The following is a 56036-nucleotide window of genomic DNA, read 5'->3' on the forward strand; positions in this document are numbered from 1 at the left end:
GCCCGACCACGTGGCTCACCGGTTTCTACGGCGCGCATCCGGGCGATCTCGACGGTCTCGACACGATCTATCGCGCCAATAACACGCTGTTGTACACATCGCCGAAGATCTACGGCTTCACGGTGAGCGGTTCGTACTCGCTCGCTGGCGTCCCCGGCAGCGTGACGCAAGGCTCGACCTGGACCGCCGCGGCGCAGTACGCCATGGGGCCGTTCGGCATGGCGGTGGGCTTCTCGCGCATCAACAACTCGAACGTGAACGGCGGCGCCTTCGGTGCCGATACGACCACGTCCAACGCGGGCGCGCAGCCCGGCATTTCCGCCGTCACCTACGGCTACCAGTCGGCGCGCGCACAGCAGCGCTTCGCCGTGGGCGCGGGCTATACGTTCAACAGCCAGTTCGATCTCACCGCGACTTACTCGAATGTGCAGTACATCCCCGGCGTGGGATCGGGCTTCCACGACACCGCGATCTTCAATACGGGCGGCGTCGTCCTGCACTGGAAGCCGGCTCCGACGTGGGACTTCGCGACGGGCTACAGCTATACGCGCGCAACGCGAGCCAACGGCATCACGAGCAGCGCGCAATACCAGCAGTTCAATCTCTCGGAGTACTACACGCTTTCCAAGCGCACGGGACTTTACGCGTTGCAGGCTTTTCAGCGTGCAAACGGCAAGACCCTCACGCCGGCGGGCAACGGTACCCAAATCATCAACGCGACCGCGACGATTGGCGATGGCTTCCAGACCACGCCGTCTTCGTCACGCAGCATGGTCGCTGTAGGTGCAGGCATCATCCACCGGTTCTGAGACACCCGGTTGGCCAGCTAATCAGCCCAAACACGGCTTGAAAACAACTCTTCCATTCTTGGGGCAAGCGATGAAAAAAACCTTTCGCAACGCACGCACTGCACGCACCGCAAAGACCGCGATGACGGTTCTGGCAGCGGCTCTCGCACTGACCGCCGGCGCCGCGCACGCGCGCGTGTTCCGCGTAGCCGATGTGCACAGCGACACCTTCCCGACCAACATGGCGATCAAGCACATGGGCGAAGAGATTTCGCAGGCCACGGGCGGCAAGGACTCCGTCAAGGTGTTCGGCAACAGCGCGCTCGGTTCGGAGAACGACACGATCGATCAGGTGCGCATTGGCGCGCTCGACATGGTTCGCGCCAATGGCGCCGCGTTCAACGAGATCGTGCCGGAGTCGATGATTCCGTCGCTGCCGTTCCTCTTTCGCGACATCGACCATTTCCGCAAGGTGATGTACGGCCCCGAAGGCCAGAAGATTCTCGACGCGTTCAAGGCCAAGGGCATGATCGCGCTGACGTTCTACGAGAGCGGCGCGCGTTCGATCTACGCGAAGCGCCCGATCAAGTCGCCCGCCGACATGAAAGGCCTGAAGGTGCGCGTGCAGCCGTCCGACCTGATGGTCGACGAAATCAAGGCCATGGGCGGCACGCCCACGCCGATGCCGTTCGCCGAAGTCTATACGGGCCTGAAGACGGGCCTCGTGGATGCGGCTGAAAACAACCTGCCGTCGTACGAGGAAACCAAGCACTACGAAGTGGCGCAGGTGTACTCGGAAACGGATCACGCCATGACGCCGGAAGTGCTCGTGTTCTCGAAGAAGGTGTGGGACACGCTCACGCCGCAGGAGCAGGACGTCATCAAGAAGGCGGCGGCCGACTCGGTGCCGTACTACGTGAAGCTCTGGACGGCGCGCGAAGACACGGCGGGCAAGACGGTGCAAAAGGGCGGCGCGACCATTGTTCCGGCTACGCAGGTCGATCGTGCAGCGTTCGTGAAGGCCATGCAGCCTGTGTGGGCGAAGTATGAAAAGACGCCCGAAATGAAGCAGATCGTGGACGAGATCCAGGCGATTCACTAAAGCCCGGGGCTCCGCGCCGCAAGCGGCGCGGAGCCGGAAAACCGCAGTTGTGAAGTCTGTACCGTGCAAGGGTGGATCATGACCTTCCTGAAACTCCCCAACGATTTACTGTTTCGCCTGCTGACGATCGTCGCCTCGGTTGCGCTCGCCGCGCTAACGGTGCTCGTCTTTTACGGCGTGATCATGCGCTACGTGTTCGAAAGCGCGCCCGATTTCGTGGAGCCGGTCGCGTTGCTGCTGGTGGTGACCATCGCCATGTTCGGCGCCGCGCTCAAGGTGCGCGAGCGCGGGCATATCGGGCTCGATTCGCTCGTCAAGAAGCTTTCCCCACGGTGGCAGCTGATCGCAGAAGCGTTTCAGCATGTCTGCCTGATCGCGCTTGGCGGGGCGATTTTCTTCGGCTGCCTGCAAATGGCGGAAACAACCATGGACGACCGTATCGCGATTCTCGGCGTGCCGGAAGCGGTGCGCTACGTCATTCCGGTCGTGGCCGGCACCTGCATCGTGCTGTTTTCGCTCGAGCATTTGTTGGCGCTGTTCGTACGCAAGGCAAAGTAGGGCAAACATGGAACTCGCAATTCTTTCGCTCAGCTTCTTGGTGCTCCTCGCCTTTGGGGTGCCGGTTTCTTTCTCGCTCGGTCTCGCCTGCGTCAGCACGTACCTTTACGAAGGACTGCCGGCCGCGACTGCCATGCAGTCGATGATCTCAGGCATGAACGCGTTCTCGTTTCTCGCCGTGCCGTTCTTCATCTTCTCCGGCGAGTTGATGCTGCACGGCGGTATTGCCGACCGCATTCTGCGCTTCGCCCAGGCCGCCGTGGGGCACTTCCGCGGTGGCCTCGGCATGGCCAATGTCGTTGCGTGCACGCTCTTCGGCGGCGTTTCCGGCTCGCCTTCGGCGGATACGTCGGCCATGGGCGGCGTGGTCATTCCGCTCATGAAGCGCGAAGGCTATAGCGCCGCCTATGCGGTCAACGTGACGACGCACTCGTCGCTCGCCGGCGCGTTGATGCCGACTTCGACGAACATGATCATCTACGCATTCGCGGCGCAAGGCATTACGGGCACGCTGAACGGTCAGCAGATGAGCGGCGTGTCGATTGGCGACCTGCTGTTCTCGGGCCTGCTGCCGGTGTTGTGGGTCATGGGCTTCGTGCTGATCGCCGCGTACTGGCAGGCGCGCCGCTTTGGCTATCCGCTCAGCGCGGACGGCAAGACCAAACTGCAGGTGTTCCCCGGCTGGCTCGCCGTGGTGCGAGCGTTCCTCGGCGCGCTGCCTGGCTTGCTCGTGATCGCGATCATTCTCTTCTGCGTGGCGCGGGGCATTGCGACCGCGACGGAAGCGGCCGCAATTGCCGTGGTGTATTCGCTCGCGCTCACCGTGGTCGTGTATCGCACGATGACGAAAGAGAAGCTGTTCTTCGCCCTCTCGCGCGCGGCCAAGACCACGGGCGTGGTGCTGCTGCTGATCGCGGTGTCGAACATGCTGCGCTACCAGATGGCGTATCTGGAGATTCCGGAAGCCATCGAGCGCGTGCTCGAACATGCCACGACGCTTCCCTGGCTGATGCTTCTGTACATCAACATCATCCAGGTTTTTCTGGGCACGTTCATCGACATGGCGGCGCACATCCTCATCACGACGCCGCTGTTCCTGCCGCTCGCCATGCATAGCGGCGTGGGTCCGGTGCAGTTCGGCATCATGATCCTGCTGAACTGCGCGCTGGGCCTCGTGCATCCGCCAATCGGCTCGGTGCAGTTCATCGGCTGCGCAATCGGCGACGTGTCGATCGGGGAGACGACCAAGGTCGCGTGGCCATACTATCTGGCGATTTTCAGCGCGATCAATCTGGTCACGTACTTTCCGTTCTTCTCCACGTGGCTGCCTAGCGTGATCAACGGGCATCCGGTCTTCTAAAGCGACGGGCACAAGCAAAACGAAGCGGGCACCTCGAGTGCCCGCTTCGCTTTTATGCGCCGCTAGCGCGTCACGCCACGCGTATCACCACCTTGCCGAAATGCTTGCCGGCTTCGAGCCACGCGTAAGCTTCGGGCGCTTCGTCGAAACCGAATACGCGATCCACCACGGGGCGAATCTGCTGCGCGCCGACGAAACGCGTGAGGTCGTCTAGCATCGTGCGGCTGCCGACCATGAGGCCGTGCAGCCGCTTGAAGCCGCCGATCACCGGAAGCAGGCCGAGTTCGGGGCCCGCGAAGCTCGTCACGCCGCCGATGATCGAAACGAGCCCGCCCATCTTCGCGGCGGCCACCGAGCGCGGCAGCGTATCGCGGCCGCCCACCTCCACGACGATATCCGCGCCTTCGCCGCCTGTGAGCTTCAGCACTTCGTTCTGCCATTCGGGGTGCGAACGATAATTGATCGTCTCGCTCGCGCCAAGCGAGCGCGCGCGCTCGAGCTTCTCGTCGCTCGACGAAGTGACGATGGTCCGCAAGCCCGCCGCGTGGGCGAGCTGCAGCGCCCAGATCGACACGCCGCCGGTGCCGAGCAGCACGACGGTCGCGCCGGGCTTCGCCTCGCCATCGACGAAGATCGCGTTCCAGGCCGTGATGCCTGCGCACGAGATCGTCGCGGCCTCCTCGTAGCTCAGGTGAGCGGGAATCGAAACGAGCGAGGTTTCGTCAGCGACGAAGCGTTCGGCCAGCACGCCGTCGAATTGCGCGCCGGGCGTCTCGCGCACTTTCGAGGGTGTGGGCGCGCCGTCCACCCAATGCGGGAAGTAGGTGTTGATCACGCGGTCGCCGGCTTTGAAGCGCGTGACCGCCGCGCCGACTTCGACCACTTCGCCGGCGCCGTCGGCAACCGGCACGAGCGCCGCGTCGCCGAGCCCCAGGTAATCGCCGCGCGCGAACATCAAATCGCGATAGTTGAGCGAAGCCGCGTGAATCTTCACGACCACGTCATGCGGGCCGGGCGCGCGCGGCGTGAAGTCGGTGCGCGCGAGTGCGCCATGGCCGCTGCCGGCCTTGAGTTTCCATGCGTTCATGACTGCTCCAGTACGAGTGGGAGCACCTATGATAATGTTGCTTGCACGGCGACATTGGTGAGATTATGGACCTTCGTTGTTGCTGTGAAGGATACAAAAGGAGTCAAAGCAATGAATGATCGCCTGAGCGGCGTGGCCGAATTCGTGGACGTGGTGGACGCGGGCAGTTTCTCTGCCGCGGGCGAGCGCCTTGGCGTGACGCGCTCTGCGGTCGCGAAGATCGTGGCGCGGCTCGAGCAGCGCCTGGGCGTGCGTTTGCTGCACCGGACCACGCGCAGTTTGAGCCTCACCGACGAAGGCCACGCCTACTACGAGCAGTGCCGCCGCGTGCTGAGCGAGCTGAGCGCGGTGGAAGCCGCCTTCGACCATGGCCGGCGCGAGCCTTCGGGGCGCTTGCGGATCAGCGCACCGGTGCTGTTCGGGCGTCAGTGCGTCGCCCCCGTGGTGCGGCGGCTCGTGGAGGACTATCCGCGTCTGAATGTCGAACTTTCGTTTAGCGATCGCGTGGCCGATCTCGTCGAGGACGGCTTCGATCTGGCCGTACGCATCGGCACGCTGCCCGATAACGGCACGCTCGTCGCGCGTAGGCTCGGCGTGCAGCGCATGGGCATCTGCGCGTCGCCTGTGTATCTCGCGCAGCACGGCAAGCCCGCGGACGTCGCCGCGCTCGCCACGCATACCGGCATCGCGTATGGCCGCGCCGGGCAGAGTCCGCCGTGGCGTGTGCGCGGCCCCGGCGGCGAAGTCGAGGAGTGCCGGCTCGCGTCGCGGCTGTACTTCGACGACCTGCTGGCGATTGCCGATGCGGCGGCCGCCGGCGCCGGTGTCGCGTGGCTGCCGTGCTGGCTTATGGCCCCGTACTTGAGCGACGGACGGCTCGAACTCGTGATGGACAGCAAGAGCGTGCTGGGCGGCGAAGTTCACGTCGTGCGGCAGAAGGCGCGGCACATGCCGTCGAAGGTGCGCGTGGCCGTGGACGCGCTCGTCGCGGATATCTCGCGCATGCTCGGCGCCGAACAGGAGCACGTGGATTTCACCCACAAGCTCGCCCACCTGGACGCAAGTTGACGAAATTTCATCAAGGTTTCCGTTGAGCGCGACCGGCGCGCCGCTTATGTTTGATCGCAGAAAGACGTTGCTGCTCGAAGCACGGACAACCGGATCAAGGAGACATCGGTGTCGAACACGGAAACCAGCGCAAGCGGAGCCGGTCGTGACGCGTACAGGCTGATCGGCGGAGCAGGGGAAGCGGCGCGCGCCGCGGGGCTCGTCAATGCCGAGTGGTACAAGTGCCCGGTGCCGCGCGCCACGATGAAAGCGCTCATGCAGCGCGGCGACGCCCGCGCCATGCGCGACACGTTAATCTGGTACGCGGCCATCGTCGCGAGCGGCGTGCTCGCATGGTTCGCGTGGCACGCCCATTCGCTGTGGGCGATTCCCGCGTTCTTCCTCTACGGCACGCTGTATTGCAGCCCCGCCGATTCGCGCTGGCACGAATGCGGACACGGCACGGCGTTCAAGACGCGCTGGATGAACACCGTGGTCTACCAGCTCGCCTCGTTCCAGGTGTTCCGCCGCCCGACCGTCACGCGCTGGACCCATGCGCGCCACCATACCGACACGCTCGTCGTCGGCCGCGACCCCGAGATCGCCGCGCCGCGCCCCACCGACTGGGCCGCGCTGCTGCTCAACGTTTTCGCGATCAAGCATGTGGCGGGCGAAGTGCCGAAGATCGTCGCGTGCGCGTTTGGCCGGATCGGTGCGGAAGAAAGGACCTATGTGCCCGCTTCCGAGTGGCCGAAGGTCGTGCGCGAAGCACGGCTCACGCTGCTCGTCTATGCGATGGTGATCGGCGCGTGCATCGCGCTGCGCTCGCCGCTGCCGCTCCTCTATATCGGTCTGCCGAGCCTGTACGGCGCGTGGCTCTATCTCTACTTCGGGCTCACACAGCACGCGGGGTTGCCCGAGAACGTGCTCGACCATCGCAAGAACTGCCGCACGGTCATGATGAATCCCGTGTTCCGCTTTCTCTACTGGAACATGAACTATCACGTCGAGCACCACATGTTTCCGATGGTGCCGTTCCACGCGTTGCCGCGACTGCATGAGGTCGTCAAGCCCGACATGCCGCCTTCATACAGCAGCACGATCGCGGCTTACGCGGAGATCTTGCCCGCGCTCGTACGCCAGACTCGCGATCCCTCATATCACGTGAAGCGGCCTGTGCCGGGCGCCGAGTGGAACGCATTCAAGCAGCCGGAAACGGCGTGAAAACCGGGGGAGACACAAGATGACGGCCACGGAACGAGTGATGGCGATCGTCGGGGCGGGCCATGTTGGCGGGCGCGCCGCCCAGACGTTGCGCGAAGCAGGGTGGCGCGGCCGCATTGCGCTGATCGGTTCGGAGCCGCATTTGCCGTATGAGCGCCCGCCGCTTTCCAAAGCACTCCTGACGGGTGAGCGCAGCCCCTCGCAATGCGGCCTGCGCTCGCCCGAAGCCTGGCGCGAGGATAACGTCGAGCACATCGTGGCGACTGTGCAGGCGATCGATCCCGTGGCGCGCGCGCTGCAACTGGGCGACGGCGCGACGCTCGCCTACGAGGCGCTGCTGCTGGCAACGGGCGGTCACGCGAGGCGGCTCACGATTCCGGGTGCGACGCTCGCGAATGTGCTGACCCTGCGCACGCTGGACGACGCAGCCGCAATCGGGCCGCGGCTTGCCGCGGGGTCGCGCATCGTCGTCGTGGGCGGCGGGTTCATCGGGCTCGAAGTTGCGGCCTCGGCCCGCGCGCGCGGCTGCGGCGTCACGCTTATCGAAGGTGGTGCGCGACTCATGGGCCGCGCCGTGCCCGCTGTGATCGCGGCGCGCGCTCATGCGCTGCATGAGCGCAATGGCGTTCGCGTGCTGCTGAACTGCGCGCCGCAGGCAATCGAGCGGCTGAGCGACGGCACGCTAGACATGCTGCTGGAAAACGGCGATACGCTGCGCGCCGATACGGTGATCGTCGGTATTGGCATCGAGCCTGCCGATGGGCTCGCACGTGCGGCCGGCATCGAAGTCGAGCGCGGGATAGTCGTGGACGAGGAACTCGCGACCTCCGTGCGCGGCATTTATGCCGCCGGTGACGTGGCGCTGTTTCCGAGCCGCTTCGGTTCGCATCGCATTCGCCAGGAGACCTGGCACAACGCGGAAACCCAGGCACGCGTAGCGGCGCAAAACATGCTCGGTGCTCACGACGCGTATCGCGAGTTGCCCTGGTTCTGGTCCGATCAGTACGATCACCAATTGCAGGTTGCGGGCGAGCCGGCGCTTGGCGCAAGTTCGGTCGTGCGCCCCCTGGCTGGCGACGCGGAAATCCACTTCGAACTGGCGAGCGACCAACGCCTCGTTGGCGCGAGCGGATTCGGACCGGCCAGTGCGCTTGCCAAAGAAATGAAGCTGGCGCGTATGCTGGTGGAGCGCGGTGTGGCGATTGCGCCGGCGCAGTTGCCCGATGCGTTGGCCAACCCCGAGGTCAAGCTCAAGAGCCTGCTTTGATACGAAAAACGGAGACATGATGGCACAACGACTGCTGGTGTTCCAGTCGCTCTGGTCGATGGAACGCCGCCACACCGATGGCTACGAGCGCACGCTCGAAGACAATGTGCGGATGATCGCCGAAGCGGGGTTCGACGGCGTGAGCGCGCATTGCACGAATCGCGAGGACGTGAAACGCCTCGCGGAACTACGCAAGACATACGGGCTGGCGGCGGAGGGCCAGTGCTTCCCTGCGACCGTGGACGACCTGCAGCCGGTGCTCGAGCTTGCCACCGAATTCGGTCTGCATCATGTCGACCTTCAACCCGACGTGCGCCCGCGCACGCAGCACGAGGCGTTCGCGTTGCTGGACGGCTGGCAGCGCCTGGCCGACCAGGTGAACATACCCGTCTACATCGAAACGCATCGCGACCGCATGACGACGGACCTGTATTTCACGCTCGATCTGCTCGACGCGCGCCCCGACCTCAAGCTGCTCGGCGACATATCGCACTACCTCGTGGGGCGCGAATTTGCATGGCCGGTATCGCAGGAGAATCACGCGCTCATGCATCGCATCCTCGATGCTTCCTGGGCGTTTCATGGCCGCGTGGCGAGCCGCGAACAGGTGCAGATCGAGCTATCGTTCGCGCCGCACCGCAAATGGGTCGATCTCTTTCTCGACTGGTGGCGCTATGGCTTTCACTCGTGGCGCAAGCGTGCGGGCGCGGACGAGACGCTCGCGTTCACCTGCGAGCTGGGGCCGCAGCCTTACGCGATCATCGGCCCGGACGGCAACGACACGACCGACCGCTGGCGCGAATCGCTGCTCATGCGCGACTGGATTCGCGAGCTGTGGCTAGAGGTCGAAAAGGAATCTGCGCGCGAAAGCGCCGCAGCCTGAAACGGGAAGGTCATTTCCCGACACCCAGATACGGATTGTGCCGCACATTCGCCGAGCAGAAAATGCGGAACTCCACCGGCCCCGGAGGCGCCGGCGTTTCGAGCACGCCGCATGCGTTGAGCGCATGCTGCAGCGCTGAGATGACCTGGCCGTCCGGGTCCTGGTCGATGGCGATATCCATCGTCCCCTGCTCGATGTACTGGCGGTGCAGGTCGAGCATTTCGTGGCCTGCCCATACGATTTTTCCCACCGCGCCCACCTTGCGCAACGCGGCCTCGATGCCCGCCGACGCATAGCCGCTGTTGTAGATGCCGACCACGCCGCCGCGTTTGAGCGACTTGAGCACCGCGCGATGGCATTGGTCCACGTCGTCGAGCGTTTCCACCGCTTCCTCGTCGCAAACGAGGTGCGGAAACGATTCGGCCAATTGCTCGCGGCACCCGCTGATCCGCTCGATATGCGCGTGATAGTCCTTGCGCGAGCAGATCAGCAGCACGCGGCCCGGCGCTTTCGCGAGGCGCCCGACGAAATAGCCGGCCGTGCGTCCCGCAAGCCGGTTGTCGATGCCCGCGTAATGCACGCGCTCGACCGCATCGATATCGGTGACCATCGTCACCACGGCCTCGCCCTGGGCGATCACGGTGCGCAGCGCGTCGCGCACTTCCGCCGTATCGTGCGTCGTGACGATCAGGCCCGCGCGTTTGTAATTCGGCTTCAGGATGGCGCGGGTAATCACGGTGTCGTCGGCTTCGGGCAGGAACTGCCGGTGCAACACGATGCGCCGGTCGAGCATTTGCATGGAGCGTTCAAGGCCCTGCGTCAGCCGCTGGAAAAACGGCGTGTTGTTTTGCGGCAGCAAAACGTCGATATGCACGAGCCCGTGATGCGTTTCGGGTAACACACGCGGCACGCCGAGCTGGCGCGCGGCCGCGACGACGCGCGCGCGCATCGCGGCGGACACGCTGCCGCGCTCGTTGAGCACACGGTCGACCGTGGCGGGGCTCACGCCCGCGGCTTCGGCAATCTCCACGAAACGCGCCGTGCGCTTGCGGCGCGGCGAAGCGGTGTCCGTCATGGGGCGTCTCCATCTGTTTTGTTTTCCTGCCGGCATTTGAAAACTCGCGCGCGGCGTTGTGGCATTGCAGCACGAAGTGCAGTTTTTTGCCGCGCTGCCGCTGACGAAAAATCATCAATCTTTTCGTTGAGGCGCGTCAATGGGTCGCCTACCTTTTCTACATCGCGCAGGCAGATGAAGAAACCAACAGCTTGGCAATCGACAGGAGACAACGATGCGAGACGTGCAGCAGTTTTCCCTCAACCGCATGAGCGCGCCGAAGCTCGGCTTTCCCGAGTATGTGGAGCTGTGCCAGCGACTGGGCATCGATGCGATTGAGATCCGCAACGATCTGCCGGGCATTGAAATGACCGATGGCACGCCCGCCGCGCAAATCAAGGCGGCATGTGGGGCGGGCGGGCTCACCATTCTCTCGATCAACGCGCTGCAGCGCTTCGAGCAATTCGATGCGACGCGCATGAGCGAAGCCGTTGCGCTCGCACGCTATGCCGCCGATTGCGACGCGAAGGCGCTCGTTCTGTGCCCCACCAATTCGCTGCTCGACAAACGCACGCCGGGCGAGCGTCATGCCGATCTCGTGGCCGCGCTCACGCAACTCAAGCCGGTTCTCGAAGACCACGGCCTCCTTGGACTCGTGGAAACGCTCGGCTTCGAAGAGTGCGCGCTGCGCCGCAAGTCCGACGCGGTAAAGGGCATTTATGACGCGGCAGGCGAGCGTCATTTCAAACTCGTGCACGACACCTTTCATCATCACCTTGCTGGCGAAGACATCTTCTATCCCGATCTCACCGGCCTCGTGCACATCTCGGGCGTGGAAGAAAGCACACTGAAAGTCGATGAGATGCGCGACGGCCATCGCGTGCTCGTGGGCCGCGACGACCGTCTCGGCAACGTGCGTCAGCTCGCGGTGCTGCGCGCGCGCGGCTATCGCGGTTACGCCTCGTACGAACCGTTCGCCGATGAAATCGCACAGGCCAGCGATATCGAACAGCGCCTCGCGGCGAGCATGAGCTATATCCGCGAAGCACTCGATGCCGCGAGCTTGCGCGAGGCCGCTTAAGGCTGATTCGCGGTCTATCTGCACCACCCCGCAATACCGAAGTCGTCACTGACCGTGCGCAGTTGACCCTGCCTCGCACGGCAGCAGAGGTTTTGCGCGCCGGAAAAAGCGCTCGGCCATTAACCAGCGCGCAAAACCGACAAACATACGGAGACAGCCATGAACATCCTCACCCGCTCGCTGCTCGCGTTCGCGCTGGCAGCCGCCATCCCCCTTTCAGCTTCGGCCAGCTCGACGATAGGCGTGACCATGGCGCACTTCGACGACAACTTTCTTACCACCGTGCGCGAGTCCATGGCCGCAGAAGGAAAGGCGAAGAACGTGACGCTCGACTTCGAAGACGCGCAAGGCGACGTGGGCCGCCAGGTGAGCCAGGTCGAAGCGTTCGTTGCGCAGCATGTGGCGGCCATTATCGTGAACCCGGCCGATGCGTCCGCAACGAAACGCATGACCAACGCCGCGCGCAAGGGTGGCATTCCGATCGTGTACGTCAACCGCAAGCCCGACGAGCCGATGGGCAACGGCGCGTATTTCGTGGGGTCGGACAGTCTCGTAGCGGGTCATCTGCAAATGGAGTACCTCGCGAAAAAACTGGGCGGGCACGGCAATATCGCGGTCATGCTCGGCGAACTCTCGACCGACGCCACGCGCGACCGCACACGCGGCGTGAAGGACATCCTCTCGAAGAATCCGGGCATTCATATCGTCGCGGAGCAGACGGCGAATTTCGACCGCAGCCAGGCGATCAATCTGATGAGCCAGTGGCTCAGCGCGGGCAAGAAGTTCGACGCCATCGCCGCCAACAACGACGAGATGGCGCTCGGTGCGCTGATCGCGATGCGCCAGGCCGGGGTCTCGCCGAAGACGGTGCTGGTGGGCGGCGTCGACGCCACGAAGGACGCCCTGTTTGCGATGTCGAAGGGCGACCTCGCCGTGACCGTGTTTCAGGACGGCAAGGGCCAGGGCAAGGCCGCCGTCGACATGGCAGCGAAGGTCGCCGGCGGCGACAAGAGCGTGCAGAGCGAAGCGTGGATTCCCTATCAGCTTGTGACGCCTGATAACTACAAGGGCTTCGTGAACCGCTAAGCCGCGCTCGCTCCGGGCAGTTTGTCTTCTCAAGCAGTTTTCCAGGCGAGAGCGATCATGCCAGATTCGACTATCGCAGCACCGGCGGCGCACGCAATGCAGGCCGCCTTCTTCGTCCCGCTACTTGCGGCGCAGCACGTCCGCAAGGCGTTTCCCGGCGTGATTGCGCTCCATGATGTTTCCATCGACATCCATGCGGGACGCGTTCATGCCTTGATGGGCGAGAACGGCGCGGGCAAGTCCACGATGATGAAGATCATCGCAGGCGTGTATGCGCCCGATGGCGGAACGTTGCGCTTCAAAGGCGAGCCCGTCACACTGAAGTCGCCGCGCGACGCGCTCGACCGCGGCATTGCCATGATTCACCAGGAGCTGAACCTGCTGCCCGACATGACGGTGGCGGAAAACATCTGGATACGGCGCGAGCCGCGCAACCGCATTGGCCTGGTCAACCACGGCGCACTGAACCGGCGCACGCGCGAACTGTTCCAGCAGCTCGGCATCGAGATCGATCCGGAAATACAGTTAGGCAAGCTGAGCATTGCGAACCGGCAGATGGTGGAGATCGCGAAAGCCGTGTCGTTCGACTCCGACCTGCTGATCATGGACGAGCCGACTTCGGCCATCACGGACAAGGAAGTCGAGCACCTCTTTCGCATCATTGCGCAGCTGAAAGCACGCGGCAAGGCGATCATCTACATCACCCACAAGATGGACGAGGTGTTCCAGATCGCGGACGACATTTCGATCTTCCGCGACGGACACCATATCGTCACGCGCGCCGCGTGCGAATTCGACAAGCCGTCGCTGATCGCCGCGATGGTCGGGCGCGAACTGACGCAAGTGTTCCCGAAGGAGACGGTGCCGATTGGCGAAGTGGCGCTTTCGGTGCGCCATCTCGGCCGGCGCGGTGCTTTTGCGAATGTGAGTTTCGACGTGCGCTACGGCGAGATTCTCGGCGTGGCGGGGCTAATGGGCTCGGGCCGCACCGAGGTCATGGAATCGATCTTCGGCATGTACCCCGCAGATGAAGGCGAATTGCTGTTCGACGGTAAGGCAAAAGCAATCCGCTCGCCGGCAGACGCCATTCGCGCCGGCGTGGCGTTCCTGACCGAGGACCGCAAGGGCACGGGACTCTTCATGCAGCTTTCCGTGGGCGAAAACATGCAGATTTCGTCGCTCAAGCGGCATTGCGCGTTTGGCTTCGTACGGCAGCAGCGCATGGACGAAGAGTGCGCGCGGATGTGCCGAAGCCTGAAAGTGAAAACGCCGGGACTCGCGCAGATCATCGAAAACCTGAGTGGCGGCAATCAGCAGAAAGTGCTGCTCGCCAGGTGGCTGCTCAATCAACCCAGGCTGCTGATTCTCGATGAGCCCACGCGCGGCGTGGACGTGGGCGCCAAAGCCGAGATTCACGCGCTCATCACGCAGCTTGCGCGCAGCGGCGCCGCAATCATCATGATTTCGTCGGAGTTGCCTGAGGTGATCGGCATGAGCGACCGCGTGGTGGTCATGCACGAGCGCACGGTGAGCGGCATTCTTCCGCGCGAGCGCGCCACGCAGGAATTCATCATGACGCTCGCATCGGGCGAGCGGATCTGAATCCGGCACATCGGCAAATCGACAATTCGACGCAAGAGAAGGAGACGGACATGCGAGTATCAGCGATCAACGGCGCCGCCGACGCGGCGGCCGCAGCGCCCCGCAAGTGGCGCTTCCCCCAGGAAACCAGCATTCTCGTCGTGCTCGTAGCCATTGCGCTCGTGTTCGAGGCGCTGGGCTGGATCGAACGCGGCCAGTCGTTTCTCTACAACCCGCAAGGATTGCTGATCATGGTCCTGCGCGTTTCGGAGATCGGGCTCATCGCGGTGGGCGTCACGATGGTCATCATCGCGGGCGGCATCGACTTGTCGTCGGGTTCGCTCGTCGCGTTGTCGGCCATGGTCGCAGGGAGCTTCGCCCAGGCCGGCGGCTTTGGTGCGACCGTGTTTCCCGGCGTGGCCGATTTGCCGGTGTTCGTTCCCGTGCTGGCTGGCGTGCTCGTGGGCGGCGTGTGCGGACTCCTGAACGGTGCGCTGATCGTGCGCTCGAATGTGCCGCCGTTCATCGTCACGCTGGGCATGATGGTGTCGGCGCGCGGCCTGGCGCGCTATTACACGCACGGCCAGCCGATCTCCATGTTCACCGACGCCTATTCGGCCATCGGCTCGGGCGCGCGGCCCGTGGCGATCTTTCTCGTAGCCGCCCTGATCTTTCATGTCGTGCTGCGCTATACGCGCTTTGGCAAATGTCTCTATGCAATCGGGGGCAACGTGCAGGCCGCGCGCGTGTCGGGTATTGGCGTGGGGCGTAACCTGATCGCCGTCTATGCAATCGCGGGGCTGCTGAGCGGGCTGGCGGGCGTGGTGGTGTCGGCGCGCGCACAAACCAGCCAGTCAGGCATGGGCCTTTCGTACGAACTCGACGCGATTGCCGCAGCCGTGATTGGCGGCACGAGTCTCGCGGGCGGAGTGGGGCGCATTACCGGCACCGTGATCGGCGCGTTGATTTTGGGCGTGATTTCGAGCGGCTTCATTTTCCTCGGCATCGACTCCTATATTCAGGAAATTGTGAAAGGCGGAATCATCGTTGCCGCCGTGATCGCCGATCAATATCGCAAGCGCCGCGCGCGTTGAGAGCGTATTCGTAGTTCATTGACATCGCAGTAGAGGCCACGTCTGGAAGAGACATAACGGAGAACGTAATGATTGAGTTTGCTTTGTTCGGTGCGGGTCGAATCGGCAAGATTCATGCTTCAAATCTGGTTCGCCAGCCGGGCGTGCGATTGAAATACGTCGTGGACAGGCATGCGCCTTCCGCGCAGGCGCTCGCGCACGCGCACGGCGCGCAGGTAGCCAGCGTGGCGCAGGCGCTCGAAGATCAGGCCATTGGCGCGGTGGTGATCGCTTCGAGCACGAATACGCATGCGGATTTGATCGTCGCCGCCGCGAACGCGGGCAAAGCCGTGTTCTGCGAAAAGCCGGTCGATCTGACGGTCGCTCGCTCGCGAGAAAGCGCCGAGGCGGTGCGGCGCAATGGCGTGGTTGGCATGATCGGGTTTCAGCGGCGTTTCGATCCGACCTTTGCGGCGCTCAAGGCGCGCATCGAGCAGGGCGAAATCGGCGAACCGGAAATGCTCATCATCACGAGCCGCGATCCGGGCGCGCCGCCCGTGGACTACATCAAGAGTTCGGGCGGCATTTTCAAGGACATGCTGATTCACGACCTCGACGTGTTCCGCTGGATTCTCGGCGACGAAGCGCTGAGCCTGCACGCCACCGGCAGTTGCCTGACCGACCCGAAAGTGGCGGCGGCGGGCGATATCGATTCGACGGCCGTGACCATTCGCACGCGGCGCGGCCTGCTTTGCCAGATCAACACGTCGCGGCGCGCCGCGTATGGCTATGACCAGCGCTTCGAAGTGCTGGGCAGCATGGGCATGCTCCAGGCGGGCAACGTGCGCCCGACGCAGGTAAGTGCGTGGACGGCGGCAGCGGTCTCGACAGACGTGCCCGAGCCGTTCTTCCTCGAACGGTATCGCGAGGCGTATGCCGCGGAAATGGCGCACTTCGTGCAGGCGCTGACGAAGGGCACGCCGGTTCGCACGACGATCGAGGACGGCGTGAAGGCGCTTGAGTTGGCGGAACTCGCGACGTCGTCGTGGAAGACGGGCGCGGCGCTCGATGTCGCAGTGGAAGAGCAGCGCCAGTTGGCCACGGCGGCGTAGGGTGTTCCCAATCGGTTCGCCGGTTTCACCTCTGCTCCCCGCGGGGGCAGAGGTAAAGCAGTGCCTACGTGCTCCTGCGCGACGAACCATAAAAAAAGCCCACATGGAGTGGGCTTTTTGCGCTCAACAACAATCTTTACTTCGCCACCGGCATCGAAAACTCGGCACCCTTTTCGGTGCTTTCCGGCCAGCGCTGCATGATCGACTTCTGCTTCGTATAGAAGCGCACGCCTTCTTCGCCATACGCGTGCATGTCGCCAAAGAGGCTGCGTTTCCAGCCGCCAAAGCCGTGCCATGCCATCGGCACCGGAATCGGCACGTTGATGCCCACCATGCCCACTTCGATCTGGCGGCCGAACTCGCGCGCCACGTTGCCGTCGCGCGTGAAGCAGGCCACGCCGTTGCCGAACTCGTGGTCGTTGATCAGTTGCACCGCTTCGGCAAAGTCCTTGGCGCGCACGCAGGCGAGCACCGGCCCGAAGATCTCTTCCTTGTAGATGCGCATTTCCGGCGTGACGTTGTCGAACAGCGTGCCGCCGGTGAAGAAGCCATTCTCATGGCCGGGGACCTTCAGGCCGCGCCCGTCGACCACGAGCGTCGCGCCTTCTTCCACGCCGGTCGCGATATAGCCTTCGATGCGCTCGAGTGCCTGCTTCGTAACGATCGGGCCCATTTCCGCGTCGGCTTCCATGCCGTTCCTGATCTTCAGCGTGCGGGCGCGCTCGGCAAGGCGCGGCACGATCTTGTCGGCCACGTCGCCCACCAGCACGGCCACCGAAATCGCCATGCAGCGCTCGCCGGCCGACCCGTAGCCCGCGCCGATCAGCGCATCCACGGTTTGTTCGATATCGGCGTCGGGCATCACGACCATGTGGTTCTTCGCGCCGCCCAGCGCCTGCACGCGCTTGCCGTGCTTCGCGCCGGTCTCGTAGATATAGTTCGCGATCGGCGTGGAGCCCACGAAACTCACGGCCTTCACGTCGCGGTGCGCGAGGAGGGCGTCGACCACGACCTTGTCGCCCTGCACGACGTTGAATACGCCGTCGGGCAGGCCGGCTTCCTTGAGCAGACGCGCCATGAAGAGCGAAGGGGAAGGATCGCGCTCGCTAGGCTTGAGGATGAACGTGCAGCCCGCTGCAAGCGCCACCGGGAACATCCAGCACGGCACCATGCAGGGGAAGTTGAACGGCGTGATGCCGGCTACGACACCCAGCGGCTGGCGCACGGTCCAGTTGTCCATGCCCGTGGAAACCTGTTCGGTGTAGTCGCCCTTGAGCAGTTGCGGAATGCCGCAGGCAAATTCGATCACGTCGATGCCGCGCGCGACTTCGCCCTGCGCGTCGGAGAACACCTTGCCGTGCTCGGCCGTGATGATGGCCGCGAGTTCGTCCTTGTGGCGGTTCATCAGCTCGAGAAAACGCAGCATGACGCGCGCGCGGCGAATCGGCGGCGTGTCGCGCCAGGCCGGGAACGCGGCTTTCGCGCTCGCCACGGCGGCGTCCACATCGGCCACTTCGCCCAGCACGAGGCGGCGCGCGGCGGCGCCGGTCGCGGGGTTGAAGACCGCTTGCGTACGGTCGCCCGTGCCGCGTTCGGTCTTGCCGCCGATGAAGTGGATCACGTCTGCGGAATCGGTGTAGGCCTGCATGTCATCTCCTCGTCTGGTGAGTACGTGCCGTCAGTCTACGGAGACCGCAGGGCCCGGGAAAGGCTCTGTCGCTGAATTGATTGTTTTCAGTGATGAACAATCGCTTGCGAAGTCTGTGAAAGATTGCCGGGCGGCATGCTAGTATCGGCGCAGGAATTACGAGCTTTTGGGGCGGACTTTCATTCATGGATACGCAGCGAGTCGAGGCGCTCTGGACGCATTTGCACTGGCTCAATGTGCTCGCCACCCAGGGCAGCTACACCGCGGCGGCGGCGCGCCTCGGCGTGAGCAAGGCGGCCGTGAGCCAGCGCATTGCCGAACTGGAGCGGGTGGCGGGCGTACCGCTTGTGCAGCGCACCACGCGCAGCGTGCGCTTCACGGAAGCGGGGCTGCGGCTCGTGGAAGACACGCGCGCGCAATTCGACAGCATCGCCGCGAGTTTTGCGAGCGTGCGCGAGATGGCCGATGTTGCGCGCGGCACCGTGCGCGTTACCGCGCCCGTGGCCTTCGCGCGCCAGCAACTGGTGCCGCGGCTAGCGCAGTTTTCGCGCGCGCATCCTGAAGTGCGCGTGCAACTGGAACTCTCCGACCGGCTCACCTCGATTGCGAGCGAAGGGTTCGATCTCGCGATCCGCCATAGCGCGCAGGTGCCCGAAACGCACGTGGCGTGGAAACTGTGCGACACGCGCTCGGTCATCGTCGCCACGCGCGCTTACCTCAAGCAGCGCGGCACGCCGCAAACGCCCGCCGATCTCGCGCAGCACGACTGTCTGTTCTATCCGCGCGCGTTGGGTGCGGGGGTGTGGTCGTTTGAAAGAGCCGGCCGCCGCGCGGAAGGCGCGCGCGAGACGGTGACGGTGAACGGCCCGGTCTCGGCGAACAACAGCGAAGCGCTGCGCGACGCGGCGCTCGAGCATCTCGGCATCGCGCTGCTGCCCGACTTCAGCGCGCAGGCCGCGCTGCAGGCCGGCAAGCTCGTGGTGCTGTTGCCCAGCTGGCGGCCGGTGGGCGCGTTTGCTTCGCAACTGCACGTCGTGCGGCCGTATGGGGCGCAGGTGCCGCGTGCGGTCAAGCACTTCACGGAGTTTCTGCGGCAGACGTTCAAGGATGGCTTTCCATTGGCGTGACAGAGGTGTGCGACGCCGTGCCTGCGCCTTGCTGATGTGTTTTCGATAGATTTTTGGTATCCACGGCGCCCGGTGCCAACGTTATGCTTGAGTCAAACTGGAGGCAGACGCATGAATCAGCACGAGACATCTTCGGCGGATTTGGGGCAGCAATGGTACGCCGAACGCGAATGCTCGCTCGATGCATTTGTGAACCGGCTGCGAGACGACGGCAGCCCGTTGCGTTTTGCCAGCGATGTGCGGCAGCGCATTCCCGTGTACGACTGCCAGGCACTCCAGACCGTGCTCGACGACGCGGCGCAGCGCTCGCAGTTGCAGGCCGAGTGGGCGTACGTGCTGTGCGACGGCGCTGGCGTGCTCGTGCTTGAACGCGCTTACGCAAACACGCGGCCCGTGGACGAAGCGACCGCCGTGTTCGAATCGATCATTCGCGACGAGCGGGAGCAGGGCGCAAGCGGTGCAGACCATTTTGCCAAGGCAGGCGCGAACGACCGCATCTGGAATGCGCAACAGAAGCTCTGCCTGAAAGCGCCCGGCGTATTCGTCGATTACTTCGCAAACCTGCCGCTCATGGCCATTTGCGAGGCGTGGCTGGGACCGTGCTATCAGACGACCTCGCAGGTCAACGTCGTGCGTCCTGGCGGCGCGGCGCAGGAGGCGCACCGCGATTATCACCTGGGATTCCAGACGATCGAAGAGGCGCAACGCTATCCGGCGCACGTGCATCGCGTGTCGCCTTTCCTCACGCTCCAGGGGGCGGTGGCGCACAGCGATATGCCGGTCGAGAGCGGGCCGACGAAACTCCTGCCGTACTCACAACGCTATGCAGAGGGCTATCTTGCATGGCGGCGCGCCGATTTCCGCGAGTATTTCGAAGCGCATTGCGTACAGCTGCCGCTCGCAAAGGGCGACGCGCTGTTCTTCAATCCCGCGCTATTTCATGCGGCGGGTGCGAACCGCACGGCCGACGTGCAGCGCATGGCGAACCTGCTGCAGGTTTCGTCGGCTATGGGGCGCGCCATGGAGGCGCTCGACCGCACCAGCATGTGCGAAGCGGTTTATCCCGTGCTGCGCGAGCGCCGCCAGGGCGTTGCAGTCGATCTCGCGACCGTTGCGGCGATCGCGTCCTGCGCGGAGGGCTACCCGTTTCCCACGAATCTCGACCGCGACCCGCCCGTGGGCGGCCTCGCGCCAGAAAGCCAGCAGGCGCTCATGCTGCGCGCGCTGCGCGAGGACTGGGATCCGGGCAGATTCGCGCAGGCGTTGCGCGCGCAGGACGCGCGACGCGACCCGGCATAAGCACTGCGACGGTCTTATCGTGCACGGGTCTGTCTCGTGGCCGCTATCGACCACGAGTCGGCAAGTCTACGAAACTTGAATGGTGAGGATATTCAGGATTGCATAGGAGGCATCCGGCTCGACCTGAAGCTCACACCTCAGCAAAGCGCGCTTCGTTCAGATCGGCAATGAGCGTCGGACCGGTCGGGCGCCAGCCGAGCCGCGCCTGGGTGAGCGCGCTCGAAGCAGGCATGTCCATGCCGACGAACATACCCATCCACCCGAAATGCGCGGCCGCGTCCTCCGGCGCGATCGAAACGGCCGGCAGGCCGAGCCCGCGGCCCAGCGACTCGGCTATTGCGCGGCTGCTCACGCCTTCTTCGCCGACCGCGTGGTAACGCGCGCCGGGCTGTCCTTTTTCCACGGCGAGCCGGTACAGGCGCACGACGTCGGACAGATGGCCAGCCGGCCAGCGGTTCAGGCCGTCGCCCACGTAGGCGCAAACGCCTTTTTCGCGCGCGATCGCGACGAGCGGCGTAATGAGCCCCTGCCGAAACGGATTGTGGACCTGCGGCAGCCGCACCGCGCCCACATTGAGCCCTTGTTCCAGCAGCACGTGCGCGGCCAGTTCGGACGCAATGCGCGGGTTGGGATGGCTCGCATTGAAGACATCTTCGCTCGCTAGTTCGCCGTGCGCGCCGCTGCCGACGCCGGTGCCGGACGTGATGAGCAACGGTCGATCGGAGCCGGCGAGCGCGGCGCCGAGCGCCGCGATGGCGCGCTGGTCCTTTTCGCAGTTCTCGACGAAGCGCGAGAAGTCGTGATCGAAGGCGGTATGGATCACGGCGTCTGCCTGCTCCGCGCCACGGCGCAATGTCTGCGGCTCCTCCAGCGTGCCGCGATGCACGCGCGCGCCCGCCTTGGCGAGCGCCTGCGCGCCGGCTTCCGAGCGGGTCATGCCGATCACCTCGTGGCCGGCTTCGATGAGTTCCGGCACGAGCGCCGAGCCGATGAAGCCGGTCGCACCGGTCAGAAAAATACGCATGGTCATCTCTCCAGGGTCATGACTGGCGTACTATCTCCAAATTTTCTATACCGTTAAAGTAGTGAGCTCATCATATTAAGATGACTAACAGGCTCTCCATTCCGATTCATTCGGCGGGCTCGCTCGGCGACTTCCTGAGGCGTTGCCGCACGCGGCTCGACCCGGCGAGTTTTGGCTTCAGCGGCCGCCGGCGCACGCCGGGGCTGCGCCGCGAAGAAGTGGCGCAGCGCGCCAACATCAGTCCGACCTGGTACACGTGGCTCGAACAGGGGCGCGGCGGCGCGCCTTCGCCGGAGGTGCTCGAGCGCCTATGCGGCGCGCTGATGCTCACCGATCCGGAGCGCGAGCACCTCTTCATGGTGGGGCTCGGGCGCCCGCCCGAAGTCCGCTACAAGGCCGTGGACGGCGTCAATCCTCGGCTGCAACGCCTGCTCGACTCGCTGCGCTTCAGCCCGGCCATCGTCAAGACGGCCACCTGGGAGGTCGTGGCGTGGAATCGCGCCGCCGCCATCGTGCTGACCGACTACGGCAAGCTGCCGCCCGGGCAGCGCAATATTCTGCGCTTTCTGTTCTGCAATCCGGACGTGCGCGCCAAGCAGCACGACTGGGACAGCGTGGCCCGTTTCGTGGTGGGCGCGTTCCGGGCCGACGTGGCGCGCGCGGGCCTCGTTTCGGCGGTAGGTGAACTCGTCGAGGAACTGTGCAGCGTCAGCCCCGAGTTCGACGCCCTATGGCGCGACAACGAAGTGCCTACGCACGCAGAAGCCGACAACGTCAAACGCCTGCACCATCCCACGCTCGGGCTGATCGCGCTGGAGCAGTCGGCGTTTTCCGTCGATGGGCGGCCGGACCTCCACATGATCGTGTACAACCCGGTCGATGCGGAGCAGGCCGAGCGCATCAAGGCGCTAATCGAGCAGTCGTAACGCCGCCGCTTCAATGCCATAAGAGCGCGATGAGAATGATGATCGGGATCGGAACGCCTAGCAGATAAAGAAGAATCGAGCGCATGTCAGCCTCCTCGCGGTTCGGATATTGGCGTCATTGCCATGTCGATAAAGGTCGCTTCAAAACTCGCGCATCCGGCCGCCGATCGTCGCCATCAGGCTCGCGGCAAATGCCCCGATCAGCAGGGAGATGAAGAGCCACAACGTCACGCGGATGCTCGCCTTGCGCGCCGTTTCCACCGCGGCGCGCGCGGCGCTTTCCTCGGCTTGCGCCTTTTCCTGCAAGCGCGACCAGGTGGTCGTGACGCGGGCGCGGGCATCGGCCGGCGCGAGCCCGGTTTTTTGCGCCACGATGCGCGCCACGTAGTCGCTGTCCTCGGGCGAAAGCGCGCCGCTGGCAGGCTGGCTGTTGAGAAAGATGCGCGCAATCTCCTGTTTCTGTTGCGCGGTCGCGAAGACCTGGTCGGCACCCGAGGTGTCCGAAGCGCCTGAAGCGCCCGCCGTGGCGGCGGGTGCCGCAGCGCCTGCGGCCGGGCGCAGCATGCCATCGATCAGATAGCCCATGGGCCAGGTGCTGTAGGCGGCGAGGGCATTGCCGCGGTTGAGCGCGCCAGTGCCGCTCGCCATGCGTTCGGCGCTTTGCGCGCCTACGTTCACGCCCTCGCGCGCGAGCCCTGAAATGGCCGACGTGAGGATAGCGGCGGAGAAGAGTGTGGCGAGCGCCCAGGCAAGAAAGCCGTGCGCGGTGTCGCGAAAGTGGGTCTCGTCGGTGCCGATGCCGGGCCAGTGCCGGCGCAGCCGCCCCGCAAGATAACCGCCAAGGCCGGCGGACATCACTTGCGTGACGCAGATCCAGATAATGGCCGCCACACCGAAGGTTTTCGCGTGCGCGCCGCTCCCGGGCCATGGCGAGAGGGACGAAAGGCCGAGGCCGGTGCCGAGCGTGAGCAGAATGAGGGAAAAGGCGGCCATGCCCACCGCGCCGGCCAGGATCGCGCTCCAGGAAACGGCGGCGCGTGCGCGTCCAATTGGCTGCTCCGCGGCGCGTGCCGTGGCGTATTCAGCCGCAAGTCGATCGATGTCTTCCATGGCGCCCCCCTTTTCGGTCGTGAGCCTGCGCAGCGCAGTGAGGCGGTGGCAGGCGGGTCGAGAGTCGCAGCGCAGGAAGCGTGCCGCGCGTCGGGGGCTGGGTGTCGGTATGCTTGTCAGCAGCTTTTGGGCCGGGCGTGCAGATGCCAGTACGGCCGTGAACCGGTCAAGGCCGATGGGTTTCACGAGGTGCCGATAGAAGCCGCTCCGCGCCCGGCTGTGCGGGCGGCTGCGCTTGAGCGGGGCGGCTAGCCGCGGCGGCATATCGCGCCGCCGGCCGCTGCGTCACGGGCCGAGCAGGCCCCCGGTCGGCAGCGAAAGCTTGCCGTGGTCGACGAAGCGCGTGCCGCCGCCTATGCCGCCTGCCAGGCGCCCGCGTATTTCGTAGGGAATGCTGCCCGCCTGCGCCCCGCCCGCAAGAGCGAAAGCCTGGCGCACGGCGGAGAATGCCGGCACGGTCAACGGCACGACGAGCACCGTTTCTCCGAAGCGCGGCACGACGCCGCTTTGATCGCTTACGCCGCTGGCGAACGACTGACCGTTAAGATCGAGTTGCAGCGACACGCCGCTAAATTCGACCGGCGCGTCGTTGGGGTTCTGGATGCGCAGCTTCACGTTGAAGCGCATCTCCATGCCTTCGCCCTGTAGCGGCTCGAGCCCCGCCACGCTGACTTGCAGCGCGTCCTTGCCCAACCCCGCGCATGCGCCGAGCCAGAAGACCACGCAAAGCAGGGCGCAGATAAGTCGAACTGCGCGGCCGGTGTCATGTGCTGGCATGGGAAGTCCCTCGTTCGTAGCGTTCTCAGGAGCCATTTAGTGTAGCGTCGATCCGTCACGGGTTTCACGTAGCTGCATTGATCCAGGCGAAACCTGCGATACGATATGTCCCCGGCGCTTCTGTGTCATGCGTGACTCGCAGCTTAAATTATTTTCAATTAGCTTTCGTCGATCGCGCGCTCCCGCGCGCGTCCCGATTCTCTCCTTTCGTTGCCCGGCCCGTTCTCATGCTCAGCGCCTTCGCTCTATTCGGGATCTTGATCGTATCTTGCCTGATGAGCGTCGCCATCCTGGGCTCGTTGATTCGAACCGCCGTGCCGGGCGTGGTCCGCTGGTGTCTGGGCTATGCGCTGCTCGCCGCCGCCTCCACGTGGATTGTGACCTCCGCGCCGCACGCCGGCGGGATCACGATTGCCGGCGCTTCGATCGCGACCTTGGGCGCCGCGGTGCTGCTCGTGCAGGGCACGCGCCAGTTCTTTGGCCAGCGTGCGGTGTGGGGCGCGGAATCCGTGGCGCTGGTCGTCATTTGTGCGGCGCTCGTGTATTTCACGTGGGTGTCGCCCAACGTCGACGCGAGGGGCGTGCTCGTTTCGCTGGGCCTGATCTACGGGCGGCTCGCGGTGGCCACGCTGGCGCTTCGGCACGCCTCGCGCGAGGGCACGCGCTACGCATGCCGGTTCATCGCCGTGGCCGCCGGGCTCGGCGCGCTCGTGTATGTCGCGCGAATCGGTGCGATTGTCTTCGGCGCCGCGCCGTCACTTTCGTTTGTGCAGCCCTCGCCGTGGAACGTGGCGCTGCTCGGGCTCGCCATCCTCACGTTGCCCTGCATGTCGATCGGCATGGTGATGCTCGCTCACGACCGGATCCTCGGGAGAATGGAAAAGCTCGCGACGATCGACGAACTGACGGGCGCACTCACGCGCCGTGAGTTCATCGCCCGCGCGCAAGTCCTGCTTTCGCAAGCGCGGGAGAAGGGCGATCCCTTGTCGATCGCGATTCTCGACATCGACAATTTCAAGGCCGTGAACGACGGCTTCGGCCACGCGGTGGGCGATCGTATTCTTTCGCACGTTGCCTCGGTCGTCACTGGCCAGTTGAGATCGTGCGATCTGTTCGGCCGGCTGGGTGGCGAAGAGTTCGCGATCCTGTTCGCCTACGCGCGAAAGCACGACGCAGCGACGTTGACGAATGCGCTGAGGCTCGCTGTCGAACGGTCGTCCGCCGAAGGCGTGCACTGCACGCTTAGCGCAGGCGTTGGCCGGTTCGTGCCGGCCGATACACTGGGGAGCGCGATGGTGCGGGCCGACGCTGCGCTTTATGTCGCGAAGGCGGCGGGGCGCAATCGCGTCATCATGACATCGGATGCCGAAGAAGGCGAAGCGCGCTACCTGGCCGAATCCCGTTGAATCGCGCTGCATAAATGCTTGCCTGGTAAATTTATTCCACGGAGAATTCTCGCTGACGAAACCGGCATCGACGCCGGCTTCGTGCGGCCCGGCGCGTCGTACCGGGCAAGTCAATCACTTCTCGGGCAATGGCGTCCGCAACGGTGGTCATGCCGGATATCCGCCCATGTTCAAGCGCATTCTTTTCGAACTCGCCCGTGTGTTCGTTCCCGATGAGCGAAACCCCGACTCGCCCGCTTTGATCGATCTTTCGCGCAGCGCTTTCGATACAGCGGCCATCGAGGCGGAAAGCACGCTGTCCCGATTGCGCGACAGTGCGGGCACGCGTGCGGCCCGCTCGCGCCGCCGCGTCTGGAGGCTTCGCGAAGTCCGCCGCGAATTTCGCCGCGAAGTCCGTCGCGAATTCCATCACATCGTTCAGCCGGTGCCGCGCTTCTAATGCGCTAATACGCTCGCCCGCAATCAGGGAAAAAGCGAGGGAAAAAGCGAGGGATAAAGCGGCGTGGATTCGTCATAAAAAACCTGCTACTGTAATTCGCACAAAAACCCGGCTGGAAGGACCGTTGCCAAAACAGGGTTTCAATTGTTTTACAGTGAATAGCCAATATGGATGAATTGCTTGAGCGCCTTTCCCAGAAGGTTGTTGCGGCCCAGAATCTGGAAGGTCTCGTGCGGCCGCTTCTCGAGATGCTTGGAATATTGACCGGACTTGAGTCCACCTACCTGACATCGGTCGACTTCAGCCGCGAGGTGCAGACCGTCCTCTATTCGCGCAACGACGGCGACGTGGAGATCATGGAGGGCTTGCAGGTTCAGTGGTTCGACACTTTGTGCAAGCGCAGTCTGGAAAGCGGGCGGCGCGTGGTCAGCAACGTCAGGGACATTTGGGGCGACTCGCGCGCGGCCTCCGAACTCGGGATCTGCACCTATGCCAGCGCGCCGGTCTGCGCGCAAGGCGGCGCCGTCATCGGTACGCTATGCGGCATTAGCCGCGAGAGCCGCGAAGTCAGCTCACGGGCGCGCGGCGCGCTCAACGTCTTTGCCAAACTGATCTCGGAGCATATCGAGCGCGAACGGCTCATCGAACGACTCACGCTCACCAATGAGCACCTGGCGCAACGCGCCCTGATCGACGACATGACGGAGCTGCCGAACCGGCGCGCGCTGCATGAGGAACTCGGCCGCCTGATGGCGCAGGCCGCTTCGGACGGCTCGTATGTCGTGGTTTGCATGATCGACCTGGACGGCTTCAAGGAGCTAAACGATCAACGCGGCCACGCGGTGGGCGACCAGTTCCTGCAATCGTGCGCCGGGCGTTTGCTGGCGGCGACTGCCGATCGAGGTCTGCTTGCGCGCATTGGCGGCGATGAGTTCGCATTCGTTGCATCGGGGCCGGCCGATTACGATCAGGCGGCGAGCATGGCCGAAGCCGTCGCGAGCCATGTTTCCTCAGTGACGGCAGGGGAATACACCTTGCCGAACATGCGTCTGCAATATGGGGGGGCGGCCGCCGGATGCGTGGCGGTTCGCTTCGTGAGCGCGCAGCAGGCGCTCGACCAGGCGGACCATGAGATGTACCGTGTCAAGCGCTTGCGGCGCGCGGCTCGCGCGGGCAAGAGCAACTGGACGTTCGGATAAGCCGCCTTCACTCCTCCTGCGACCGGTTAAGGGTCTTCCCTGCCAGGCAAGCGGGTTGGCCCCATTCGGCCTGCGTTTCTCCCAGGGTTCTCCCGCGCCATAGGTGTTTCCGCGTGTTTTTGACATCTCGACGCGTGTATTCTGGACTGCTACCTTGCCCGGCGCAGGTGCACCCGCAGCGTCGACCACGCTTGCGGCGCGCGCCGCTGGGGAACGTCCGTGCCGCAACCCTGCGGGCGGAGTCCATGTCTTGACCACCCTGTATATCCAGAACCTAGGGGGATCCCATGAAAAAGTTGTTTGCAGCCGTGTCTATTGCCTTGATCTCCGTCACGGCCAGCTCCGGAGCATTTGCGGCGGACACCATTCGCTTTGGTGTCGATGCGAGCTATCCGCCGTTTGAATCGAAAGCACCGGACGGCAAACTGGTTGGCTTCGACATCGATCTCGGCAACGAGATCTGCCACCGTCTGAATGCGAAATGCGTCTGGATCGAAAACGACTTCGACGGCATGATCCCGGCGCTCAAGGCGCGCAAGTTCGACGGCGTGCTCTCGTCGATGTCGATGACCCCCGCACGCAAAGAGCAGATCGCGTTCTCGGACAAACTGTTCAACACGCCGACGCGTCTCGTCGCCAAGACGGGCTCGGGCATCATGCCGACCGCGGAATCGCTCAAGGGTAAGCGCGTGGGCGTGGAGCAGGGCACGATTCAGGAGACCTACGCCAAGGCCCATTGGGCGGCGGCTGGCGTGGAGGTCGTGCCTTACCAGAACCAGGATCAGGTCTATCAGGACCTGCTGGCCGGCCGCGTAGACGCGGCGCTGCAAGACGCCGTGCAGGCCGAAGTGGGCTTCCTGAAGTCGCCGCGCGGCCAGGGCTACAGCTTCGCGGGCGGCGACCTCGACGATCCGGCGACGCTTGGCAACGGCGCCGGCATCGGCCTGCGCAAGGAAGACACCGCGCTCAAGACGAAGATCGACGGCGCGATTGCCAGCATCATCAAGGACGGTACGTACAAGAAGATCGAGAAGAAGTACTTCGACTTCGACGTGTACGGCAAGTGACGTTTGATCGATGACGCGCACGGCGCGAAAGCGGACGCATCGCTTTCGCGCCGCGTGTCACATACTCCAGTTAAGCCACCTAAGTCACCTATGTCACCTAAGCGGCCTCGCGCATTGCCTTCGCCTGGGTCGAGTCTTTTTTCGGTGGCGCGCCAAACATCCGCGTGTATTCCCGGCTGAACTGCGAGGCGCTCTCGTATCCCACTTCGAATGCGGCGGCCTGTACGCTCATCGAAAGCGAGAGCAGCAGTCGGCGGGCTTCCAGTAGCCGCAACTGCTTCTGGTATTGAAGGGGCGGCAGCCCCGTCAGCGCCTTGAACTGGCGGTGAAACGCCGACGCGCTGAGCTGGGCAAGCGCCGCCAGGTCTTCCACCCGCACGGGCTCGGCAAACCGCTCCCGCAAATTTTCCACCGCGCGCAGCAGGCTGAGAGAAGGGCTTTCGGTCGACGCGAGCCGCGCGATTTCAGATCCATTCGGACCCCTTAGCAGCCAGTAGCAGATCTCGCGCATGAGCATGGGGTACAGCATGGCGATGGCGTCGGGCGTCTCCAGCAGGCGCACGGCGCGCAGCGCGCAATCGGCAAGCGGGCCGTCGAAGTTCGCGACGAACACGCCGCGGCTCGCCTCTGCCGCCGGCGCGGGCGCAGGCGACATCTCTTTCGCCACGGCGCGCAGCATGGCCAGGTCCAGTTCGAGAATCAGAACCAGGCAAGGTTTGTCCGGGCTCGCTTCGAACACCCGGCCGCGCGACGGCGTTTGAACGCCGACCACGAGCGCTTGACCTGCCCGGTATTCGAGTTGCGCCCCGCCGAAACTGGCCCATTTGGCGCCTTGAGCGACGATGCACAATGCCGGGCGCGCCGCGCGAAACGTGGGCGGCGCGGGGTGGTCGGAGCGCAGAATGAGCAGTCCGTCGACCGCGGTGCTGTATGGGCTCGTGCCGGGCTGCGTTTGCGTGTAGCGCAGCAGGGCGGCGGCCAGTTCGTTCGTCATGGCGGCTCGCTAAGGATCGCGCGAGGGAAAGTGCGCGCCGAGGCATGTTAGTCAGCGAAGCAGGAATAGGCAAGAATCGGGCAGGTTCGGGTATTCACTCGCCGGTGGCGCCAGGCGGAGAATCGAAGCCATCCACTCTAGCGAGAGGTGCCAAATGGCAACGAACAACGGCAGTCAGTCGGGCCCGAAAATCGCGGTCGTCACCGGCGGCAGCCGCGGCATTGGCCGCGACACTGTTCTGCGGCTGGCAAGCCGCGGCGTCCGCACGGTCTTTACTTACAACACCAATCGGGCCGAGGCCGAGAAGGTTTGTGCGCAGGTTGCAGAGGCGGGGAGCCAGTCGATCGCCCTGCAACTGAACATGGCGAATTCTGGCGCGTTCGACGACTTCGTTGCGCGCCTGCGAGAAGCGCTCGGAACGCTGAACGCCACGGGCTTCGATTATCTGGTGAACAACGCCGGAATTTCTTCCACAGCCACGCTTGCCGCCGGCACCGAAGCGGAACTCGACGCGCAGTTCGCGGTGCACTTCAAGGGGCCGTTTCTGTTGACGCAAAAGCTGCTGCCGCTCATTCATGACGGCGGCCGGATTGTGAACGTCTCCTCGGGTCTTGCGCGCTTCGCGTTTCCGGGCCGCGCGATTTATGGGCCGATGAAGGCGGCGGTCGAAGCGCTCACGCGCTATATGGCGCTCGAACTCGCGCCGCGCCGAATCGCGGTCAACGTCGTGGCGCCAGGCGCCATTGCGACCGACTTTAGCGGCGGCATCGTGCGGGACAATCCGGAGGTCAATAAAGCAGTAGCGGAACACACCGCGCTCGGCCGCGCGGGATTGCCGACTGACGTGGGGCCGGTTATCGCGGGTTTATTGTCGGATGACTTTGGATGGGTGAACGCGCAGCGCATCGAGGTGGCTGGCGGCATGCATATTTGATTTCGCCGGTCACAGCGCGACGCTTTTGCCGGTCGCGTCGACTTCGATGCCCCAGTCGCCTTGTTCGAACCAGTCGTCGCCGAGCAGTTCGGCCGGATGCTGCGTGCGGCTCTGGCCGTTGCCGCATCGCATGTCGCCGGCGGGGCAGTAGTGGTCGCAGCCCCAGCACAGGCGCTCGGGGTGCTGGGGGTGAATCGGAAACTTCTTTGCCATGATGTCGTCCCGGTGCGATCCCGGAAAGGACGCAATATCAACATTGTCGTCCTCGCGCGCCACAGTGGCAGATGGCAGAGTGTCACGCCCAGCAAGCGCGGCTGCTGCAGATTGTCGCAGCGTCATGCTATGGTCGTAAGGCGGCTGGCCGATCCGGTCGCAGCGCCCGGAGGCGCTAATCAAAACGACCCGCATGCGCCGCCATGACCCGTTCGAGCCTTTCTCCGCAAAAGCGCCGCGGCGCGTGGCCGCTGATTGTGTTGTGTACTGTCGTCGTCGTTCTGGTTGCCGGGGTCCTGGCGGGCTGGCTGACATTGCGCGGCAGCTTGCCGCAACTGGACGGCACGCGTGCCGCGCCGCTCTCCGCGCCCGTGACGATCGAGCGCGACGCGCTGGGCGTGCCGACGATACAGGGCAACACGCGCGGCGACCTCGCGTATGCGAGCGGCTTCCTTCACGCACAGGATCGTTTCTTCCAGATGGATTTGCTGCGCCGGGTCGCCGCTGGCGAGATGGCGGCGCTCATCGGACCGGCGGCGTTGCCTCTGGACCGCCGCGACCGGCTCTTGCGCTTTCGCGAACACGCCCAGGCAGCGCTCGCCGCGCTCTCCGCTGACCAGCGGGAACTGATCGAACGCTATACGGCGGGCGTCAACGACGGCCTGCGCTCGCTTCGCGCGCGGCCGTTCGAGTACTGGCTGTTGCGCACGCAACCGGCGCCGTGGCGTCCCGAGGACACGGTGCTCACCGTCTACGCGATGTACTTCGATCTTCAGTACGACCAGGTGAGGCGCGTGCTCTCGCGTGCGGCGCTGCGCGAGCGCGTGCCCGCCGACCTGCTTGCGTTCCTGCTGCCTGAAACGAGCCATTGGGACGCCCCGCTCGACGGGCAGCGCGCATTGCCGCAACCGCCGGCGGCGTTGCCCGCCGCGCCGCCATCGTGGCTTCCGGCAACGCGGTCCGCCGCCGATCTCGATCCCGACGCCACTTCGCTTCTCAGCAGCGTGCCTGGTTTCGTCGGCGGCGAGAACGCGGTCGATTCGATGGTCGGCAGCAACGGTTTCGCGGTCGACGCCGCGCATAGCGCGCACGGCGGCGCGCTGCTCGCGAGCGACATGCACCTGGGACTCGCGCTGCCGAACGTCTGGTACCGCCTCTCGCTCGTGTATCCCGCCCCCGATGGCGGCGAGCGGCGTATCACGGGCGTCAGCCTGCCGGGTACGCCGTCCGTCGTGGCCGGCAGCAACGGCCATATCGCGTGGGGCTTTACGAACAGCTATGCGCGCTTCGTCGATCTGGTCGAACTTCAGCGTGATCCTGCCGATCCCTTGCGCTACCGGGTGCCGGGCGGCGGATGGGACAAGGCGCGGCTGATCCACGAGCGCCTCGATGTGAACGGCGGCGCGAGCGTCGATCTGCCGGTCGTGCAAACGCGCTGGGGGCCGCAACTCGTTGTCGGCGAGCACGCCTATGCATTGCATTGGGTCGCGCAGGATCCACAGGCGACCAACATGAACTTCATGCAGCTCGAAGGCGCCACGAACGTCGCCGACGCATTGCGCGCCGCGCAGACCTTTGGCTTGCCGACGCAGAATTTCATGGTGGCCGACGCGCAAGGCCATATCGGCTGGACGCTTGCCGGGCCGCTGCCGCGCTTCGCGGATGCCGACGGCGGCGCGGCGGCGCTCGCGAGCTTGCCGTACCGCTCCGAAACGTATGCCGGCTGGCAAGGGTACCGTTCGCCCGATGCGTATCCGGTGCGCGTCGATCCGCCGGCCGGGCGCATCTGGACCGCGAACAACCGTACCGTGCCGCTGGAGGACGTGGCGCGCATCGGCGACGCCGGCACGGATCTCGGCGCGCGCGCCACGCAGATTCGCAATGACCTGTTCGCGCTGCCGCATGCGAGCGAGCGCGACCTGCTCGCGGTGCAGACCGACGACCGCGCGTTCTGGATCGAGTTCTGGCGACGTGTCGCGCTGGACGCGCTCGATGCGCGCGCACTCGACGGTCATCCCAAACGCGCCGAATTCCAGCGGCTGGTCCAGGCGTGGGACGGCCGCGCCGATGTGGATGCCGTCGGCTACCGGCTCGTGCGCGCGTTTTACGACTCGCTCTACCAGGCATGGTTCGGTGTACTGGACAAACAGTTGGCCGCGATTGCGCCGGGCCTCAGCTATCGCGCGGCGAACTCGCGTTACGAAGCGACGATGGAGACACTCGCCGACGATCGCGCCTGGATACCGGGAGCCTTCGCGGACTGGCGCGCGTTCATGCTGGACCGTATCGACCATACGATCGCTAGCTTGCCGCATGGTGCGAATGGCACGAATGGCACGAAGCTCGAAGACGCACGCTGGGGCGAGCGCAACCGCGCGGCAATTGCGCATCCGTTCGCGCGCATGGTGCCGGAGTGGCTGCCGTGGGTTCGCGGCTGGCTCAGCGCGCCGCATGACCCGTTGCCGGGCGACTCCAACATGCCGCGCGTGCAGTCGCCGGCGTTTGGCGCGTCCGAGCGTTTCGCGGTGTCGCCGGGGCGCGAGCAGGACGGGATCTTTGAGATGCCGGGCGGGCAGTCGGGTAATCCCATGTCGCCGTACTTTCTCGCGGGACATGAAACATGGGTGCGTGGCGACGCAGCGCCGTTCCTGCCGGGTACCGCCGTTCATACGCTCAAGCTCGTCCCGGCCGGCGCGCAGCAGGCTCAAAACTGAGGGCCGCAGGTTCGCCAGCGCGGCGACGATCCTGTTGCAGCGTCTTATGTTGTCGCATAAAATCACGGGGCTTTCGGAGATGGCATTCCTCCCGTAACCGCCCTGCGTTCCCGCAGCGCTGATGATGCCTACGAGTTCCTGGGTGCAGGAGGTCGTAGGCCGTCCACGCGACGCCCCCCCTGTCGCCCAGGTGATTTGCAACCGTGCAAGCAAACGCAAACCTGGACCGCAATGAAATCCCTGAAGTCTATCGAGCAGTTCGCGATGGTTCCGTACCTCGCGCGCTGGCTGCTGCTCTCGTCCGTGCTTGGCGCCCTGGCGGGCAGCGCCTCCGCCTTGTTCCTCTATGCGCTCGATCGCGCAACCGACATCCGCGTCGCCCATGCCTGGCTGCTCTGGCTGCTGCCCGTTGCCGGCTTCGCGACCGGCTGGGTCTATCACCGTGTCGGCAAGCCGGTGGAAGGCGGGAACAACCTGCTGATCGACGAAATCCACGACCCGCAAAGAATCGTGCCCAAGCGGATGGCCCCGCTCGTGCTCGTCGCCACCGTGGTCACGCATCTGTTCGGCGGCTCGGCCGGACGCGAAGGCACGGCGGTGCAGATGGGCGGCGCGCTCGCCGACCGGGTCACGCACGTTTTCGGCCTCGACCGCGAGGAGCGCCGCATTCTGCTGATGGGCGGCATTGCAGCGGGCTTTTCGTCGGTGTTCGGCACGCCGCTGGCCGGCGCGATCTTCGGGCTGGAAGTGCTCGCAATCGGGCGCCTGCGTTACGACGCGCTGCTGACCTGCGTGGCGTCGTCGCTGGTCGCGGACCAGGTGTGCCGCGCGTGGGGCATCCATCACACGGTCTATAGCATTGCGTTCGTCCCGCATGTCACGCCGCTCGGACTTGGCTCGGCCATTCTCGCGGGCATCGCATTCGGCGTAGTGGGCATGCTGTTCGCCGACTCGACCCACGCGCTCTCGGCGTTCATCAAGCGCAAGATTGCCTACGCGCCGGCGCGTCCGTTCGTGGGCGGTATCGTCGTGGCGCTTGCCGCTACCGCGCTGAACGTGCCGCAGTATCTCGGCCTGGGCATTCCGACCATTGTCGAAGCGTTCAATCATCCGTTGCCCGTCTACGACTTCGCGGGCAAGTTCGGCTTCACCGTCGTGACGCTGGCATCGGGCTTCAAAGGCGGCGAAGTCACGCCGCTGTTCTATATCGGCGCGACGCTCGGCAATGCGTTGGGGCATGTGCTGGCCTTGCCGATGCCGGTGCTCGCGGGCCTTGGTTTCGTTGCCGTATTCGCTGGCGCCGCCAACACGCCGATCGCTTCGACGGTCATGGCAATCGAGCTGTTTGGCGCCGACATTGGCGTGTATGCGGCGCTGGCCTGCGTGGTGGCTTATCTGTTTTCCGGCCACACGGGCATCTACCGCGCGCAGCGCGTGGGGCAGGCGAAGCATCCGCTTTTGCCCGCTGGCATGCGTCTTTCGGACATTCCCGCGTTGCGCCGTGTACGGAGCAGCGATTGAGTCTCCGGCATCGCGTCATCGTTGTCTTGTCCACCTGAAAGCGAAGCGCATCGGGCTCGTTAGCAGAAGTGAGCGGACGACGCCAGAAGCGCTGGCTGATTCTCCCTATATCGGTTCGCCTCCTACCCTTGGTGTGGGGGATGAGTCAAGCTTGCCGCGCTCGCGTCGAGGCAGGGTCTCGCCGTGAGCCACATAACAGGGAATCGAATAAGGGGACAGCCATGAAGTGGCTCGATCGCATGACGGTGTTCAAAAAGCTGCTGACAGCATTCGCCGTTGTGATCGTATTTGCGGTGGCCGTGGGTATTGCCGGCGTCTCGTCGCTGGCGTCGATGCATGATATTGCCGATGAAATCTGCAACCGGCACATGAGCGGCCAGTTCTGGCTGGAGGAAGCGGCGCGCAGCAAGTTGAGCACTGACCTCGACGCGGCGAATCTGGGCTACGCCGATGAAGCGGGGCGCAACCATCTGAAGGAAGACATCGTCGCGCAGCTCAAGCGCATGCATGAGTCGCTCGATCGCTACGCCGGTGCAGGCGTGTCGGCTGGCGACCGCGCGCTCTATGACGACGTGCTCAAGAAGACCTCCGCATGGGAAGCGATCGTGCATCAGCAAATCGGCTTCGCGCCCGTGCCCGCAGGCGTGGACAACGCCGAACTCGTGCGCCGCGCGATTGCGGCGAGCGTTGCGTTGGGCGACAGCGTGGCCGCGCTGATCGATTCGCTGCAACGCGAGGCGAAAAACGCGCAGACCGCAGCCACAGCGCAATTCCAGCATATGCGCGCGCTCGTCATTGCGATTCTGCTCGGGGCGGTCGCGACCGGCGCGCTGCTAGCCTGGTTGATTTCGCGGCGGCTTTCACGCCAACTGGGCGGCGAGCCGGCTTACGCCATGGAAATTGCAGGCCGTATTGCAGCCGGAGACCTTTCGGTATCCGTAACAATGCGACCCGGCGATTCGAGTAGTCTGTTGCACGCGCTGGGCGAGATGCGTGTGCAACTGACTGGCATCGTCGCCAACATTCAAGACTCGAGCGGTTCTATCCTTCTTGCTGCCCGCGAAATCTCGCAAGGCAACACAGATCTCTCGCAACGCACCGAAGAGCAGGCGGCGTCGCTCGGCGAAACCGCGACGAGCATGGAGCAGCTAACCTCGACCGTGCGCCAGAATGCCGAGAACGCGAGACAGGTGGGCGGGCTTGCGCGCGGCGCTTCGGAGGTTGCGGCGCGCGGCAGCGAGTTGGTCAGCGAAGTGGCGAGGACGATGGGTGAGGTGGCGCAGGACGCGAGGCGCATGACCGATATCATCGCGACGATCGAGAAAATCGCCTTCCAGACCAACATTCTTGCGCTCAACGCCGCCGTCGAATCGGCGCGCGCCGGCGAGCAGGGGCGCGGCTTCGCGGTCGTGGCGGGCGAGGTGCGCGCGCTCGCGCAGCGCAGCGCGGCTTCGGCGCGCGAGATCAAGGAGCTGATCGAAGCCTCGACGGCGGGCGTTGCAAACGGCGCAACGCTGGCGCAGCGCGCGGGCTCGACGATGGTCGAGGTAACGGAGGCGGTGCAGCGCGTCACGGACATCATGGGCGAAATCGTCGCCGCCTCGGGCGAGCAGAGCACGGGCATCGAGCAGGTCAACCGGGCGGTGGCGCAAATGGACCAGGTCACGCAGCAGAACGCGGCGCTGGTCGAGCAGGCGGCCGCTGCCGCAAGCTCGATGGCCGATCAGGCGGCGCAGTTGCAGCAGGCCGTTTCGGTATTCAGGTTTGCGAATTAAGCCGTTCTCTGCTGCGTTTAAATCGCCGGCATGCTGTTCGCCTCACGCGGCACGCGATGCTTGCCCAGCCATTTCGCGAGATCGCCGGCGGACATCGCTTTCGCGTAATACCAGCCCTGTCCGTACTGAACCCCCTTGTTGCGCAGCCACGTCACCTGTGCCCCCGTCTCCACGCCCTCGGCGACGATTTGCAGGCCCAGCTCGTGGGCCATCGAAATGATGTGCGGCGCGACCACGCTAGAAGCGGTATCCTGGACGATCGTATCGACGAACGACTTGTCGATTTTCAGCACGTCGATCTCGAAGGTTTGCAGATACGCGAGGCTCGAGTAGCCGGTGCCGAAGTCGTCGATATAGATGGGATGACCGGCGGCCCGGAATGCCGCAATGACACTGCGCGTGGCTTCCGCGTTCATGAAACTGCGCTCGGTCGCCTCGATGCGGATTTGCGCGGGCGCGATGCCTGTTCCTTTGAGCGATGCGGTAACGAGGTTCAGAAAGCGCAGGCTTTGCAGATCCTCGCTGCTCACATTGATCGAGACATAAAACGACGGATTGGCGGCCAGCAATTTGCCGAGCTGCGCGATGGTCTTTTCGAGCACGAGATCGGTCAAAGGCTGAATGAGGTGATTGTCTTCGGCCACGCGCACGAAGACGTCGGGCGAGATGGCGCGACCGTTCAGCGTCCAGCGCACCAGCGCTTCGGCGCCGGCGCACTGGTTGTCGGCTAGCCTCACGATGGGCTGGAAAACCACGTCGATCTTGCGCCGTGAAATGGCCCAGGACAGCGTTGCGGGAAACGAGAGCTGCCGCGTAACGCGCTTGTAGGCGAGCCAGCCGAGCGCTGCGCCCGCGAACACGCCGATGGTCAGCCACGCGGCGAGCAGTTTGGGCCAGTCGCCCGCAACGCTGCTGCGCGGCGACTTCACCACGACCCCAAGCGGGCGTGTCGACGACTGCGCGACCGCGTAATTCCAGTCGTCGCTCTTCACGTTGCCGCCATGTTTCCACGCTTCGAGCATGTCGTCCGGATCTGCGCCGGCCGAGACGGCGAGCAGCTTGCCCGTCGTAATCTGGACCACGGCGATGGGGCGTTTCGCCGGATCGATGAGATCGACATAGGAGCCCGGGTCGATGGAGACGTAGTGGCCGTTGCGGCCGATCTGAATGTCCTTGCGGGCCTCGCTTAGCGGGCTCTTCTGCAGGAACCACACCAGGTAGCCGTCGTTGCTGCGATAGTCGGGCGGCGGCAGTGTGAGGTCCTTGTTGCGCACGTCGCCAAGCAGCGGAGAGCAGAGATAGCGCCCTTCGGCGTAGGTGCCGGCGTCCTGAACATACCGGTAGTTGTAGATGACGCGCGCGGCCTGTTCGAGGTTGGACGGCGAACAAGGCGCACCCGGTTCCCGGTCCAGGTCCGAAAGGGCGGCAAAAGCCTGGTACGTGACGAGGTCCGTGCGCATGACCGCCTTGCTGGCGAACTCGCCGAGTTCGTCACGGTCGCGCCGCTGGACGTCCTTGTTTGCGACGTAAAGACTCGTGAAAACGGGGCCGAGGGTGGCGAGGCACCCAAGGGCGACCGAGGCCGCAATCAGCGTGATGCGCTTGATCATTCCGCACCCCGGGGGTAGGGAACGTTAGGGAACGAACCGCGGACGGGACGCGCGCGCTCGTGCGGGTGCGCCGCCGGTATTCTGGAGCCCGAACATCAGAGCAAAGCATACACTTTGGCGCTTCGTTTTCAACGGGAAAACGCGTGCGCCGCGCTGCCCCGCCGCCGCCACGGGTGGCTTGGCGGTAGGACCATGGTCCGATTGTCCGCATCTGCCGCGCCCGGCATGATCTGCACGTGTTGCCCGCCAGGCGCGTGGCTCAGGGGTGCGTGAATGGGGACGCTGTCCAACATCGTGAAGCGCGCGTGGCTTGCCGCCGTGGTGGCGCTCGTGACCGGCTGCGCCCAGCCGTGGCAAAGCATCGAGCCCGGCACCGACCAGTCCGCGTTGATCGCGCGTCTTGGGCCGCCGCGCGAAACCTATAACCTGCCGGACGGCGGCAAACGGCTCATGTGGCCGACCCAGCCGATGGGCACGACGAACACCGTTGCCGACATCGACACGAACGGCAAGGTCGTGAGCGTGCGCCAGGTCATGCAGGAGAGCGAATTCAATCGCGCGAGAGTCAACGAGTGGACCCGCGACGATGTCCTGATCAATTTCGGCCGGCCCGCGGAGACAGCATACTTTTCGCGCATGCAGCGGGAAGTCTGGTCCTACCGCTACGTCGAGAACAACATCGACTACATGATGTTTCACTTCTACTTCGACAATCAGGGCATCTTGCGGCTCACGCAAAAGACGCCGGACCCGATGCGCGACCGTAACCTGAGGCGCGGATTCTGAAGCGGGTCCCGTTCAACTACACGCGCAATTTGGCACGGCTAGTGACGGATGGCGACGGCTAGTGGCAATACAAGTCGTTTTCGGCATTGAACATGTCGAATGCGAGGCTGATTGCCTGATCCTTGCGCACGGTCGCGAGCCAGCGGCTACGGCGCCATTGCGTTACTGTGTCGCCGACAAAGATGGCGCTTGCCGCATCACCCGCGCGCGTCGCGATGAACGCCGCCTGCGCGGCAATCGTTCCGGGCAGCGGGCGGTAGTACGACCAGTCTGCCTGCTTGAGCAGCGCTTCGATGACGAACTCGTCGTCGACCAGTGCGGCGCAGTCGCCTGCCTGGAATGCCAGCAGGGCATCGAGTGGCCGGTCGAAACCGTGCACAGTTGCGTGGTACTCACGCGCCGCGCGCGCGGCATACGGATTGCCTTGCGGCGCGCAAATCGCGCGGCCGCGCAGGTCGCGCCATGCCCGCACATTGCCGTGTTTCAGAACGAGTGCCATGCCAAGTCCGCTCGTGTACGAAGACGGTGCGAATGCCACCTGCGCGTCGGGCGAGAAGCTTAAGCCTACGATGGCGGCATCGGCGTTGCCCGACTGCACGGCGGCGCGCGCGGCGGCCGGTTCGGTCAGTACGAATTGCACGGGCAGGCCCACGCGGCGGGCGAGGTCGGAAGCAAGCGCGGCCGCGAACGGATCGGGCGCGCGCACTGTGCGGTCGACTCGGCCGACGTAAAGTGTAGGCGCGGGTCGCGGCGGCACCGCCACGATCAGCACGCCGCGCGCTGCCGCAGCGGCAAACGGGCGCTCGTTGTCGAGCAGGCTGCGTGGAAAATCGTTCTTCAGCGCCCACGCGAGCAGCGCGAGCAAGGTGAGCGCAGCCGCCAACGTGGTGGCTGGCCAGCGCAAGCGCCGCGGAACTGGCGTGGCGGCGAGCGGTGCGTGCCTAGCCATTCTGCGCGAGCCCGACGCGCCAGCGCAGCAGTTGCCGCTCCAGTATCGACAGACTCTGATTGATCAGCAGTCCAAATATGGCGAGCAGCACGATGCCCGCGTACATGTCGGGAATCTGAAACGTCTCCTGCGAATTGAGCGTATAGAAGCCGAGCCCCGAACGCGCGCCGATCATCTCCGCCGCCACCAGCGCGGTAATGCTGTACGCGCCCGCGAGGCGTACGCCCGTGAGGATCTGTGGCAGCGCGGCAGGCAGCACCACCTTCGTCGCGATGAAGCGTTGCGAAGCGCCCATCGAGCGCGCGCAGTCGATCAGCACGCGCTCGACCTGCTTCACGCCCGCAATGGTATTGAGCAGGACCGGCCAGAACGCGGCCCACACGACAATGGCGATCTTCGACGATTCGCCAATGCCGAGAAACAGCATGAACACGGGAAAGAGCGCGAAGGCCGACACTTGCCGCAGCAGTTGAAAGACGGGGTCGACAACGCGCTCGACGCGCCGGAACCATCCCAGCAGGAAGCCGCACACAATGCCGCCGGCCACGGCGAGCAGCAAACCGCTAATGGAACGCACGGCGCTTGCGCCGATATGCGTCCACGCATCGCCGTTTTCGAACAATCGCGCGATGGCGAGCGCGACCTGCGAAGGCGGGCTCAGGTAAGCCGCATTGACCACGCCGAGCCGCGGCAGCAGCTCCCATAACAGCAGGAAGGCAACGAGCGCAATGGAGCGCTCGACACCCACGGAAAGGTGCACGATGGACGAGCGAACGCGCCCGCGCCGTGCGCCGCGTGGCACGGGCACCAGCACGGGCGATTCGCGGACCGCGCCGGCGTCAGGCATCGAATCGGACATCGCGTTAGACATGGTGAGCTTCCGGTAGTGCGTGGGGTTGCGGCTTTGCGTCGAGCTCTGTGCTGAGGCTTTCCCATGCGCGCTGGCGCAACGCGACGAATGCTGGCGAGTGGCGCAGCGCGGCGTCGCGCGGGCGCGGCAGATCGACCTCGATGATCTCTTTCACGCGGCCGGGGCCACGGCCGAGTATGGCGATGCGATCGGAGAGAAAGATCGCTTCGTCGATGCTGTGCGTGACGAATACGACCGTTGTCGCGCTTTGCTCCCAGATCGCCAGCAATTCCTGCTGAAGCAATTCGCGCGTTTGCGCGTCGAGTGCGCCGAACGGTTCGTCCATGAGCAAAATCTCGGGGCCATAAGCGAGCGCGCGTGCAATGGCCACGCGCTGGCGCATGCCGCCGGAAAGCTGGTGCGGATAGTGATCCGCAAATTCCAGCAGGCCCACGAGGCGCAAAAAGCGCTCGGCCTCGCTGCGTCGCTCGGCGCGCTTCATGCCGCGAATTTCGAGCCCGGCCTCCACGTTCCTGCGCACGGTGCGCCACGGAAAGAGCGCATAGCCCTGAAACACGAAGCCGAGTTTTTGCCGCACGGCGCTCACGGGGTCGCCGTCCACGCGAATGTCGCCCGAGGTGGGCGGCGTGAGGCCCGCGAGCACGTTCAGGAACGTCGACTTGCCGCACCCGCTTGGGCCCAGCAGCGAAATGAATTCGCCTTCGCGCACGGCGAGATCGAAACGCTTGAGCACCGTATGGTGCGTGTCCGTTTGCGCGTGGGTATACGTGAGCGAGAGGTCGCGCGCGACGATCTTCTCGCGTCGTGCAGTTGCCGTGCTCACGAGCGTGTTCCGTTCGGCAAAGCCGTCACGCTGGCTTGCGCCTCGTGCTTCACGAACGGATTGAAGTCGTTCGTGTAGACATCCTTGACGTTGACCTTGCCCTTCGGAATCTTGCCGGCCTGTTCGAGAATGTCGATGTAGTACTGGATAGGCGGCTCGGTGATCACGAGATTCTGCACGTAGGCATAGCGCTCAACGAGCCGGACGTCGATGCCAAGCCGCTCGGCCGTGAGCTTGCGCGCTTCGTCGGGATGCGCGTTGACCCAGTTGCCCGCCTTCGCGATGGCCGTGACGAAGTCGCGCACTGCCTGCGGGTGGGCGCGCGCGAACGCGCCGTTCACGCTATAAGGCGCCATGCCGCCAAGACCGTGGTCCTCGTCCCAGTCGCTCCACAGCTTGTGCAGCTGCGGATCGGCTTCGGCCGAGCCGGAAAAGGGCGGATGAATGATCGCGACGTCCACGTTCTTCGTGACGAGCGCCTGCTCGGACTGGTTGTCGGGCACGACGAGCCAGTTGACCTTCGAGACATCCACGCCGTGCTGCGCCAGATACTTCTTGGTGACGAACTCCGCGCACGCGCCGAAGCTGTTGAACGCCACCGTTTTCCCTTCAAAGTCCTTCGGCCCGAGAATGCCCGAATCCTTGCGCACGAAATACTTCATGTGCGGCGCGTCGGGCAGCGTCTCGCCGCCTGCGGAAATGACCTTGATATCGGCGCCGCTGGCAATGGCGGAGATCACGAGCGGCACCATGCGCGTGCCGAAATCGATATCGCCGGTGCCTACGAGCGGAATGATCTGCGGCGCGGAAATCTTGCCGACATATTTGGGCCGCGTGCTCGTGTGGTCGAAATAGCCGAGCTTGTCGGCGAGATAGACGAGGTCGAACGCGGGATTGTCGGGATACTTGAAATAGGTGATTTCCTGCTGCGCCGACGCCTGGCTTTGCGGCGCGGCCGCGCTTTGCGCCTGATCTTCATGCGGCTTGCAGCCGCTCTGGAGAATCAGGACGGCGGCAGCGCACGCGGCAAGCAGGAGGGTGCCGGTGGAGCGCCGACGGATATTTGAGGAGAACGCCTTCATGTTCGCAGGCTCAGCAACGAGCAGGGTAGGTAAGTGAATTGACGATGCCGGATGATTGTCGATCTGCAACGATTTCTGGCAAACCAACGAATTCTGATTTGCTTAGTTGTTCATCTCGGCAATGCGTCAATTGACTATTTCTGCTGGTACGCCTAAATATCCGCTACTACTGCGACTCTGCGCGCGCCGTGTGAATCGAATGCGAGCGCAATGGGCGCGCGCTCAACAAGGCCGGTCGTTCGTCGCGTATTGCTGACACCCCGCCGTGTCGCGAATCGTTGCCATCATGTCTTCGGGGTGCACCATCAATTCGCGCACGAGGCGCAGCGTCGCGTATTGGTGAAGCACGGCATGCCAGCGGGGGGATTGCGTCAGTTCATGCCAGACAGCATCCAGTATTTGCGGATCTGCATCTCGCCCGTCCCACAGGGCACTGGCGAATTCAACGCTCGCCTGCGTGGAGAGAAGCTGCATGCGGCTCGCGGCATTGAGCATTCGCGGGGCGTTTTCGGCAGGTGCGTCGCAGCAGTAAAGAATGGCTTTCATCAAGCCGGACTCTTCGGTGCCAAGCGCGCGTAGCGATACGCCGTCCAACTGCACAGGGCCCTGCTGCGTCTCGAACGCATACACGACGTTCTCCTCGGCGTGAGCGAGTAGTCGCAAACCGCGCATGAGCCGCGGCAGGTCAGTCGTCGCGGACTCAACAGATGCCTTCGCTTCGACGAGCAGACGCACGTGCCATACTGGTTCTGCATCGAGGGCCTGCGCATGGGGCCTCTCCAGGAGAACCACGTCCCATTCGGTTTTTGCGCGCTCGTGCTTGCCCGGTATCGAAGATGGAACGCGCATCGAACTCACAACACGGTACGCCTGCGGGTCCTCCTGCGCTGCGTTGAGCCATTGAGCCAGTGCTTCGAGCGCCTGTACGGCCAGCGCTTCGGCAGCAGCGCCGCGCTGCTGCGATGCACGGCCTTGCGCGACGGCTGCCGGCGTACCCGGCCGTGGACCGTACGCATCGAGCAATGATACGTACTGCTGGACGAGTGGGTCGGGTGCCAGGGCTTCGAGCCGGCACAGGCGCGCGAGTGCCGCGCTGTCCAGCAGATCAGCCAGTGCGTGCTCGAAATCCGCGTCTTTCGCTTCAAGCTCGGGCACGGCGAGGAGGGCTCGCACCGTATCGTGAAGCCCGGCGTAATTCGCCTGATGGTGCGCGGAAGACGCGGACGCATGCAACTGCGCGAGTGCTTCGCGCAGCCAGGGTTGCGGGGCACGCTGCTGCTTGGCCGGATGCGCGATCGCGTTGACGGCGGCATGGATCTGCCTGCGGTCCTGGTCGGCCTGTGCCGAAAGCGACGCAAACTCGCGCACCTGGGGGGCGCGGTGCCGCAGAACCAGTGCCTGGAATGCGCGGTCGCCGGAGTCGGCGTGCATGGCTTCGGTGATCATGGCCGCGAGTGCGTCGATAAAGCGTTGCTGCAGCGTCGCGCCCGGTGCGCTGCCATGCACCAGGGCCTCACGTGCTTTTTCAATGACGAGTGCGACCGCCGTGGCCGGATTGGCGCTTCCAGACTGCTGCTGTGAAGCCGCGGTTTCTTGCGGCAAGCGATAACGACGGGGGACGTCGCGCAGGATGTTTTCGAGCAGAGGCGTGGAAGAGGACATCGGCGGTTTGCAGCCTGCGTGTGCGGGACGATGAGCCACATAGTCTCATAACCCCGCGTGCGAGCGGTGCCCGGCGGAAAGGTTCGCCTCGCCGCCTGAACCGCGTTGGCGTCGCGCTAGTGGCGTGTTTGCTGCGCTCGTGCGGCGCGTGTCTTCGCCGCCTTCTTTGCCGCGGCGGAACGCCCCGCTGCACCCTTGGTCTGCGCAGCCTTCTTCGCAGCCGCCGATCGGCTCGCAGCAGGGCGGCGCGCCGCCGCGGTCTTCGCCTGCTTCGACATGGCTTGCGGCGATGCCCCAGCCTGGCTCTCGCGCTTGAGCACTTCCGTCGCCGTGCGCGAACGTTTGGCCTTCGATTCCGTGCTAGCGCGGGGTTTTTTCTCGCCGCGGCCTGCCGCGAGATCCTGCGCGGCCTTCTTGCGCGTTGCTTCGCTGGCCTTGCCCTTCGGCGGCGGCTTCAGGTCGACCCCGGCGCGGCGCGCCTTGGAAAGGCCGATCGCCACGGCCTGCTTCGCGGAGCGCACGCCATGCTTGCCCGCGCGCACGCGCTCAAATTCCTCTTTCACAAACTCGCCGGCCTGGGTGCTTGCGGATTTGCCCGCGCGCTTGTCTGCGCGCGCGCGCTCGATCGTTTTCTTCTCGGGCATTTTGGCTCTCCTGAATGAGTGACTCACTCGTTCCAGCAAGTGCCGTTCCGCGCATGCGCGGCAAACCATCAGACCGGCATAAAAGCCGGGCGCGGATCAGCCGCGAGTGTTTCGGCAACGAAGTCGAGAAACACGCGGGTCTTGGTCGGCAGCCGCCTGCCTGAGGGATGCAGGCCGTGCACAGGCAGCGGCGGCGGCGCGAAATCCTCCAGCACACTGACGACGGCACCGCTCGCCATCTCCGCTGCGAAGAGCCACGCCGGCGCCTGCACCAACCCCATATGGGCCAGCACAGAAGCGCGGATCTGTTCCGCGTCGCCAGTGCGGAAATTGCCGGACGGAACATACAGGCCCGGCCCTTCGACGTTCCCGAAGCGCCATGCTCGCGGCTCGCGCATGGGCGCGAAAACGACACACGTATGCCGCTCGATATCTTGCGGCCACTCGGGCCGCCCATGCTTGTCGAGGTATTCGGGCGTCGCGACGACAACCACCGGACTCGACGCCAGATGCCTCGAAATCATTGAGGAGTCGGCGAGCGGTCCGCTTTTGATCGAAAGGTCGAAGCCTTCCTCGACGAGATTGACGTTTCGCTCCGTTGCGGAAAGGTCCACCTGCATCTGCGGATATCGGGAGAAAAACACCGGCAGGCGCGGCACGACATACAGTCGGCCAAAAACGGGCGGCACGGTCACGCGAATCAGCCCGCTCGGCGACATCTGGCCGTGCCCGACCGAAGACTCCAGCTCGCTGAAGTCGCCAATGATGCGCAAGCCCGCTTCATAGACCGACTGCCCGGTTTCGGTCAGCGTCATGCTGCGCGACGTGCGCCTGACCAGTTGCGCGCCGAGATGGCGCTCTAGCGAGGCGATCTGCTTGCTGACTGCCGGCTGGCCCACGCCGATGTCGCGCGCCGCCGCCGCGAAACTCCCGCTTTCGACGATGCGGATGAACAGTTTGAGCGCGTCGAGCCGGTCCATCTCTTCCTCCCCAAAACTTCCTGATTGGAATGGATTCTATTCCAATTGACCTTCTTCTATGTCTCGATCGGAATCGATATCGTCATGCCCATCGAGAACGCATTCACGCAACGAAGGAGCCATGATGAGCATTGGAGAACGCGCAAACCTGATCGAAATGCGGCACCGCTTGAGCGATGACGACCGCGACGCCGCGAGGGCCGCGATCGCGCGCATGCAACGCCACTTTGAAGAATTCAACGGAACGATGCGCGAGGCGTACGACGCCATGACCGCGCACACGCCGGTGGCGGAGGGCGCGAGCCTGGAAAGCATCGAGAATGCGGATGTCAAGGGGTGGTGGATTCGGCCACGCAGCGCGCCTGCCCACCGCGCGATCCTGTTCCTGCACGGCGGTGCTTTCGTGCTCGGGTCGGCAACGGGCTATCGCGGCTTTGCGAGTCAGATCGCGGTGCGCGCCGGCGTGGATACTTTCGTTCTCGACTATCCGCTCGCGCCAGAGCATCCGTTTCCCGCGGCGCACGACGCCGTGCTGGCCGCGCTGCGATGGCTGGCGAAAGGCGGCATACGCGAGGTCGCCCTGATCGGCGATTCTGCAGGCGGTGGCCTGGCGCTTGCGGTTCTGGGCGTAGCGGAGCGGCCGGCAGTGAGCATCGCGAGCGTGGCCGCTTTCTCGCCGTGGGTCGATCTTGCGTTCACGGGGCCGTCGTTCCACAGCGAAACGACCCACGACCCGGTCTTGACGCGCCCCGTGCTCGCCAATGCCGCCGCGGCGTATCTCGGCGCCGCCGATCCCGCGGATGGGCGCGCGTCGCCGCTGCATGCCATCGCCGGGCGCCTGCCGCCCATCGCGCTCCAGGTGGGCACGGACGAACTCCTGCTCGACGACGCACGGCGTTATGCAGCGGCTGCGGCGGAGCAGGGCAACACGGTGCAGCTGGAAGTCTACGAAGGCCTGCACCACGTGTTCCAGCGCTCCACCCATGAGCTGGCGAGCGCGCGCTACGCGTTGGATCAGGTTGCGGGATTCATCTCGCGCAACTGGACGCTTGAGGCATAGCCATGCCTCAACCCTGCTTGCGCACCTGCCCGATGGCGCGCTCGCGCTGTGCCTGCGCTTCTTGAACGAGCCGGTAGGCGGCGTAGTACTTGTAGATGTTGCGCACGTAAGTGGTCGTCTCGATCCCGATCTTCTCGCCAACCACGATCTCAACGTTGTTGAACCACTTGTCGGGAGAGAGTCCTCGAGCGGCTGCTTCCTTGCGCATCTTCGCGATCCTCGCCGGACCCGCGTTGTAGCTCGCGAAGGCGAAGAGGGCGCGGTCCGAGTCGGAAAAATGCGCGTCGGGGAAGTAGCGGGACATCAGGAGGTCCAGGTATTTCGCACCGGCATGGATGTTCGATTCCGTCACACGAATGTCGCCGACGGCCAGTTCCTTGCCGGTTGCCGGCATGAGCTGCATGATGCCGATCGCGCCAACGTGACTGCGGGCACTCTGGTCGAGCTGTGATTCCTGGAAGCCCTGCGCGGCAAGCATCAATGGATCGAAGTGATATTGCGAACCGTACTTTTGGAAGAGGCCGACCGTTTGCGTGAAACGCTTCAGTTCCGCCTCCTCGGTATTGCTGGTGATCTGCTTGACGCGCTGTAGCTCCTGCTTCAGCCGCACTTCCGCCACGCTCTGCTTTTTCACGTAGCTCACGTAGAAGTCGTTGATGGCCTGCTGGAGCTTGGGGCTCTGCTTGCGAATCGCCCAGCCGATATAGCTGGCATCGCGCACGGCCATGTCCTCGTGCACCACGATGCCTGGCAGCACCTGCGCCCAGAATTTCGCCTTCCAGTCGTCGACCACGAGAATCTGGACCAGCCCGACGTTGAGCATTTCCATGGCGTCCTCGTCCTCGAGCGCGTCGGGCAGCTTCACCAGCTTCATTGGCGGCTTGCCTTCTTTTTTGAAGCGCGCGTTCAGGGCGGTGAGGCTCTCGAAGTAGCTGCTGCTCGGGCGCACATGCACGGTCTTGCCGCTCAAGTCGTCGAGCTTGGCGAGCGCGGGCGACTTGGGACCGGTGACGACCAGCTCGCGAACCGGCGTGCGGTCTCGCGGCGCGACGAAGTCGACCTGTTTCAGCCGCGATTGCGTGGCGGTCAGATTGCCTGCGGCGATGTCGCCCTTGCCGGCGAGGAGACCCGGAATAAGCTGCTCGCGCGTCGTGGGGATGATCACGAGCGTCAATGGGCGTTTGCCAAGGCTGCTCTGATACTTCTTGTTCAGATAGCCCTCGAAGTCGCGCATGAGTCCGGCGGTCAGCCCGCGCTCATGACCGAGTTCGTTGAAATAGAGTGTCCTGCTGTACGGCACCAGTACGCGGATCAGCCGGCGGTCGAGCATCGCGTCGAAATCGCCGAACCTGGGCTGGTTCGCGAGGTTGAGGTGGCGGGTCGCGGCGGCAGCAGCTGCCGTAGGCGGCGACGGCGCGCTGGCTGGCGCCGCTGTCGCGGCTTGTGATGCAACGGCTTGCGCAGGCGTTTCCTGGGCCGCGAGACAATCTGCCTCGCGGCCGGCAAAACTCATCCCGAAAGCCAGGATGATCAGCAACGTATGAACAATACGCATGGCGCCAGGGCCGGGTGCTCCGCTCGTTCCCATCATGTCACAACCGCATGGGCTGGATATGGGCCGATAGTCCTATAGACCTCTGGAGGCGGCTTTTCGGCGCCGCTCGGGCGCCCGGTAGCGGCGCGCGAGAATCGTCGCTACTTCGCCGGTGTCATGTCGCAGCCGCCGTGGCTGCCGGTGTTTTTCAGGGTAAGCGTAAGCCGGCTGCCCCGGGTCGCCGTGACGATTCCCCCGTAGCTCACCGTGGGAATGAACTGGACATCCGGCGCGACCGCCACGGGAGGATTCCTTGCCCCGTCAACGGTCAGGTCGAGTTCCACGGTGACCGTGTCGATGGTGACGCCCATATCCTGCTTCCGGTCGGCTTGTTCTTTCTTGAAATTACACAGGCCCGTGAGAACCTGCTCGAGTGCGGTCGGGATATCAACCGCCTTACCCGGCGGGATCGGCGGCGTGTTGCAGCCAACGATCAGGAATGGCAAAGCGCAAAGGACCACATATCGGCAGGCGCGCATCGGGTTCCCCTGTTATGAGCCGAAGAATGGCTTTGTCGAAGGGTGCCACGTGTGGATGCCCAGTCAATCGGACCTAAGGCCTAGGGATGCGGTGCTGGCCGCAAGCGCATGCGCCTGCTTTGCCCGGTGAATTACCCGGTCAAGCGTGCCCACAGCGTTCGTATGCGGTGCGCCCGGTTGTCGAAGAGCCAGGAGGCCGCGAGCGCAAACAGGCCGGACACGATCCCCGTCGCGATGTGTTCGAGTACATGAACCCGATAGTGACTCGTGTGAGCGTAGGCGTCGCCTAGCACGGTCAGGCAGCCAACCAGCAGCGCGTTGCCATAGCGATTCGCGTACCACTTCGTCGCCGGCGTGAAGGTGAGCAGCACGGCCAGCGCGCCGGTGAAGAGGCCCGTCTTGAATGCGATGGTCCAATGGGCAAGGCTCATGATGTTGCCCCAGCTCCCCGGCATGCAGGTCATGCAGGCGCTGGTTGGCTGCCAGAAGCGCTGGATAAACAGTTTCAAGCGGTGTTGCCATTCGCTTCCCATGACGTGCTCCCGGCGCGGGGTGGGCGGCCCCACCTGGGCGGCCCCACCTCGGTGGCCCCACCTCGGCGGCCCCCACTGAGATCATATATCGCGAGCGCACAATGGCCACGCGCGCGTTGCGCTCCTGGCGCGGGCCACGCCGGGAGCGCACTGCCAGGGTGCAATGCGAGGGTTCAATGCGCCATGGCGCCCGACGCCGGATGATCCATGCCCATTGCGTCGTTCTTCATGGGCTTGCTCATTTTATCTTTGCTCATCGCATCGCCCTTGCCCATTGTGTCCTTTGACATGGCGCCTTTGCCCATGGTGTCCTTGTGCATCGAGTCTTGCGACATGGCGTCGTTCGACATCGCGCCGCTTGCCTGTGCGAATGCGCCTGCACTCATGCTCAACAGGGCGGCCGAGATGGCGATGGCTGCGAAACGGATCGTGTTCATTTGCGTTGCTCCTTGCTGGGTGGAAAAAGCCGTTGCCCATTTTTGGGCGGAAGTGAAGCGGAACCGTCGCGCGAGCGGCGGCAGGAAGATGTCACGAACCGCCGAACCAGTTGTAGCCCTGGTCGACCCAGTAGCCGCCTGGATAGGTGTTCGTGACGAAAATTTCAACGATGTGCTTGGGGTTCTTGTAGCCAAGCTTCGTTGGCATGCGCAGCTTCATCGGGTAGCCGTATTTCGCGGGCAGCCGCTCGCCGTCGTAGTCGAACGTGAGCAAGGTTTGCGGATGCAGCGCCGTCGGCATGTCGATGCTTTCGTAGTAGCTGTCGGCGCAACGAAAGCCCACGTATTTCGCGGTGAGATCGGCGTCGACACGCCGCAGGAAATCGGCGAACGGCGTGCCGCCCCAACGGCCTATCGCGCTCCAGCCTTCAACGCAGATATGCCGCGTGATCTGTTCGGCGTGCGGCAGCGCATACAACTCGGGCAGCGTCCAGACGCGCTGGCCCTTGACGAGCCCGCTGATCTTGAGCCGGTAGTCGCCGCCATCGACAATGGGCGCCTCGCTTTCGCTATAGAACGCGTTGAACGGGAACGGGCGCGTGATCTGGGCTTCGGTGTACGTGGGTGCGAGCCGGGCAGGATCGAACAGCCACCCCTGCACGCGGTCGTTGAGCCGCGAAACGGCGGTGAGGAATGTGTTGACCGAGGCGTCGTCGGTGATCGTGCAGCCAGTCAGCAGCGAAAGACCGCCGAGCGTGAGCATGCGCTTGCCGAACAGGCGCCGTGACGGCATGTCGAGTTCGCGCCGTGCGTCGGCGAGAATCGCTGCGCGGTCGAGTTCGATAATCTTGCGGTCTGGCGTTTTCATCTGGAATCCTGATCAACTGATAGGGTTGATATCTCTCGTTTCTGCAGGCCGCGCGTTCAGCGTCCGCGCAGCATGGTGAGCAACGAACGCGGCACGAGTGCGACCATCGTCACGTGAACGAGCACGAACGCCGCGAGCAACGCCATCGCGCAAAAGTGCACCACGCGCGCGCGGTCGTACCCACCCATCAATTCGCGCAGTAGCGGAAACTGCACCGACTTCCAGATCGCAAGGCCCGAAAGCACGAGAACGACGAGATCGGCGATCGCGACGAGGTAGGCGAGTTTCTGCACGGCGTTGTACTGGCTCAGGTCAGCGTGAGAAAGCCGGCCCGAGAGCGCGGCGCGCAGATCGTGGAATACGGCGCGCGCGCTCAGCGGGAAGAACTTCGTGCGCCAGCGGCCGGTGGCGAGATTCATGCCGAGATAGAAGAGCCCGTTGAAAAACAGCAGCCACATCGCCGCGAAATGCCATTGCAGCGCGCCGCCGAGCCAGCCGCCTAGCGTGATCGACGTGGGAATGACGAATCCCGCAAACACGGGCGACGCATCGTAGATGCGCCAGCCGGAGAACATCATGACGAGTGCCGCGAGCGCGTTGAGCCAATGCGAGACGCGTAGCCAGAGCGGCTGGATCGCGCGTGGCCGGCGAATGCGTGCTTCGAGTGCGGGCGTTTCACCGATCGACGTGTGCATGGCAATTCCTTGTGAGCACAGAGTTGACAGTGAATTCGCCGCGGCGCGCGCGCCGGTTACAGCGCGCCGAGAAAAAAATCGCTCGACCGGGTGCGGCCGGAAATATATCGCTGTAGCTGTAACCGGGCCGGCGCGGCGAACGAATTACCCGCAACGGGCGCACGCGCTCGCGCCACGGGGAGAAGCCAAGGTGGGCTTGACCAGCACATGGGGGACGATGACGGAGGGGGCGGCGCCCGGCGCGCACGCCCTCGGCCCGCATGGCGTTGCGGCGCGCGAAGCGTTCGGCTACGCTCACGCGAGCGGGCGCGAGTGCGGCAGCGTTCGTAATCATTTTGAAAGTTCGCCGTCGCAAGACCGGGCTAGCGCCATGCCCGCAAGCCCGCCAACTTTTCGTCGCGACAATCCAGGACGACCTTTGCACTCAGCGGAAACCCGTCTCAAAGCGCTTTTTGTCCGCGGCCTGGAAGGCGACGCGCAAGCGTATCGCGACTTCCTCGAGGAACTCACGCGCCATTTGCGTGGTTACCTGCGCAGGCGCATTCCGCAGTTGCGCGACGACGTCGAGGACCTCGTGCAGGAGATCCTGCTTGCGGTCCACAACGCACGCCACACATGGCGCCCTGACGAACCGCTCACGGCCTGGGTGCACGCGATCGCCCGCTACAAGCTCATGGACTTTTTCCGCTCGCGCGCACGCCGCGACATGCTCAACGATCCGCTCGAAGATCACACCGATCTCTTCGCCGCGCCCGACGACGAACCCGCGCAGGCGCGCCGCGATATCGGCAAACTGCTCGACCAGTTGCCCGACAAACAGCGCCTGCCGATTGTCCACGTGAAGCTCGAAGGGCTGTCGGTCGTGGAAACGGCGAAGCTCACAGGGCTTTCCGAATCGGCGGTCAAGGTGGGGATTCATCGCGGTCTGAAGGCGCTTGCCGCGCGCATCAGGGGAGCGCGATGAAAACCGACGATCTGATCAATCTGCTTGCCGCAGGCGACACGCGCGTGGACCGCAAGGCCGCGCTGCGCCGCTTCGCAAAGGCGCTGCTGCTCGGTTTTGCAGGCTCGGTTGTGCTGATGAGCGTGGTGTTCGGCGTGCGTCGCGATCTCATGAGTGTCATGCACACGCCGATCTTCTGGGCGAAGCTCGCGTTCCCGTTGTGTGTCGCGGCCGCTGCCGCGCTCGTGGTGAGCCGCCTCGGGCGGCCCGGTCAGCGCGGCGGCTATGCGTGGGCGCTGGTGGCGCTGCCATTCGTCGCCGTGCTGGCGGGTGCGTGGCTCGCGCTCGGCGACGCGGCGCCTGCGCAGCGCGTGCCGCTCGTGCTCGGCCACACTTGGCGCACGTGCCCGTTCAATATCGTGCTGCTTTCGGTGCCCACGTTCGTGGCCGTGTTCTGGGCCGTGCGCGGTCTCGCGCCCACCCGCCTGCGCGTGGCGGGCGCGGCGGCCGGGCTCTTTGCGAGCGCGCTCGCAACCATTGCGTATTGTCTCCATTGTCCGGAGATGAGCCCGGCGTTCTGGAGCGTCTGGTATGTGATCGGCATGTTGCTGCCCGCCTGCATTGGCGCGTGGCTCGGGCCGCGGTTGCTGCGCTGGTAACGGCGTGCGCCGCTCAGCGCGAGTTGGCGCACATCACTGCTTCAGGAAGCGTTGCGCCAGGGCTTCGTAAAGCGGCGGCGCGAATAGCCTGGAAACCTGGCTCGAAACGAGCGCCGTTGCCATCAGCGAGATCACGAGCGCATGGCCGTCGATCATTTCAATGACGATGACGAATGCCGTGATCGGGCTCTGCGTGACGGCGGCAAGATAGCCAACCATGCCGAGTGCGATCAGCATAGGCAACTGCATCTGCCCGAACAGCATGTGCAGCACGTTGCCGATGCCCGCGCCGATCGCGAGCGACGGCGCAAAGAGCCCGCCCGGCGTGCCAGGCAAATACGAGCCCACCATCGAGGCCATTTTTAGCACGGGATAAGCCACGCCGATCTGCGAGTGGCCTTCGAGCATGCTGCGCGCTTCCGCGTAGCCGCTGCCGAACAGATTGCCGCCGCTCGCCACGCCGAGCACCGCGATGAACAAACCGCATACCGCGCCGAACGCGACGGGCTGTTCCTTTCGGAGGACGAGCAAGCGGGTGGGCATCCATCGTTCGGTGTTGAGCAGCAGCCAGCAGAACACGCCGCCCGCAACGCCGGTAATCACGCCAACGAGAATGACGGCGACGGCGAGCAGATCGGGCAAATGGCCGGCGATGGCGATCGTGCCGAAATACACATAATTGCCTTGCAGCGCGAGCGAGACGACGCCCGCGAAGATGATTGCCGTGATGATCACGCCGCTCGTGCGCGCCTCGAAGCTGCGCGTGAGTTCCTCGATCGCGAAGACCACGCCCGCGAGCGGCGCATTGAACGCGGCGGAAAGGCCCGCAGCCGCGCCCGCTAGCGCGAGCTTGTATTCGAGGCCGACGCCGTACATGCTGCGCAGACGCGCCGGATAAAAACGTCGCAGGTTGTACATGAGCGCGGCGCCCACGTGGATAGTCGGGCCTTCGCGCCCAATCGTGAAGCCGCCGAGAATGGCGAGGAACGACAGGACGATCTTGCCGACCAGGATGCGCAGCGTGAGCAGGCGCGGGCCGAATTTGCGCACGTCGTGCAGCGTAGCAATGACCTGCGGGATGCCGCTGCCCTCCGAACCCGCAAACCAGCGGCGCGTGGCCCAGACACAGAACGCGGAGATTGCCGGCGTGACGAGAAGCGGCAGCCACCGGTAATGCGCGGTCATCTGCAAGAAGAGCGAGTAGCCGAAGTCGATGAGCCGTGCGTACATGACCGCAACGAGCCCCGTAGCGATAGCGCCCAGCCAGAACACGGCGAAATACAGCCAACGCCGCCGGCTGCGCAAGATCGTGCGACTGTCGATAAGGTCGGAAACTCGCATGAAACGGCTTGGCCAAACTCCCTTTTTTGAAGTGTTGCCGGTCGTGCCGCAGCGAGAGCGGTACGACCGATTTTCGGGAGATTACCACGCACGCGATTTTTACCGCCTGCCAGTCCCACCAAAGCGCCTTAGCGCATGCCCCCGCTGGCGACGATATGTTCGCCCGTCAACCACTTGGCATCGTCCGATGCGAGGAACACCACGGCCGTGGCGATATCGTCGGGCTGCCCCACGCGCCCGAGCGGCGTCTGGCTGACCGCAAGGCTTTCGAACTCCGAGCCGATGACGCCTGCCGTATGGGCGCCTTCGGTCTCGATCACGCCGGGATTGATCGCATTCACGCGGATCTTGCGCGGTCCCAGTTCGCGTGCGAGCACGCCGGTGATTGCGTCGACGGCGCCCTTTGTGCCGCTATAGACAGCCGTGGTCGGCGGCGTGAGCGTCGTGACGACCGAACTCACGTTGATGATGCTCGCGCCTTCGCCCAGATGCTTCACGGCCGCCTGCGTGGTGAGCAGCACGCCGAGCACGTTCGTGTCGAACTGCCTGCGGTATTGCGCCTCCGTGAACTCTTCGATCGGCGCGAACTCGTAGACGCCTGAGTTGTTGACGAGGATGTCGAGCCGGCCATAGGTTTCGACGGCCGCGCCGATGATGCCTTGCGCGTCCGCCGCCTTCGAGACGTCGCCGCCAACGGCAACCGCCCGGCCTCCGGCCGCCGTAATCGCGGCGACGACCGTATCCGCGCCCGCCTTGCTGCTCGCGTAGTTCACGACCACCGAAGCGCCTTCGGCCGCGAGGGCCTTGGCAATAGCGGCGCCGATGCCTTTCGACGCACCCGTGACAACCGCGACCTTGCCTGCAAGTTTGCTCATCATGTTCTCCGCACCGTAAGTTGCACCATCTAGAGGAACCGGCGTCTGGCTTGCACGAAGCAATCGGCCGGCGACAAGCACAAATGTAAAGATACGCGCCGCCGCGATAAAGCGGCCGGGCGCGAATTGACTGGCGGGATCAGCCGAACAATCGGGGCAAAGCGGCGCAAACTGGAGTCAGCGTGCGCCGAAACTGCGGTGGCATCGACCGCAAGCGTCTTTACCAGCGCTGGTGGACGTGCGGCGCGATAAGGCGTTCATAAACGTCCCGCGCGCGTTGCATGGCGGCATCGGACAGCGGTGCGAGGTTCGCCGCCGCGGCATTCGACGCCGCCTGGGCCGCGTTCTTGCTGCCCGGAATGATGACCGAGACGGCATCTTCCATGAGTATCCAGCGCAGCGCGAGCTGGGCCATGGAGGCGTTCACCGGAACCAGGCCGCGCAGTTCGTCGACCGCTTTCAAGGCGACGTCATACGGCACGCCCGAGAACGTTTCGCCCACATCGAATGCCTCGCCATGACGATTGAACGCACGGTGGTCGTCCGGCGCGAAAACAGAGTCCGCGGACAGCTTGCCGGTGAGCATGCCGCTCGCCAACGGCACGCGCGCGATGACCGCAACGCTCTTCTTGTGCGCTTCCCGGAAAAACAGGTCGGCAGGACGCTGGC

General features: G+C 64.5%; 53 protein-coding genes and 1 riboswitch (2 of these 54 cut by a window edge). Of the genes, 28 read left to right on the top strand and 25 right to left on the bottom strand.

All coding sequences use genetic code 11. The features are described from left to right. The 4 genes from U5A57_RS19475 to U5A57_RS19490 all read left to right on the top strand — a co-directional run. Window positions 1–809, top strand: partial view of a porin gene (locus U5A57_RS19475; RefSeq protein WP_321913296.1) — the 3' portion only. 415 nt of this gene lie to the left of the window's left edge; 809 of the gene's 1224 nt are visible here — the last part of the coding sequence; the start codon falls outside the window, past its left edge; the stop codon is at window positions 807–809. 70 nt (window positions 810–879) lie between these two features. After that, the gene (locus U5A57_RS19480) at window positions 880–1890 is read left to right on the top strand and encodes a TRAP transporter substrate-binding protein (RefSeq protein WP_321913297.1); all 1011 of its coding nucleotides are present in this window, start codon (window positions 880–882) and stop codon (window positions 1888–1890) included. 78 nt (window positions 1891–1968) lie between these two features. Next, entirely contained in the window at window positions 1969–2448 is a 480-nt protein-coding gene (locus U5A57_RS19485; RefSeq protein ID WP_321913298.1) for a TRAP transporter small permease, read from the top strand. A gap of 7 nt (window positions 2449–2455) precedes the next feature. Continuing rightward, the gene (locus U5A57_RS19490) at window positions 2456–3808 is read left to right on the top strand and encodes a TRAP transporter large permease (RefSeq protein WP_321913299.1); all 1353 of its coding nucleotides are present in this window, start codon (window positions 2456–2458) and stop codon (window positions 3806–3808) included. A 70-nt stretch (window positions 3809–3878) separates the two neighbouring features. Here U5A57_RS19490 and U5A57_RS19495 read toward each other — a convergent pair whose 3' ends face one another. Continuing rightward, window positions 3879–4895 carry an NAD(P)-dependent alcohol dehydrogenase gene (locus U5A57_RS19495; protein WP_321913300.1) on the bottom strand — a complete coding sequence of 339 codons (1017 nt, stop codon included), beginning with the start codon at window positions 4893–4895 and terminating at the stop codon, window positions 3879–3881. Between the two features lie 111 nt (window positions 4896–5006). Between U5A57_RS19495 and U5A57_RS19500 the strand changes: the two genes are divergently transcribed. The 4 genes from U5A57_RS19500 (at window position 5007) to U5A57_RS19515 (ending at window position 9316) form a co-directional block, all read left to right on the top strand. Beyond that, window positions 5007–5963 carry a LysR family transcriptional regulator gene (locus U5A57_RS19500; RefSeq protein WP_321913301.1) on the top strand — a complete coding sequence of 319 codons (957 nt, stop codon included), beginning with the start codon at window positions 5007–5009 and terminating at the stop codon, window positions 5961–5963. Between the two features lie 108 nt (window positions 5964–6071). Continuing rightward, a complete protein-coding gene (locus U5A57_RS19505; protein ID WP_321913302.1) occupies window positions 6072–7166 on the top strand; it encodes a fatty acid desaturase family protein in 1095 nt (364 codons plus the stop codon). 19 nt (window positions 7167–7185) lie between these two features. Then, window positions 7186–8433, top strand: a complete 1248-nt coding sequence (locus U5A57_RS19510; protein ID WP_321913303.1) for an NAD(P)/FAD-dependent oxidoreductase — start codon at window positions 7186–7188, stop codon at window positions 8431–8433. Window positions 8434–8449: 16 nt separating this feature from the next. Then, window positions 8450–9316: a sugar phosphate isomerase/epimerase gene (locus U5A57_RS19515; RefSeq protein WP_321913304.1), complete on the top strand. Its 867-nt coding sequence runs from the start codon at window positions 8450–8452 to the stop codon at window positions 9314–9316. Between the two features lie 10 nt (window positions 9317–9326). On the opposite strand, the gene U5A57_RS19520 is transcribed toward U5A57_RS19515, so the two are convergent. After that, the gene (locus U5A57_RS19520) at window positions 9327–10391 is read right to left on the bottom strand and encodes a LacI family DNA-binding transcriptional regulator (protein WP_321913305.1); all 1065 of its coding nucleotides are present in this window, start codon (window positions 10389–10391) and stop codon (window positions 9327–9329) included. A 214-nt stretch (window positions 10392–10605) separates the two neighbouring features. Here U5A57_RS19520 and U5A57_RS19525 point away from each other — a divergent pair, with 214 nt between their 5' ends. The 5 genes from U5A57_RS19525 to iolG all read left to right on the top strand — a co-directional run bounded on the left by U5A57_RS19525 (window position 10606) and on the right by iolG (window position 16303). After that, window positions 10606–11451, top strand: a complete 846-nt coding sequence (locus U5A57_RS19525) for a TIM barrel protein (protein ID WP_321913306.1) — start codon at window positions 10606–10608, stop codon at window positions 11449–11451. Window positions 11452–11610: 159 nt separating this feature from the next. Beyond that, a complete protein-coding gene (locus tag U5A57_RS19530) occupies window positions 11611–12537 on the top strand; it encodes a sugar ABC transporter substrate-binding protein (protein WP_321913307.1) in 927 nt (308 codons plus the stop codon). Window positions 12538–12594: 57 nt separating this feature from the next. After that, window positions 12595–14139 (top strand): sugar ABC transporter ATP-binding protein, encoded by a 1545-nt coding sequence (locus tag U5A57_RS19535; RefSeq protein ID WP_415774645.1) that lies wholly within the window; start codon window positions 12595–12597, stop codon window positions 14137–14139. A gap of 50 nt (window positions 14140–14189) precedes the next feature. After that, entirely contained in the window at window positions 14190–15212 is a 1023-nt protein-coding gene (locus U5A57_RS19540) for an ABC transporter permease (RefSeq protein ID WP_321913308.1), read from the top strand. 68 nt (window positions 15213–15280) lie between these two features. Further along, entirely contained in the window at window positions 15281–16303 is a 1023-nt protein-coding gene (gene iolG, locus U5A57_RS19545; protein ID WP_321913309.1) for an inositol 2-dehydrogenase, read from the top strand. Window positions 16304–16439: 136 nt separating this feature from the next. Here the strand turns inward: iolG and U5A57_RS19550 are convergent, their stop codons facing one another. Then, window positions 16440–17951, bottom strand: coding sequence for a CoA-acylating methylmalonate-semialdehyde dehydrogenase (locus U5A57_RS19550; protein WP_321913310.1), 1512 nt, complete (start codon window positions 17949–17951; stop codon window positions 16440–16442). 185 nt (window positions 17952–18136) lie between these two features. Here U5A57_RS19550 and U5A57_RS19555 point away from each other — a divergent pair, with 185 nt between their 5' ends. Together U5A57_RS19555 and U5A57_RS19560 are read left to right on the top strand one after the other, a co-directional pair. Next, window positions 18137–19078: a LysR family transcriptional regulator gene (locus tag U5A57_RS19555; protein ID WP_321913311.1), complete on the top strand. Its 942-nt coding sequence runs from the start codon at window positions 18137–18139 to the stop codon at window positions 19076–19078. 111 nt (window positions 19079–19189) lie between these two features. Then, window positions 19190–20377 (top strand): phytanoyl-CoA dioxygenase family protein, encoded by a 1188-nt coding sequence (locus U5A57_RS19560; RefSeq protein WP_321913312.1) that lies wholly within the window; start codon window positions 19190–19192, stop codon window positions 20375–20377. Window positions 20378–20507: 130 nt separating this feature from the next. Here U5A57_RS19560 and U5A57_RS19565 read toward each other — a convergent pair whose 3' ends face one another. Then, the gene (locus tag U5A57_RS19565; RefSeq protein ID WP_321913313.1) at window positions 20508–21401 is read right to left on the bottom strand and encodes an SDR family oxidoreductase; all 894 of its coding nucleotides are present in this window, start codon (window positions 21399–21401) and stop codon (window positions 20508–20510) included. 80 nt (window positions 21402–21481) lie between these two features. Between U5A57_RS19565 and U5A57_RS19570 the strand changes: the two genes are divergently transcribed. Continuing rightward, window positions 21482–22327, top strand: a complete 846-nt coding sequence (locus U5A57_RS19570) for a helix-turn-helix transcriptional regulator (RefSeq protein ID WP_321913314.1) — start codon at window positions 21482–21484, stop codon at window positions 22325–22327. A gap of 141 nt (window positions 22328–22468) precedes the next feature. Here the strand turns inward: U5A57_RS19570 and U5A57_RS19575 are convergent, their stop codons facing one another. Continuing rightward, complete coding sequence (locus U5A57_RS19575; protein ID WP_321913315.1) at window positions 22469–23437, bottom strand: hypothetical protein; 969 nt, start codon at window positions 23435–23437, stop codon at window positions 22469–22471. 285 nt (window positions 23438–23722) lie between these two features. Further along, window positions 23723–24214, bottom strand: coding sequence for an LEA type 2 family protein (locus U5A57_RS19580; RefSeq protein ID WP_321913316.1), 492 nt, complete (start codon window positions 24212–24214; stop codon window positions 23723–23725). A gap of 275 nt (window positions 24215–24489) precedes the next feature. Between U5A57_RS19580 and U5A57_RS19585 the strand changes: the two genes are divergently transcribed. The 4 genes from U5A57_RS19585 (at window position 24490) to U5A57_RS19600 (ending at window position 28325) form a co-directional block, all read left to right on the top strand. Beyond that, window positions 24490–25620: a GGDEF domain-containing protein gene (locus U5A57_RS19585; RefSeq protein WP_321913317.1), complete on the top strand. Its 1131-nt coding sequence runs from the start codon at window positions 24490–24492 to the stop codon at window positions 25618–25620. After that, entirely contained in the window at window positions 25577–26059 is a 483-nt protein-coding gene (locus U5A57_RS19590) for a hypothetical protein (protein WP_321913318.1), read from the top strand. Before U5A57_RS19585 ends, U5A57_RS19590 begins: the two co-directional genes overlap by 44 nt. Window positions 26060–26226: 167 nt before the next feature. Further along, a complete protein-coding gene (locus tag U5A57_RS19595; protein ID WP_321913319.1) occupies window positions 26227–27258 on the top strand; it encodes a GGDEF domain-containing protein in 1032 nt (343 codons plus the stop codon). A 287-nt stretch (window positions 27259–27545) separates the two neighbouring features. Then, window positions 27546–28325, top strand: a complete 780-nt coding sequence (locus tag U5A57_RS19600; RefSeq protein WP_321913320.1) for an ABC transporter substrate-binding protein — start codon at window positions 27546–27548, stop codon at window positions 28323–28325. Between the two features lie 97 nt (window positions 28326–28422). Here U5A57_RS19600 and U5A57_RS19605 read toward each other — a convergent pair whose 3' ends face one another. Continuing rightward, window positions 28423–29319 (bottom strand): AraC family transcriptional regulator, encoded by an 897-nt coding sequence (locus U5A57_RS19605; RefSeq protein ID WP_321913321.1) that lies wholly within the window; start codon window positions 29317–29319, stop codon window positions 28423–28425. A gap of 154 nt (window positions 29320–29473) precedes the next feature. Between U5A57_RS19605 and U5A57_RS19610 the strand changes: the two genes are divergently transcribed. Beyond that, on the top strand, window positions 29474–30253 hold the full coding sequence (locus U5A57_RS19610) for an SDR family NAD(P)-dependent oxidoreductase (protein ID WP_321913322.1): 780 nt from the start codon (window positions 29474–29476) through the stop codon (window positions 30251–30253). Between the two features lie 9 nt (window positions 30254–30262). On the opposite strand, the gene U5A57_RS19615 is transcribed toward U5A57_RS19610, so the two are convergent. After that, entirely contained in the window at window positions 30263–30466 is a 204-nt protein-coding gene (locus U5A57_RS19615) for a DUF3079 domain-containing protein (RefSeq protein ID WP_321913323.1), read from the bottom strand. A gap of 203 nt (window positions 30467–30669) precedes the next feature. Between U5A57_RS19615 and U5A57_RS19620 the strand changes: the two genes are divergently transcribed. The 3 genes from U5A57_RS19620 to U5A57_RS19630 all read left to right on the top strand — a co-directional run bounded on the left by U5A57_RS19620 (window position 30670) and on the right by U5A57_RS19630 (window position 36476). Further along, the gene (locus tag U5A57_RS19620; protein WP_321913324.1) at window positions 30670–33180 is read left to right on the top strand and encodes a penicillin acylase family protein; all 2511 of its coding nucleotides are present in this window, start codon (window positions 30670–30672) and stop codon (window positions 33178–33180) included. A gap of 66 nt (window positions 33181–33246) precedes the next feature. After that, window positions 33247–33318, top strand: a riboswitch (Fluoride riboswitch). A gap of 93 nt (window positions 33319–33411) precedes the next feature. Further along, window positions 33412–34701 carry a voltage-gated chloride channel family protein gene (locus U5A57_RS19625; protein WP_321913325.1) on the top strand — a complete coding sequence of 430 codons (1290 nt, stop codon included), beginning with the start codon at window positions 33412–33414 and terminating at the stop codon, window positions 34699–34701. Window positions 34702–34922: 221 nt separating this feature from the next. Next, window positions 34923–36476, top strand: coding sequence for a methyl-accepting chemotaxis protein (locus U5A57_RS19630; RefSeq protein ID WP_321913326.1), 1554 nt, complete (start codon window positions 34923–34925; stop codon window positions 36474–36476). Window positions 36477–36493: 17 nt separating this feature from the next. Here the strand turns inward: U5A57_RS19630 and U5A57_RS19635 are convergent, their stop codons facing one another. After that, window positions 36494–38086, bottom strand: coding sequence for an EAL domain-containing protein (locus U5A57_RS19635; RefSeq protein ID WP_321913327.1), 1593 nt, complete (start codon window positions 38084–38086; stop codon window positions 36494–36496). A gap of 273 nt (window positions 38087–38359) precedes the next feature. Between U5A57_RS19635 and U5A57_RS19640 the strand changes: the two genes are divergently transcribed. After that, window positions 38360–38872: a hypothetical protein gene (locus U5A57_RS19640; protein WP_321913328.1), complete on the top strand. Its 513-nt coding sequence runs from the start codon at window positions 38360–38362 to the stop codon at window positions 38870–38872. A gap of 58 nt (window positions 38873–38930) precedes the next feature. Here the strand turns inward: U5A57_RS19640 and U5A57_RS19645 are convergent, their stop codons facing one another. The 7 genes from U5A57_RS19645 to U5A57_RS19675 all read right to left on the bottom strand — a co-directional run bounded on the left by U5A57_RS19645 (window position 38931) and on the right by U5A57_RS19675 (window position 45883). Next, window positions 38931–39821, bottom strand: coding sequence for a transporter substrate-binding domain-containing protein (locus tag U5A57_RS19645; RefSeq protein ID WP_321913329.1), 891 nt, complete (start codon window positions 39819–39821; stop codon window positions 38931–38933). Further along, window positions 39814–40692 (bottom strand): ABC transporter permease, encoded by an 879-nt coding sequence (locus U5A57_RS19650; RefSeq protein ID WP_321913330.1) that lies wholly within the window; start codon window positions 40690–40692, stop codon window positions 39814–39816. The genes U5A57_RS19645 and U5A57_RS19650 overlap by 8 nt, the downstream gene beginning before the upstream one ends. Next, window positions 40685–41515 carry an ABC transporter ATP-binding protein gene (locus U5A57_RS19655; protein ID WP_415764025.1) on the bottom strand — a complete coding sequence of 277 codons (831 nt, stop codon included), beginning with the start codon at window positions 41513–41515 and terminating at the stop codon, window positions 40685–40687. The genes U5A57_RS19650 and U5A57_RS19655 overlap by 8 nt, the downstream gene beginning before the upstream one ends. After that, window positions 41512–42597 carry an ABC transporter substrate-binding protein gene (locus U5A57_RS19660; protein ID WP_321913331.1) on the bottom strand — a complete coding sequence of 362 codons (1086 nt, stop codon included), beginning with the start codon at window positions 42595–42597 and terminating at the stop codon, window positions 41512–41514. The genes U5A57_RS19655 and U5A57_RS19660 overlap by 4 nt, the downstream gene beginning before the upstream one ends. 222 nt (window positions 42598–42819) lie before the next feature. Then, entirely contained in the window at window positions 42820–44259 is a 1440-nt protein-coding gene (locus tag U5A57_RS19665; RefSeq protein ID WP_321913332.1) for a 3-deoxy-D-arabino-heptulosonate 7-phosphate synthase, read from the bottom strand. A 116-nt stretch (window positions 44260–44375) separates the two neighbouring features. After that, on the bottom strand, window positions 44376–44903 hold the full coding sequence (locus tag U5A57_RS19670) for a DUF6496 domain-containing protein (protein ID WP_321913333.1): 528 nt from the start codon (window positions 44901–44903) through the stop codon (window positions 44376–44378). A 68-nt stretch (window positions 44904–44971) separates the two neighbouring features. Then, window positions 44972–45883, bottom strand: coding sequence for a LysR family transcriptional regulator (locus tag U5A57_RS19675; protein ID WP_321913334.1), 912 nt, complete (start codon window positions 45881–45883; stop codon window positions 44972–44974). Window positions 45884–46004: 121 nt separating this feature from the next. On the opposite strand from U5A57_RS19675, the gene U5A57_RS19680 reads away from it, so the two are divergent. Further along, window positions 46005–46943: an alpha/beta hydrolase gene (locus U5A57_RS19680; RefSeq protein ID WP_321913335.1), complete on the top strand. Its 939-nt coding sequence runs from the start codon at window positions 46005–46007 to the stop codon at window positions 46941–46943. Window positions 46944–46950: 7 nt separating this feature from the next. Here U5A57_RS19680 and U5A57_RS19685 read toward each other — a convergent pair whose 3' ends face one another. The 6 genes from U5A57_RS19685 to U5A57_RS19710 form a co-directional block, all read right to left on the bottom strand. Then, a complete protein-coding gene (locus U5A57_RS19685) occupies window positions 46951–48498 on the bottom strand; it encodes a transglycosylase SLT domain-containing protein (RefSeq protein WP_321913336.1) in 1548 nt (515 codons plus the stop codon). A gap of 140 nt (window positions 48499–48638) precedes the next feature. Beyond that, window positions 48639–49016, bottom strand: coding sequence for a hypothetical protein (locus U5A57_RS19690; RefSeq protein ID WP_321913337.1), 378 nt, complete (start codon window positions 49014–49016; stop codon window positions 48639–48641). Window positions 49017–49147: 131 nt separating this feature from the next. Next, window positions 49148–49549 (bottom strand): hypothetical protein, encoded by a 402-nt coding sequence (locus U5A57_RS19695; protein WP_321913338.1) that lies wholly within the window; start codon window positions 49547–49549, stop codon window positions 49148–49150. A gap of 173 nt (window positions 49550–49722) precedes the next feature. Continuing rightward, on the bottom strand, window positions 49723–49986 hold the full coding sequence (locus U5A57_RS19700) for a pentapeptide MXKDX repeat protein (RefSeq protein WP_321913339.1): 264 nt from the start codon (window positions 49984–49986) through the stop codon (window positions 49723–49725). Window positions 49987–50077: 91 nt separating this feature from the next. Continuing rightward, window positions 50078–50854, bottom strand: a complete 777-nt coding sequence (locus U5A57_RS19705; protein ID WP_321913340.1) for a molybdopterin-dependent oxidoreductase — start codon at window positions 50852–50854, stop codon at window positions 50078–50080. Between the two features lie 56 nt (window positions 50855–50910). Continuing rightward, complete coding sequence (locus tag U5A57_RS19710; protein WP_321913341.1) at window positions 50911–51549, bottom strand: cytochrome b/b6 domain-containing protein; 639 nt, start codon at window positions 51547–51549, stop codon at window positions 50911–50913. Between the two features lie 418 nt (window positions 51550–51967). Between U5A57_RS19710 and U5A57_RS19715 the strand changes: the two genes are divergently transcribed. Both U5A57_RS19715 and U5A57_RS19720 read left to right on the top strand, forming a co-directional pair. Beyond that, complete coding sequence (locus U5A57_RS19715) at window positions 51968–52513, top strand: sigma-70 family RNA polymerase sigma factor (protein WP_321913342.1); 546 nt, start codon at window positions 51968–51970, stop codon at window positions 52511–52513. Continuing rightward, complete coding sequence (locus tag U5A57_RS19720; RefSeq protein ID WP_321913343.1) at window positions 52510–53151, top strand: DUF1109 domain-containing protein; 642 nt, start codon at window positions 52510–52512, stop codon at window positions 53149–53151. The genes U5A57_RS19715 and U5A57_RS19720 overlap by 4 nt, the downstream gene beginning before the upstream one ends. 33 nt (window positions 53152–53184) lie before the next feature. Here U5A57_RS19720 and U5A57_RS19725 read toward each other — a convergent pair whose 3' ends face one another. The 3 genes from U5A57_RS19725 to U5A57_RS19735 all read right to left on the bottom strand — a co-directional run. Then, the gene (locus tag U5A57_RS19725; RefSeq protein WP_321913344.1) at window positions 53185–54492 is read right to left on the bottom strand and encodes a chloride channel protein; all 1308 of its coding nucleotides are present in this window, start codon (window positions 54490–54492) and stop codon (window positions 53185–53187) included. 128 nt (window positions 54493–54620) lie between these two features. After that, window positions 54621–55367: a glucose 1-dehydrogenase gene (locus tag U5A57_RS19730; protein WP_321913345.1), complete on the bottom strand. Its 747-nt coding sequence runs from the start codon at window positions 55365–55367 to the stop codon at window positions 54621–54623. A gap of 220 nt (window positions 55368–55587) precedes the next feature. Further along, a protein-coding gene (locus U5A57_RS19735; RefSeq protein WP_321913346.1) for an aldo/keto reductase crosses the window boundary here: on the bottom strand, window positions 55588–56036 show its 3' portion. Its footprint extends 547 nt past the window's final position; only the last 449 of its 996 coding nucleotides appear in the window; its start codon lies beyond the right edge, outside the window; its stop codon occupies window positions 55588–55590.

Origin of the sequence: Paraburkholderia sp. J11-2, assembly GCF_905220185.1 — a bacterium.
In the GTDB taxonomy this organism is placed as follows: domain Bacteria; phylum Pseudomonadota; class Gammaproteobacteria; order Burkholderiales; family Burkholderiaceae; genus Paraburkholderia.

Bases quoted from the DNA above. Each gene is read 5' to 3' on its own strand.
- U5A57_RS19680 (WP_321913335.1), top strand. From the start codon at position 46,005: ATGATGAGCATTGGAGAACGCGCAAACCTGATCGAAATGCGGCACCGC.
- U5A57_RS19535 (WP_415774645.1), top strand. From the start codon at position 12,595: ATGCCAGATTCGACTATCGCAGCACCGGCGGCGCACGCAATGCAGGCC.
- U5A57_RS19560 (WP_321913312.1), top strand. From the start codon at position 19,190: ATGAATCAGCACGAGACATCTTCGGCGGATTTGGGGCAGCAATGGTAC.
- U5A57_RS19610 (WP_321913322.1), top strand. From the start codon at position 29,474: ATGGCAACGAACAACGGCAGTCAGTCGGGCCCGAAAATCGCGGTCGTC.
- U5A57_RS19730 (WP_321913345.1), bottom strand. From the start codon at position 55,367: ATGAGCAAACTTGCAGGCAAGGTCGCGGTTGTCACGGGTGCGTCGAAA.
- U5A57_RS19550 (WP_321913310.1), bottom strand. From the start codon at position 17,951: ATGCAGGCCTACACCGATTCCGCAGACGTGATCCACTTCATCGGCGGC.
- U5A57_RS19685 (WP_321913336.1), bottom strand. From the start codon at position 48,498: ATGCGTATTGTTCATACGTTGCTGATCATCCTGGCTTTCGGGATGAGT.
- U5A57_RS19725 (WP_321913344.1), bottom strand. From the start codon at position 54,492: ATGCGAGTTTCCGACCTTATCGACAGTCGCACGATCTTGCGCAGCCGG.
- U5A57_RS19525 (WP_321913306.1), top strand. From the start codon at position 10,606: ATGCGAGACGTGCAGCAGTTTTCCCTCAACCGCATGAGCGCGCCGAAG.
- U5A57_RS19605 (WP_321913321.1), bottom strand. From the start codon at position 29,319: ATGACGAACGAACTGGCCGCCGCCCTGCTGCGCTACACGCAAACGCAG.
- U5A57_RS19590 (WP_321913318.1), top strand. From the start codon at position 25,577: ATGCCGAAGAAGGCGAAGCGCGCTACCTGGCCGAATCCCGTTGAATCG.
- U5A57_RS19695 (WP_321913338.1), bottom strand. From the start codon at position 49,549: ATGGGAAGCGAATGGCAACACCGCTTGAAACTGTTTATCCAGCGCTTC.
- U5A57_RS19630 (WP_321913326.1), top strand. From the start codon at position 34,923: ATGAAGTGGCTCGATCGCATGACGGTGTTCAAAAAGCTGCTGACAGCA.
- U5A57_RS19500 (WP_321913301.1), top strand. From the start codon at position 5,007: ATGAATGATCGCCTGAGCGGCGTGGCCGAATTCGTGGACGTGGTGGAC.
- U5A57_RS19540 (WP_321913308.1), top strand. From the start codon at position 14,190: ATGCGAGTATCAGCGATCAACGGCGCCGCCGACGCGGCGGCCGCAGCG.
- U5A57_RS19595 (WP_321913319.1), top strand. From the start codon at position 26,227: ATGGATGAATTGCTTGAGCGCCTTTCCCAGAAGGTTGTTGCGGCCCAG.
- U5A57_RS19720 (WP_321913343.1), top strand. From the start codon at position 52,510: ATGAAAACCGACGATCTGATCAATCTGCTTGCCGCAGGCGACACGCGC.
- U5A57_RS19495 (WP_321913300.1), bottom strand. From the start codon at position 4,895: ATGAACGCATGGAAACTCAAGGCCGGCAGCGGCCATGGCGCACTCGCG.
- U5A57_RS19650 (WP_321913330.1), bottom strand. From the start codon at position 40,692: ATGTCTAACGCGATGTCCGATTCGATGCCTGACGCCGGCGCGGTCCGC.
- U5A57_RS19675 (WP_321913334.1), bottom strand. From the start codon at position 45,883: ATGGACCGGCTCGACGCGCTCAAACTGTTCATCCGCATCGTCGAAAGC.
- U5A57_RS19490 (WP_321913299.1), top strand. From the start codon at position 2,456: ATGGAACTCGCAATTCTTTCGCTCAGCTTCTTGGTGCTCCTCGCCTTT.
- U5A57_RS19520 (WP_321913305.1), bottom strand. From the start codon at position 10,391: ATGACGGACACCGCTTCGCCGCGCCGCAAGCGCACGGCGCGTTTCGTG.
- U5A57_RS19665 (WP_321913332.1), bottom strand. From the start codon at position 44,259: ATGTCCTCTTCCACGCCTCTGCTCGAAAACATCCTGCGCGACGTCCCC.
- U5A57_RS19625 (WP_321913325.1), top strand. From the start codon at position 33,412: ATGAAATCCCTGAAGTCTATCGAGCAGTTCGCGATGGTTCCGTACCTC.
- U5A57_RS19565 (WP_321913313.1), bottom strand. From the start codon at position 21,401: ATGCGTATTTTTCTGACCGGTGCGACCGGCTTCATCGGCTCGGCGCTC.
- U5A57_RS19700 (WP_321913339.1), bottom strand. From the start codon at position 49,986: ATGAACACGATCCGTTTCGCAGCCATCGCCATCTCGGCCGCCCTGTTG.
- U5A57_RS19555 (WP_321913311.1), top strand. From the start codon at position 18,137: ATGGATACGCAGCGAGTCGAGGCGCTCTGGACGCATTTGCACTGGCTC.
- U5A57_RS19580 (WP_321913316.1), bottom strand. From the start codon at position 24,214: ATGCCAGCACATGACACCGGCCGCGCAGTTCGACTTATCTGCGCCCTG.
- U5A57_RS19645 (WP_321913329.1), bottom strand. From the start codon at position 39,821: ATGGCTAGGCACGCACCGCTCGCCGCCACGCCAGTTCCGCGGCGCTTG.
- U5A57_RS19615 (WP_321913323.1), bottom strand. From the start codon at position 30,466: ATGGCAAAGAAGTTTCCGATTCACCCCCAGCACCCCGAGCGCCTGTGC.
- U5A57_RS19635 (WP_321913327.1), bottom strand. From the start codon at position 38,086: ATGATCAAGCGCATCACGCTGATTGCGGCCTCGGTCGCCCTTGGGTGC.
- U5A57_RS19485 (WP_321913298.1), top strand. From the start codon at position 1,969: ATGACCTTCCTGAAACTCCCCAACGATTTACTGTTTCGCCTGCTGACG.
- U5A57_RS19510 (WP_321913303.1), top strand. From the start codon at position 7,186: ATGACGGCCACGGAACGAGTGATGGCGATCGTCGGGGCGGGCCATGTT.
- U5A57_RS19670 (WP_321913333.1), bottom strand. From the start codon at position 44,903: ATGCCCGAGAAGAAAACGATCGAGCGCGCGCGCGCAGACAAGCGCGCG.
- U5A57_RS19705 (WP_321913340.1), bottom strand. From the start codon at position 50,854: ATGAAAACGCCAGACCGCAAGATTATCGAACTCGACCGCGCAGCGATT.
- U5A57_RS19640 (WP_321913328.1), top strand. From the start codon at position 38,360: ATGGGGACGCTGTCCAACATCGTGAAGCGCGCGTGGCTTGCCGCCGTG.
- U5A57_RS19585 (WP_321913317.1), top strand. From the start codon at position 24,490: ATGAGCGTCGCCATCCTGGGCTCGTTGATTCGAACCGCCGTGCCGGGC.
- U5A57_RS19530 (WP_321913307.1), top strand. From the start codon at position 11,611: ATGAACATCCTCACCCGCTCGCTGCTCGCGTTCGCGCTGGCAGCCGCC.
- U5A57_RS19660 (WP_321913331.1), bottom strand. From the start codon at position 42,597: ATGAAGGCGTTCTCCTCAAATATCCGTCGGCGCTCCACCGGCACCCTC.
- U5A57_RS19515 (WP_321913304.1), top strand. From the start codon at position 8,450: ATGATGGCACAACGACTGCTGGTGTTCCAGTCGCTCTGGTCGATGGAA.
- U5A57_RS19570 (WP_321913314.1), top strand. From the start codon at position 21,482: ATGACTAACAGGCTCTCCATTCCGATTCATTCGGCGGGCTCGCTCGGC.
- U5A57_RS19710 (WP_321913341.1), bottom strand. From the start codon at position 51,549: ATGCACACGTCGATCGGTGAAACGCCCGCACTCGAAGCACGCATTCGC.
- iolG (WP_321913309.1), top strand. From the start codon at position 15,281: ATGATTGAGTTTGCTTTGTTCGGTGCGGGTCGAATCGGCAAGATTCAT.
- U5A57_RS19600 (WP_321913320.1), top strand. From the start codon at position 27,546: ATGAAAAAGTTGTTTGCAGCCGTGTCTATTGCCTTGATCTCCGTCACG.
- U5A57_RS19575 (WP_321913315.1), bottom strand. From the start codon at position 23,437: ATGGAAGACATCGATCGACTTGCGGCTGAATACGCCACGGCACGCGCC.
- U5A57_RS19690 (WP_321913337.1), bottom strand. From the start codon at position 49,016: ATGCGCGCCTGCCGATATGTGGTCCTTTGCGCTTTGCCATTCCTGATC.
- U5A57_RS19480 (WP_321913297.1), top strand. From the start codon at position 880: ATGAAAAAAACCTTTCGCAACGCACGCACTGCACGCACCGCAAAGACC.
- U5A57_RS19620 (WP_321913324.1), top strand. From the start codon at position 30,670: ATGACCCGTTCGAGCCTTTCTCCGCAAAAGCGCCGCGGCGCGTGGCCG.